Genomic DNA, 41,570 nt, shown 5'->3' on the forward strand with positions numbered 1-41,570 from the left:
GTCGCTGTACGAGGTATCCATGTCGTGGGTAGCGGTCGTCGTCCGGTCGAACGAATCGCTGTAGGACGTATCCACGTCGTGGGCGATGGTGGTGTCGCGATCGAACGAGTCGCTGTACGACAGGTCCATGGCCTTGGTCACGTCCGAGGTGTATGACGTGTCGACCGTGTTGTTCACATCGGAGGTATACGAAGTATCGACCGTATTGTCGACCGTATTGGTGACAGCGGAGGTGTAGGCCTTGTCTACCGTCGAGGTGTAGGACTTGGTCTTGCTGAGGTTCGTATCGACGTTGGTATCGACGTCAGTATCGATCGTGGTGTTGGTCGTCCAGTTGTTGACGATGTTGTTGTCGATGGTGGTTTCGGCATTGGCCGATGTCGCGGCGGCGATCGCCACGGCAAGCACGGTCCACTTGATGTTCCTTTTCATGGTGTCCTCTCTCTCTTGCTTTTCAGGTTGGTAGGATTACCGCCTCACGGACCGGGCGAAATCGACAGCAACAGCTGGTTGCCGGTTTCATTGGCCGAGCCCGCGATCTGGTTGAGCTGCAGCACGCCCTCGAACCCGCGCAGCGCGGTGGCTTCCACTGCCACGTTGCGGCTGGCGGTCCTCCCCGCCGGGTTGCGGGTGCGTTGCCGCTCCGCCGACGCGAACGCGCTGGTGGACAGGGAACTGCCCGGCGCTTCGCGTGTGCTCTGTTGCGCCTGCACCAGCGACACCGCGTTCTGTTCCGCGTTGCCGCTGCCGCTGGCCTGGTTGATCGATGCGATGCCGCTGGCGCCGGAAAGCGCCGAGCCGCCGATGCGCGCACTGGCGTGCAGCGGCGTGTCGTAGACGTCCTGGCTGCGCTTCTGGCTGGCACTCAGCTGCACACTCGCCGCGTCACCGATGGCCAGCGCGTGCAGGTTCGCTTGCTGGTTCAGGTCGCCAGCCGCCATGTTCACGGCCATGACTCCGCTGGCGCCGGCCAGCACCCGGTCTTCGATCCGGGTCTGGGCCAGGTAGCCAAGCATGTCCGTGTAATCGTCGGCCCGCGCCTGGCCCGCCAGCAAAGCAACGACGCAGGCGAGGATCCCGCACGAGGGCGAGGCACTGCGCGCAAGACGCACGGCCCTGGTGGTCACGGGCCGGTACCTGGGTTGCCCTGGCTGCCACCCATCGGCAACTGGGAAAGCGCCCCGGTGATGGTCGGCGCAATGCCCCGGGTCGCGCCCGTGACCGCGCCCGTGGCGCCGCCCACGCTGCGACCGAAGCTGCCGCCGGAGAACACACTGCTTTCGCCGGTCAGCCGGCCCATCGAACCCTGCAGCGCGCGGTCGGTCATCTGCGCCGGCATGGTGGCGCCACCACCACGGGCATCCACCTGCCCGCTCGACATGGTTGCGAAATCCTCGTCCGTCATCTCGCCAGTGCCGAGGCTCTGGTGGATTTCCCGGGTCGGGGTGGGGTCGACGATCAGGGCGATCCCGGGGGGAGCCTGGCGATACGCGGGTCGTGCGCTGACGTCGCGCAGCAGTACGATCTCCCCGCGATCAGCATGGACACCGGTATGCGCATCGGCCGCCACTGCAGCCACCGGTGCGAACAGCACGACCAGGACGGACAGAGTGGCGAGATGTCGTGGCATGTGGGGATCCCCGCGTGTAGGCGGAATCAGGAACGCACGCCCTATGCCAAGTTATTTTTCATAAAAATATCAATCGCTTGCGTGATTTCATGTGCAAGCATCACCGCGCCGCTGTTACACGGCTGTAGCACCCTTCCGCCGCGCCCCGACCGCTGGAGCATGCAGCAGCGGCGTTTCCGAGGGTGTTTCATCGCTGAAACAGCATCGTGGCGGGTGTACATCCGCGCCCTCAGAACAACTCGCCCTGGGGTGACGACCGGCGTGGCGCGAGGAAGCGGCTGCAGTCCAGGACTTCGGGCCGCCCGGGGTCATAGCCATTCCGGCGCAGGGCCAGGGCGAAACGCTGCGCCAGCAGGTCCGCGTATTCACCGCGGCCGCGCATGCGGGTTCCGAAGTTGGATTCATAGTCGCGACCACCCCGCATCTGGCGCAGGGCCGCCATCACCCGGTCGGCACGGTCTGGCACATGTGCCTGCAGCCAGTCGCGGAACAGGGGCGCCACCTCATGGGGCAGTCGCAGCAGTACATAGCCGGCGCTGTCGGCACCGGCTTCGCGCGCGGCGGCCAGGACAGCTTCCATCTCATGGTCATTCACCCAGGGGATCGCTGGTGCGAACAGCACGCCCACCGGAATCCCGCACTCATGCAAACGCTGCATCGCCCGCAGCCGCGCGTGCGGCGCGGCGGCGCGTGGTTCCAGCCGCGCACTCAGGTGCGGGTCGAGGGTTGTAACGGAAAAGTGCACCCGCACCAGGTTCATTTCGGCCAGAGGTTGCAGCAGGTCCAGGTCACGCTCGACCAGCGCGTTCTTCGTGATCAGGCTGAACGGGTGGCGGCATTCGAGCATCACCTCGATCAGCCGTCGTGTGATTTGCAGGCGTCGTTCGGCCGGCTGGTAGGCATCGGTATTGATTCCGAGCGCGATCGGGCTGGGCCGGTAACCGGGCCGGGCGAACTCGCGGCGGAGCAGCTCCGCTGCATTGGTCTTGGCGAAAATTTTCGTTTCGAAGTCCAGGCCAGGCGAGAGGTTGAGGTACGCATGGGAAGGCCGGGCGAAACAGTAGCTGCATCCGTGCTCGCATCCCCGATAGGGATTGACCGATTGCGAGAAGCCCACGTCCGGGGAATCGTTCCGGCTGATGATGCTGCGCGCGGTTTCCTCGAAGACCTCGGTTCGTGGTCGCAGCGGATCGGGCCCGGACTCGGGCTCGTCCGGTGCGGTCCAGCCGTCGTCCACCCGCTCGCTGACCGAGCGTTCAAAGCGGCCTGGCAGGTGCAGCCGCGATCCGCGGCCCTTGATGGTGTCAGCCATCATTCGAGCCTACGCCAGTCATGTCTCAGCGGTAGCGATTGCAGCGCCTGGTCGACTGCGCGCGCCTGTCCGCGTCGCTCGCCTAGAATCAGCCCATGACACTTCCGCACGCTGCCTGGACCTGGCTCATCGAATTACCGCGACTGGGCCTGTACCTGGTGCTGGCCTGGCTGCTCTACATGGTGGGATTGAGTGTCTGGATCGTGCTGCAGAAGCGCGAACCGGTCGCCACGCTGAGCTGGGTGATGTCACTGGCGCTGCTGCCGTACATCGGCTTCCTGATCTACTTCCTGCTGGGGCCGCAGAAGATCACGCGCCAGCGCCTGCGGCGCGGGCGCTCGCGCTCGGGGCTGGACCAGTTCGCCGGGACGCCTACGGGCGATGATCCATGCCTGGAGCTGGCGCGACTGGGGCAAGCCACGACCGGACTACCGCCCTCATCGGCGATCACTGCCGACTGGCTGGTCGACGGTCATGCGACTTACGAGGCGCTGCTGCAGGCGATCGCCGCGGCCAGGCACCACGTGCACCTGGAGTACTACATCTGGAACCCCGACCGCACCGGCCTGCGCCTGCGCGACGCCCTGGTAGCGCGCGCCCGGGCAGGCGTGAGCGTGCGCCTGTTGCTCGATGCCGTCGGCTCGGGGCGGATGCGCCGGCGCCATCTGCAGCCGCTGCTCGACGCCGGCGCCGAGGTCGGCTGGTTCCATCCGACCCGGTTCCGTCCGTTCACCCGGCCATGGGTCAACCTGCGCAGCCATCGCAAGATCGTCGTGGTCGATGGTCGACTGGGCTTCATCGGCGGAATCAATGTCACCGACGAGGAGGACGAGGCGCTGTCTCCTGCGGCCTACCGTGACCTGCACCTGCGGGTGGAAGGCGCGGTGGTGCGCAGCCTGCAACTGGTGTTCGTCGAGGACTGGGTCTACGCGGCCGGTTGCGAGGCGCGCGCCTTCGGCGCCTCCGAGTACTGGCCCGAGCAGGCCGCCGGCCCGGTCGGGGCACAGGTGCTCGTTTCCGGTCCCGATTCGTCGTGGGAGGCCATCCACCGGCTGCACGTCGCCGCGATCCACGAGGCACGGCAGCGGGTGTGGCTGGTCACGCCGTACTTCGTCCCGGGCGAGGCAGCGCGCATGGCGCTGACCTCGGCGGCGCTGGCCGGCCTGGATACGCGCCTGCTGGTACCCCGTCGAAGCGATTCGCGGCTGGTCACCCTGGCGGCGCGCTCGTACTTCGACGAGCTGCTTAAGGCCGGTGTGCAGGTCTACGAGTACGGCCCGCGGATGCTGCATACCAAGGCGCTGCTCACCGACGAGGACCTGTGCATCGTCGGTAGCGCTAACTTCGACCATCGCAGCTTTCGCCTGAATTTCGAGGTCTCGATGCTGTTGCGTGATCGCGACGGTTGCGGGGAGTTGGCCCGGTTGATCGAGAGCGAGTTCGGCCAGGCCCAGCGGGTACGGCTGGATCGCCCCTTGGGCCTGTGGCGGCACCGGCTGCCGGAAGCATTCGCGCGGCTGCTCTCGCCGCTGCTGTAGCGGCGACGGGCGGAGGGCGACGGCGGACACGCGGTGGCCGCGGCACCCGTCCAGACGGCATCATGGCGGCGGCTGGTGGCATTCCGTCGCGGGCCAGCACTTTCGGGAGAGGTGCGATGCATTGGCTCTATCTGCTGCTGGCTTTCGGCGCCCTGCTGCTGGCGATCACCACCGTGCACGACTGGTTGCTGGGGCTGTTCCTGCTGGCGGCCGTCGGCCTGTTCGTGGCCTGGATACGGGGCTGGTACCTGGACCGGCTTGGAGGGCGGCAACAGGACGAAATGGCGATGATCGATCCGGTCGAGCTGCGCCGCCTGCGCGAGCTGGCCGAGGCGCGCAAGCGCGAGGCCGCCAGCCCGCAGCCGCAGGACCCGGCACCCCCCGCGGCATGAGCGAGGCCTCCATGGGCACCAGGTTCCCGGGCACACGGCTCAGCGTCAACGTCAACAAGGTCGCCGTGCTGCGCAACTCGCGCGGTGGCCATGAACCGGACGTACTGGCTGCCGCGCGCGCCTGCCTGGATGCGGGCGCGCACGGCATCACCGTGCACCCGCGACCGGATCGCCGGCACATCGTGGCCGAAGACCTCGCGCCACTGGCGTTGCTGACCGCGCAGTTCGGCGTGGAGCTCAACATCGAAGGCAATCCGTTCGCGCCACCGCGGCCCGGTTATCCAGGCCTGCTTGCCCTCTGCGAGCAGACCCGGCCGGCACAAGTGACCCTGGTGCCCGATGGGGACGGCCAGCTCACCTCGGACCATGGTTTCAGCTTCGAAGGGAACGACGCGCGACTGGCCGAGCAGATCCATGCCTTCGCTGCACTCGGCTGCCGGGTCAGCCTGTTCGTCGATGCCGGCGTCGCCGGACTGGAACGGGCCGCCGCGCTGGGCGCGCATCGCATCGAGCTCTATACCGGGCCTTATGCGGAGGCGTTCGCGCAGGGCAATCCTGTGGGGGCGCTGCGTCTATGCGCCGAGACTGCCCGTCGCGCCCAAGCGCTGGGGCTCGGCGTAAATGCAGGGCACGACCTCTCGCAGGCCAATCTCGCCACGTTCCTGGCCGAAGTACCGGACGTGCTGGAGGTGTCGATCGGTCACGCGCTGGTCGGCGAGGCTCTGTACCAGGGGCTGGGCGCCACGGTGGACGCCTATCTGGCCATTCTCGGAAGCCAGTCCCACGCCTGAGCGCGATGCCGGGGGCTGGCATACCGGCACACAGGACACACAAACGAAAACGCCGCCTCGTGGGCGGCGTTTTCGATGGCTGCGTCTGCCTGACCGCCGCTGCAGGAGGCGGGGGCGGACGTCGCCGTTACTGCTGCTGCACGAAGTTGATCTTCATCATCTGCGCGTTCTTGGCCGCTGCCAGGACCTTGGCCATGGTCTCGTACTCCGAGTCCGAGCTGGCATCGATGCGCAGCTCCGGCTGGTTGGTCGGATCACGCTGCACTTCGGTTTCCATCATCTGCTGGAGCGTGGCCACCGCGACGGGGCCGTTGTTCCAGAAGACCTGGTTGGTCGAATCGATGCGCAGGTCGATCGGCGGCGGCGGCTCGCGAAGCTGCGGCGGCGGGTTGATCACCCGCTGCGGCAGGGCCACGTCGATCGGATACGTCATGATCGGCGCGGTCACGATGAAGATGATCAGCAACACCAGCATCACGTCCACCAGGGGCGTGACGTTGATGTCGGCCATCGGGCCCTTGCCGGAACCGGAACTGAAAGCCATGGCTTACTGACCCTTTACTTTGGTTGCGACGAAGCCGATGTCGAGCATGCCCTGCGACTGCGCGATCTTGGTGATGTCGTTGATCGTGCGCATCTTGGTGGTCTTGTCGCCACGCAGGTTCAGCGGAGGCTGAGGGGTCTGCTGGGCGACGCTCGACAACCGCGACTCGAGCACTTCGCGGGTGATCGCTTCATCGTTCCAGAACAGCGAACCGTCTTCCTTGACCGACACCGTGATCGGCATGACGCGCTTTTCGGCGTCATCCGGCTTCTGGGCCAGGTTCGCTTCTGGAAGTTCGATCTTCACCTTATGCGACATCAGCGGCGCGGTGATGATGAAGATGATGAGCAGCACCAACATCACGTCCACGAGGGGCGTGACGTTGATGTCGGCCATGGGGCCGCCGCTGCTGTCGGAACTGAAGGCCATGCGGGCTCTCCGTAACTTGCCTGGATCGTTCTTCGGGAAACCGCTTAGCGCACGCGCGAGCCGGTGGCGAAGAAGTCGTGCAGATCGTGGGCGAACGAATCGAACTTGGCGATCGTGGCGCTGTTGATCTTGCTGAAGAAGTTGTAGGCGAACACCGCCGGGATGGCGACGAACAGACCGATGGCGGTCATGATCAGCGCTTCACCCACCGGGCCGGCGACGGCGTCGATCGAGGCCGAGCCGGTCGCACCGATCTTGATCAGCGCGCCGTAGATGCCCCACACGGTGCCCAGCAGGCCCACGAACGGCGCGGTCGCGCCGACGGTTGCGAGCAGGATCATGCCCGACTGCAGCCTGGAGCTTTCGCGGGTCACGGCCTGACGCAGGGCGCGATCGACGAACTCCGAACGGGTCAGCGACTCGCCCAGGCCGGCACCGGCACCTTCGGCACGCTGGTGGTGGGCGGCAGCCTGCGCGGCATCCAGCGCGATCTTGGAGAACGGCTCGCTACGCGGCTGCTCTTCCATCACGCGGATGGCTTCCTGGGCATTCGGAGCATCCCAGAACGCATTGACGACGCGGTCGGCATACGACTTCAGGCGGGTGTTCTTGATGGCGTTGAAGATCGTCCAGTACCACGACGCAGCCGACATCAGGACCAGGGTGATCAGCACGATCCAGGAGACGGCGAACTCGCCCGGATTGGCGACCATCTCGGACAGAAGGTGGTCGAAGCCCATCTGCGTGAGGGCGGTGGCGCTGTTGCCCCCGGCGGCGGCGGCGATGAAGAGTTCCTGCAGCATGACGCTTACCTTTGGTTTGATTGGGGATAGAGAAGAGAGCGGAAACGCTAGGCCCGGTTTTCATCACGGGAACCCCGTGACGGGGTGCGGACGTCAACCCAGAGTGAAGTTCACCGGGACCCGAACGCGACCGGCCGCTTTCTGGCCGCCAACGTTAGCGGGATTGAAACGCCACTTGCGTGCAGCTTCCATCGCAGCGCGATCGAGGTCGCGGTTACGGCTGGATTTTTCGACCGACACGTTGGTCACGTTGCCGTTCGCGTCCACGTCGATGACCAGAATCACCTCACCCTCGATGCCCGAGCGTGCGGCAGCCGGTGGATAGCGCGGCGGATTCATGTTCTTGGACGAGATGTCGACGCTGGCGCTGATGTCGGCGACCGGGGCCGGCGGCGACGGCGGCGACGGCTCCTGGTAGACGTCGGTCGGACGCGGCTCGGCCACGTCGATCGGCGGAGCCTCCGGCGGCGGCGGCACCGGCGAGGGCTTCGGCGGCGACAGCTCCTTGATCGGCGGCGGCGGCTTGTCCTGCGGCGGCGGCGGCGGCGGCGGCGGTGGTGGCGGTGGCGGTGCGTCGACCAGGGTCACCAGGATGTTGCGCTCCTTCTCCATCTCCGCCTTCGGCGCGACGGCGGGAATCAGCAACAGCATGAGCGCGGCCAGATGCAGCGCGATGACGAACGCAATGCCGATGATGCGCGGCCAGCTGAGCCCGCTGTCCTCGGTTTCTTCGTAATTCCTGTGTACAACCAGTTGTTCAGCCATGCGCCTAGTAACTCAGGTGTGGGGCCGGGCCGCGGGTGGAAGATATCCACCAGGACCCAGGTTCTCGCGGGTGACACCGCATGAACCGCCAAGCATATACCAATCCCGCGCCCCTGTGCCTAGGGCGCGGCGCTTTTCCGAAATGTTACTTCAAGTTGATGATTTGCTTGGCCTTAGCCTGGTTTTTCACGCCCTTGGACAGCGCCTGCTGTGCGGCCTGCTTGGCTTCGGCGAGGCGTCCCTCTTCCTGCGAAAGCACGATCGCCAGGTTGAGGTAGGTTTCCCCGTCCTTGGACAGCGGCGCGGCCTTCTTCCAGCTGTCGATCGCCTGCGGGATCTGGTCGCTGTAATAGTAGGACTGGGCCAGGGCCAGGTAGGTCTGGTGGTCGGGCTTGAGCGCACCCTTCTGCAGGCCTTCGTTGATCACGGAGATCACGTCCTTCTCGTGGCCATCCATGTTCGCGTAGGTCACGTAGAGCTGGCGGTACTCGCGCTCGTCGGTCAGCTGGCCGGAGGCGCGCAGCTTCTCGAGCACGGCAGCCGCCTTGTCCATCTGGTCGGCCTGGGCGTACACCGATGCCAGGTTCATCTGCGCCTTCTTGTCGGTCGCGTTCTTCGCGGCCAACTTCTCGGCCAGCGTGACCGCCTCACCCGTCAGGTTGGCTTCGGCATAGGACGCCATCAGCAGCTGCACCCAGCTGTCCTTCGGCTCAGGGGTGGATTCGACCGCCTGCTTCAACGGCGCGATCGCTTCCTGGTAGCGCTCGGTCTGGTACAGCGCCTGGCCCTTGAGCACCAGGTCATCGGGCTTGGTCGACTTGGTTTCCGCCAAGTACTTGTCCAGCGTGGCCAGCCCGGGCTGGTATTCGTCGTCGGCCAGCTGCAACTGGGCGAGCATCAGCATCGACTGGTAATGGCCGTTGTTGTCCAGGCCATCGAACTGCAGCACCTGCTGCAGGTAGGCCTTCGCGGCCGCAAGGTCATCGAGGTTGTACGCGGCCTGCGCGGCCAGCTGCGCGGACACAGCCTTGTCGTAGTTGTTCGCGCCTTCCTGGACCAGGAGCTCGTCGGCCAGTACGCGGGTCTGGGCGAAGTCTTCCTTGTTGTAAACGTCGATCAGCTTCTGCAGCTTCTTGCCGGCCTTGCTGGAGGGCTTGGTCGAGGGCTCCTGGCGCGTGGCGTTCGGGTACAGGACTTCAGCCTTGTCGGCCTTCTTCGAACGCGCGGAGGTCGGCGCCGCGGACACATCGGCTACCACCATGCCACCGAGCGCGGCGGCGATGAGGATCGACAGGACGGCTTGCTTGCTGCGGAACTTCATTGGATCACCTCGTACGGGCCACCGCCGGCGGGCGGAGCGGGAACCGGGTCGGCAACGCTACCAGAACCGGGTTTTTTTCGGAATGCCACAAAACGTGCATTGCGCATGCAGTCAGGGACCGCACCGGGGCGTATGGCCAGCCTGTCGCGCCGCCAGATAAACCGGCTGCAACGATGGGGCCCTCGCTTCCAGGGAACGGATCCTGTTCTGCGGATCGGGATGGGTCGAAAGCCATTCGGGCGAGCGGCCGGCAGAAGCGGCGATCATGTTTTCCCAGAGATCGGCGGCCTGCGCAGGATCGAATCCCGCCTGGGCCATCAAACGCTGTCCGATCTCGTCCGCTTCGCCCTCCTGGGTCCGGGAGAACGGAAGCAGCACCCCCACCTGTGCGGCCATGCCGCCACCCTGGGTGACCAGGTCCGAACCGGTCTGGCCGTAACGGGTTCCGGCGAGCGCGCCGAGCACCGCCAGTCCCGTCGACGTCGCGCTTTGCCGGGAAACACGCTCGTTGGTGTGACGGGCGTAGACATGGCCGATCTCGTGGCCGATCACTGCAGCCAGCTGGTCCTGGTTCTTGGCCACCTTGAACATGCCGGTGTTGACTCCGACCTTGCCACCGGGCAAGGCGAAGGCGTTCGGAGAGTCGTCGACGAACACGGCAGTTTCCCACGGCAGGCTGCGCCACTCCGGCGGCAATTGCTGGACGAGGGCGTTGACTACGCACTGCACGTACGCGTTCTGCTGGCCCCCGGTCTGGGTCTTCTGCTTGGACTTCATCTCGTTGAACGCCTGCGCGCCCATCTGGTTGAGCTCGCCGTCCGAGTACGCCATGTACTGCGTGCGCCCGGTGGGCGACGTCGTGGTTGCGCAGGCCGCCAATGCGGCCGCCATCGCAAATACCAGCCCTGTCCGCTTCCAGCCCATAAACCGTTCCGCCCTGTTCATCTGTTGGCAGTGTCCTCGCTGCGGTCTTAACTTTTCGTCAAGCGCGGGGCTCATGCCAAGCCGTGGACGATCAGGGCCAAGCCATTGTTCAGGGCGTGGGCCAGGATGGGTGCCCACAAAGTGCCGGTGCGCCAGTACAGCCAGGCGAACGCCGCGCCCATGCCCCCATAGACCAGCCACAGCTGCAGCACCGCCAGCGGCGGATTGGCACTCAGGCCCGGGACTTCATGCACCAGGGCGAAGGCCAGGCTGGCCAGGAGGATGCCCAGCCACGGACGGCCTGCGGCGAGGAAGCGCCCGAACAGCACGCGCCGGAAGAGCAGTTCCTCGTAGGCGGGCGCCAACACCACCGCGAACAGGACCAGGACGACCGGCCAGTGCCTGGCGGCTTCCTCGACCAGCGCCATATTGGTGGGCACCGGCTCGCTACCGGCCAGCTGCATGAGGTAGCCGAGCAGCGTGCTGCCGGCAAACACGGCAACCCCTACCAGTACCGTCCAACTCCAGGTCGACCGGCGCCGCAGCGCGGCCATGGATTGCCGCCGCTCGACCGCCGTAGCCCGGCGGCGCACCAGGTACAGCACCAGTGCCGCCGCCGACATGCCCACCGCGGCCATCAGGATCTGCGCCAGCGCACCCGGTTCCCCGATCGCGCCGGCGATCGCCGCGGCCTCGGGGGCCTGGCCGCCGTTCTCCTGCACCACGACGACGACCCGCCACACGCCCCATGCGATGCCACTGGCCAGGCTCGCGACGAGCAGGACGATGATCGCGATGGCGATATCGAGCAGGAAAGCGCGCACCAGCGGACCGGTGCGCGATGCCAGCGGCGGAAACCCAGCCGCTGCGATGTCCGACGATGAAACGGCGGCGGGCGGGCCGCCCGCCGGATCAGACATCCAGGTTGGCGACCTTCAACGCGTTGTTCTCGATGAACTCGCGACGCGGCTCGACCACGTCGCCCATCAAGGTGCTGAAGATCTGGTCGGCCGCCACCGCATCCTCGATGCGCACGCGCAGCAGGCGGCGGGTATCCGGATTGACCGTGGTGTCCCACAGCTGCTCGGGATTCATCTCGCCCAGGCCCTTGAAGCGCTGGATCTGACGGCCCTTCTTCGCCTCATCCAGCAGCCAGGCCTGGGCCTGCGCGAAGCTGGTCACCGGCTGCGACTTGCCGCCACGCATGACCTGGGCGCCATCGCGGATCAGGCCATGCAGCGCGGCAGCGGCGTCGCGCAACGGGCGCAGCTCGCCGCTTTCGAAGATCGACAACGGCAACACCTGCTGCACTTCCTCGCCCATGTGCCGGCGGGTGACTTCCAGCGCGGCCGGGCGCGATTCGCTCGCCGCGAGCATCTTCAGCACGAAACGCGGGCTGCCCAGCTTGCCGCGGTTGAGGCGCGCTTCGAGCGCTTCGAGCTCGTGCCGCTCGTCGGTGTTGCGGGCCAGGTGTTCGGCGTCAAGCGGAGTGAAATCGATCAGCGCCTCGAGCACCCGCGGATCGAAGCGGTGGCTGTTGCGTGCGATCGCCTCGCGTGCGCCGGCGTACACCAGCAGCAGCTTCTCCAGGCCTTCGCCGCTGACCGGCGGCTCGCCATCGGCCGGCACCAGCGCGGCGTTGTCCACCGCGCTGCTGGCCAGGTAGGAATCCAGCGCCGGGTCGTCCTTGAGGTAGAGCTCGGTCTTGCCCTGCTTGATCTTGTACAGCGGCGGCAGGCCGATGTAGACATGGCCCCGCTCGAGCAGTTCCGGCATCTGCCGGTAGAAGAACGTCAGCAGCAGCGTGCGGATGTGGGAGCCGTCCACGTCCGCGTCGGTCATGATGATGATGCGGTGGTAGCGCAGCTTGTCCGGGTTGTACTCGTCCCTCCCGATGCCGGTACCCAGCGCGGTGATCAGGGTGCCGACCTGGTCGGACGCGAGCATGCGATCGAATCGCGCGCGTTCCACGTTGAGGATCTTGCCGCGCAGCGGAAGCACCGCCTGGTTCTTGCGGTTCCGGCCCTGCTTGGCCGAGCCACCCGCCGAGTCGCCCTCGACGATGAACAGTTCGCTCAGCGCCGGATCCTTCTCCTGGCAGTCCGCCAGCTTGCCCGGCAGGCCGGCGATATCGAGCGCGCCCTTGCGCCGGGTCAGCTCGCGCGCCTTGCGCGCGGCCTCGCGGGCCCGGGCGGCGTCCACCACCTTGGCGGCGATGGCACGGGCCTCGTTCGGGTTTTCCTGAAGGAACTCCTCCAAACGTGCACCGAACGCGCCCTCAACAGCAGGCTTCACCTCCGAACTGACCAGCTTCTCCTTGGTCTGGCTGGAGAAGCTTGGATCGGGCACCTTCACCGAGAGGACCGCGATCATGCCTTCGCGCATGTCATCGCCGGAGAGATTGATCTTGGCCTGCTTGGCGATCCCGTTCTGCTCGATGTAATTGCTGAGCGTGCGGGTCAGCGCGGCGCGGAAACCGGCCAGATGGGTGCCGCCGTCCTTCTGCGGGATGTTGTTGGTGAAGCAGAACATCGTTTCCTGGTAGGCGTCGGTCCATTGCAGGGCGACGTCGACGACGATTCCGTTGTGCTCGCCCGTCACCGAGATCACGTTCGGGTGCAGCGGGGTCTTCAGCTGGGCCAGGTGCTCGACGAAGCTGCGGATGCCGCCTTCGTACTCGAATACGTCCTGGCGGCCTTCGCCGCGCTCGTCGATCAGGGTGATCCGGACGCCCGAGTTGAGGAACGACAGCTCGCGCAGGCGGCGGGCCAGGATGTCGTAGTGGAACTCGGTGTCGGTGAAGATTGCCGCTGCCGGCTTGAAGCGCAGCATGGTGCCGCGCTTCTCGGAGGGTTCCAGCTGCTTGAGCGCGTAAAGCGGCTCACCCAGCGCGTATTCCTGCTGCCAGTGGTGTCCGTCGCGCCAGATGTCGAGCCAAAGATGCTCGGACAGCGCGTTGACCACGGAGACGCCCACGCCGTGCAGGCCGCCGGAAACCTTGTAGCTGTTGTCGTCGAACTTGCCGCCGGCGTGCAGCACGGTAAGGATCACCTCGGCCGCCGAAACACCCTCTTCCTTGTGCGTGTCGACCGGGATACCGCGACCATTGTCGGAGACGGCAACCGAACCGTCCTCGAGGATCCGCACGAAGATGTCATTGGCATGGCCGGCGAGGGCTTCGTCGACCGAGTTGTCGACGACCTCGAACACCATGTGGTGCAAGCCGGTACCGTCGTGCACGTCGCCGATGTACATGCCCGGGCGCTTGCGGACCGCTTCCAGGCCACGCAGGACGGTGATCTTGCTCGAGTCGTAGGAATCGTTGCCGGGGGTGGAACTCGGGGTCTGCTCGCTCATGCCTTCGCCACGTCGGGGCCGGGCCGCAGCCATTTCAGCTGCGGACACCTTAGCTATAGGGTTGACGCCCGATTATACCCCAGCAGGAGACCGCGCCCCGCCCCCTCACTTCGGGATCAGCCTGTGATTCGACCCTGTTCCACGTGGAACACCCGAGCCTCGACGCGGTCACTACCGAGGACGCTCGGCAGCTCGGTCGCGCTCACGAACAGTTGCAGGCCCGCTTGACCCTGCAGAAACCGGAACACGCGCTGCTGGTGCTCCCTGTCCAGTTCGGAGGGGAGATCATCCAGCGCGATGACCGGCCAGTGCCCCCGGCGCTCGCGGTAGTCGCTGGCCTGGGCCAGTAGCGCTGCCAATGCCGCCAGTTTGGTCTGGCCGCGCGACAACGCTTCCCTGCCGGGCAAGCTGGCGAAGCGCAGGCTCCAGTCGGCGCGGTGGGGCCCCACGCCGGTATAGCCGGCCAAGCGGTCCCGCTCACGCCCCAACAGCAGCGCATCCGGCAGCGACAGCTCCTGTCGTCGCCAGCCGGGCTGGAAATCCAGGCCAGCCAGAGGCAATCCCGGGGTGAGGGAGGCACCTACCTCCATTACCCGCGGCGCGAGCTCGGCGAGGTAGCGTTCCCTGTAGGTCGTCAGCGCCTCTCCAGCCTCCCCCAGCTCATGGTCCCAGGCATCCAGCTGGCTCGACGCACCATGGGCCTTGAGGAGCGCGTTGCGCTGCTTCAGGGCGCGCGCATAGCGACGCCAGAGCGGCAGGAAGTCCTGTTCCACGTGGAACAGGCCCCAATCCATGAACCGTCGCCGGTTCTCCGCTCCTCCGGCAATCAGCGCATGACTGCCGGGCTCGAAAGTCACCACCGCCAGCGCTGCGCACAACTGGCCCAGGTGGCCAACTTCCCGACCGTCCAACCGGCCCGACCAGTCCTGGCCGCCGTGGCGAAGGCCTGCTCGCCGCAACACCGTGCCAGCGCCAACAGCCCCCTCTTCCCACTCGACGAATACTTCCAGAGCGGCCGCGTGCTCCCGGATCAGGCCATCACGTACCCGACCCCGGAAACTGCGGCCGTAGGCCATGAGGTGCAGCGCTTCAAGCACGCTGGTCTTGCCAGCGCCATTGGCGCCAGTCAGCAGGTTCAACCCGGCCGAGGGCAGCAGCTCGGCTTCGTCGAAACGCCGCACGTCCCGCAATGTCAGCCGTGTCACCCGCACGGATGGGCCCCCAAAGCACAACACCCGGCCGAAGCCGGGCGTTGCGAAGGTTCCACGTGGAACACCGGGGTCGCCGTTTGCGTCACAGCCGCAGCGGCATGACCACGTGACGGCACTTGGCGCTGCTGGCTTCACGAACCAGTGCCGACGAGTTGGCGTCCCGCAACGCGATCACGACATGTTCGTCGCGCAGGGCACCCAGCGCGTCGAGCAGGTAGTTGACGTTGAACCCGATCGCCAGGTTGTCGACCTTGGTGTCAGCCTCGATCTCTTCCTGCGCCTCTTCCTGCTCGGGATTATGGGCGCTGATCTTCAGCTGGCCGGGGGAGATCTCCACCCGCACGCCACGGTACTTCTCGTTCGAGAGGATCGCGGCGCGTTGCAGGGCCGCACGCAGGACCTCGCGATCCACCTTGGCCTCCTTCTCCGCACCGATCGGGATCACCGCCTCGTAGTCGGGGAAACGGCCATCGATCAGTTTGGAGGTGAACGTCACATCGTCGCGCTTGACCCGGACGTGGCTACGCCCCAGCTCCAGCTCCAAGGCCCGGTCGACGCCTTCGAGCAGGCGTTGCAGTTCGGTCACGCCCTTGCGCGGCACGATGATCTGGCGCTTGGTGGCCACCGTCTGCTCGAGCGGTGCTTCGCACAACGCCAGGCGATGGCCGTCGGTAGCCACGCAACGCAGGGTCTGGTCGCGCAGGTCGAACAGCAGGCCGTTGAGGTAATAGCGGACATCCTGCTGGGCCATGGCGAACGCCGTGCGCTCGATCAGTTCCTTGAGGCCCGCTTCGGGAACGCTGATCCGCTCGGTGGCTTCGACTTCGTCCACCGAGGGGAAATCGTTGGCGGGCAGGGTCGCCAGGGTGAACCGGCTGCGGCCGGCCTGGACACTGACCTTGTCCCCGTTCTGGCTGACCGTTACCCGGCTGCCGTCGGGCAAGGCACGCACGATCTCGAACAGCTTGCGCGCGGGGATGGTGGTTTCACCGTCCTGCGCATCCTCGACTGCCGCACGGGCGACCATTTCCACTTCCAGGTCGGTACCGGTCAGCGAGAGCTGTCCGTTCTGCACCTGCACCAGGAAGTTGGCCAGAACCGGCAATGTCTGCCGCCGTTCAACCACGTTGACGACCTGGGCCAAGGGCTTGAGAAAGGCCTCTCGTTGCAGAGTGAAACGCATGGGAGTCCGTGCCTCTACGCTTTAAAGGAATGTGGAATAAATCTAAATGTGGTGGTGCTGGAGTAGCCCTAAATCTGTGGAAAACTACTTTAAACTATTGAAATGTATCTAATTTCTGTGAGCGCAAAGCCTGCGTAAAAGACCTAGTCGGGGATCAGGACAAGCTGTGGATGGATTTGACCACTCGGATCTGTCCCCGGCTTATCCCCAGATCATCCCCGGGTTCTACCCAGAGAATTTACCGCACCTGCCCGGTCGACCGCTGCGTTCGTTGATCGCGCCGCCCCCGGGGTCCGGCGAGCGGACCTACTCGCTCAGCTTGCGGATCAACTTGTCCCAGTCCTCGCGCAGCTTGCCGTCGGTTTCCATCAGGTTGCGGATCTGGCGGCACGCATGCAGCACGGTGGTGTGGTCGCGGCCGGCGAAGGCGTCGCCGATCTCCGGAAGGCTGTGCTCGGTCAGTTCCTTGGTCAGGGCCATGGCCATCTGTCGCGGTCGCGCGAGCGAGCGGGTACGACGCTTGGACAGCAGGTCTTTCATCTGCAATCCGTAATAGTCGGCGACGGTCTTCTGGATGTTGGGAATGCCGATCGCCTGTTGCTGGGCGCGCAGCAGGTCGCGCAGCGTCTCCTGGGCGAACTCCACGCTGATCGCGCGTCCCGTGAAGTTGGCGCGCGCGGCCAGGGTGTTGAGCGCACCCTCCAGGTCGCGCACGTTGCTGCGCATCTTCTTGGCCAGCAGGAACGCCACCTCGTCCGGGATCTGCGCGCCGCGCTCGTTCGCTTTGGCCAGCACGATCGCCGCACGGGTCTCGAAATCCGGCGGGTCGATCGCCACCGACAGGCCCCAGGCCAGGCGCGACTTCAGTCGCGGCTCCAGCCCGTCCACTTCGCGCGGATAGCGGTCGCAGGTCATGATGATCTGCTGGCGGCTGTCGAACAGCGAATTGAAGGTGTGGAAGAACTCTTCCTGCGTGCGGTCCTTGCCGGCGAAGAACTGGATGTCGTCGATCAGCAGCGCGTCGATCTGCTGGAACTGGCGCTTGAACTGGTCGGCGGTCTTTTCCTGCAGGGCGCGGAAGAACGCACTGTAGAACTGCTCCGAGCGCAGGTAGAGCACGCGCGCACCGGGATTGGCCGCGCGCATGGCGTTGCCGGCGGCGAACATCAGGTGGGTCTTGCCCAGCCCGGTGCCCCCGTACAGCAGCAGCGGGTTGTGCGCGCGGTCGCCCGGACGCTGCGCGGCCTGCCACGCGGCGGCGCGGCCCAACTGGTTGCTGCGTCCCTCGACGAAGTTCTCGAAGGTGTAATGCGAATCGAGGTTGCCGTTGAACGGCTCGGACGAGGTGGCCGGGCGGTGGCCCAGCCCCGGGAGCGCGGCCGCCGCCGAAGGGCGGGCCGGTTCGGCCGCACGCGGACGCGAGCCGATCTCCAGCGCCACGTTGAGGCCGGCGAAATGCTGGGCCAGTTCGCGGATCCGCGGCAGGTACCGGTCGCGGACCTGTTCGATGATGAAGGCGTTGGGCGCGTAGAGCACGACGCCGTCGACGCGCTCCTCGGCCTGCAGGGGTTTGAGCCAGGTATGGACGTCCTCGGCCGGCAGTTCGGCTTCGAGGCGTTCCAGACAACGGGGCCAGGCATCCATCAGAAAGGCAAAGCTCATGGGGCGATCGCCGCGTCGGGTGAGCGACGCCGGACGACCGCGGGGGTCGGAAATCGGACTGGGCAGCCTACCATCGGGGCTGTGCTTTCCCAAGACTTATTCACAGGGCATCCACAGACATCACGGCCGGTTGCCGGGCCGGGCGGACATGGCGGCTTGACCCGGACTCGGCCTGCCCCGTAGAATTTCCGGTTCTTTCGAACTGAACACAGCCGAGTGCCGCCATGGCTACCAAGCGCACCTACCAGCCCAGCAACCTCAAGCGCAAGCGCGATCACGGGTTTCGTGCCCGCATGAAGACCGCCGACGGCCGCAAGATCCTGGCGCGTCGCCGCGCCAAGGGCCGCAAGCGCCTGAGCGCCTGATTGCGATCCGGCCCCTGCCAGGCGCAGGAACCGGCCGCCGCGATCCGCAACATCCGATGACTTCCGACCCGCGCGCGCGATTCCCTCGCAGCGCGCGGGTTCGTTTGCGCGCCGAATATACCGTCGTGTTCGAGCAAGGTCGCCGTATCGGAGACCCGCTGCTTGGCCTGCACTGGGTTCCGGGTTCGCAGCCGCCGCGCCTGGGCCTGGCGGTATCGCGCAAGGTCGATCCGCATGCGGTCGGCCGCAACCGGATCAAGCGCGTGCTGCGCGACGCCACCCGCCGCGTGCGCGCCCAACTGGCCGGCGGCGATTACGTGGTGGTCGCGCGCCCCGCCGCGGGCCGCGCCGCGAACGCGCAACTCCTGGACGCCTACCTGAAGCTGCTGCGCCGCGCCGGCGCATTGCCCGCTCCGGTCGCCGGCGGCACAATGCCGGCGGCCACACCGTCCGATCCGACCCATCCCCCTATTCCCACTTCCACGCCGGACTCCTGACCCGGCCGAGCCTGCCTGCCCGATGAACCAGACCCGTGTATTCCTGATCCTTGCCTGGCTGATGGTGGCGATGCTGCTGTGGATGGAATGGGGCAAGGAAAAGGCCGCTCCGCCGGCCACCGCCGTTCCGGTCGCGGCCCTCACGGCCGACGGGGCCGCTTCCGTGCCCGCGGCCGTCCCGGCTCCGCAGGCCGGTGGCGCGGCAGTGCCCACCGCCACCGCGTCGCAGCCTGCCGCCCCCGTGTCGACCGCCGTGGGCGGCGGTGACCGCGTCAATGTGCGCAGCGATGTGCTCGACCTGGTCCTCGACGGCGGCAGCGTGCTGCAGGCCGACCTGCCCAAGTTCCCGCAGGCCCGCCAATCCGGCAGCGCGCCTGTTCGCCTGTTCGACACCGATCCGGCGCATTTCTATGCAGCGCAGGCCGGCTGGGTCAGCGCCACCGGCGCCGCGCCGAGCCACCAGTCCGGCTTCGTGCCGGAAGGGCCGCAGCGTGATTTCGTCCTGGCCGATGGCCAGAACCAGGTGGTGGTGCCTTTCGTCTGGCACGGCCCGGACGGGGTCAGCATCCGTCGCAGCTACACGCTCACCCGCGGCTCCTATGCGGTCGAGGTGCGCGACGAGGTCATCAACCAGGGCACCACGCCCTGGCAGGGCCAGGTCTACCGCCAGCTGATCCGCAAGCCGCCGACGATCAAGCGCGGCTACACCCAGCCGGAATCCTTCAGCTTCACCGGCGCGGCCTGGTACGACGGCGACTACCAGCGCCGCAAGTTCGACGAGGATTTCCTCGAGGACGGCCGTGTCAACGCACAGGCGGCCCGTGGCTGGATCGCGATGCTGCAGCACCACTTCTTCAGCGCATGGATTCCCGAGGGCCAGCAGCCGTCGACCATCTCGCTGGACGCGCCCCCGAGCGGCGCGCTGGTCCGAGAGCTGGGCGAAGCGGTGCAGGTCGCACCCGGAGCGACCGCCACCACCCAGGCGCGCCTGTATGTCGGCCCGAAGCTGGTGTCGGAGATCCGCGCCCAGCAGGTCCCGGGCCTGGAGCGCGCGGTCGATTACAGCCAGTTCTCGATCCTGGCGTTGCTGGGGGAAGGCCTGTTCTGGGTGCTGAGCCACCTGTACGGCCTGTTCGGCAACTGGGGCTGGGCGATCATCGGCCTGGTGGTGCTGGTCAAGGCCGTGCTCTATCCGCTGTCGGCGGCGCAGTACAAGAGCTTCGCGAAGATGCGCAAGTTCCAGCCGCGCATCCAGCAGCTGAAGGAGCGCTACGGCGACGACAAGCAGAAGTTCCAGACCGCGATGATGGAGCTGTACAAGAAGGAAAAGATCAACCCGATGGGCGGCTGCCTGCCGATCCTGGTGCAGATGCCGGTGTTCCTGGCGCTGTACTGGGTGCTGGTGGAGTCGGTGGAGTTGCGCCACGCGCCGTGGATCCTCTGGATCCAGGACCTGACCGCGCGCGATCCGTACTTCATCCTGCCGGTCATCAACGTCGCGGTGATGTGGTTCACGCAGAAGCTGCAACCGGCGCCGGGCATGGATCCGATGCAGCAGAAGATGATGCAGTTCATGCCGGTCGCGTTCGGCGTGATGATGGCCTTCTTCCCGGCCGGCCTGGTCCTGTACTGGGTCACCAACGGTTCGCTGGGCCTGCTGCAGCAGTGGTGGATGATGAAGCGCCACGGCGAGCCGGCAACGAAGGCCACGCCGGCCAAGTGATCCGGCCGGCCCCAGCCGCACCAGCAAAAACCCGCCCGACCGGCGGGTTTTTGCTGTGCCAGACTCTGCGGCGATGAACACCCGCCCGCCCGCCGGCAACGACACCATCGCCGCGATCGCCACCGCGCCAGGGGCCGGTGGCGTCGGCATCGTGCGCCTCTCCGGGCCGCGTGCATTGGCCATCGCCGAGGCGATCGCCGCGCGCGGCCTGCTGCCGCGTCGCGCCGCGCGAGCCGTCTTTTCCGACGCCGATGGCCAGCCCATCGATGACGGCATCGCCCTGGCCTTCCCGGGTCCGCACAGCTTCACCGGCGAGGACGTGGCCGAACTGCAGGCGCACGGCAGCCCCGTGCTGCTGCGCCGGCTGGTCGAGCGCTGCTGCGAACTGGGCGCGCGCCCGGCACGGCCGGGCGAGTTCAGCGAACGCGCCTTCCTCAACGGCAAGGTCGACCTGGTCCAGGCCGAGGCCATCGCCGACCTGATCGCCGCGGCCGACCTGCGCGCGGCGCGCGCGGCGCGCAGGTCGCTGGAAGGCGTGTTTTCGCAAAGGATCGATGCGATCGCCGCGACCCTGCTGCGGTTGCGGGTCCACGTGGAAGCGGCGATCGATTTCGTCGACGAGCCGATCGAGACGCTCGGCATCGTGCAGGTGCGCGGTGACCTGGGCCGGCTGTGCGACGAGTTGCGACGTTTGATCGTCGAAGCCGAGCGCGGGCGCCGCCTGCGCGACGGCCTGCACGCGGTGCTGCTGGGGCCGCCCAATGCCGGCAAGAGCTCGCTGCTCAATGCACTGGCCGGCGATGCGCGCGCCATCGTGGCAGACATCGCCGGCACCACCCGCGACGTGTTGCGCGAGACCGTCCGCATCGACGGGCTGGAGCTGGAGCTTTCGGACACTGCCGGCCTGCGCGACGGCGGCGATGCGATCGAACGCGAAGGCATGCGCCGCGCGCATGCCGAGTTGCAGCGCGCCGACGTCGCCCTGCTGGTCCTGGACGCGACCGATCCGGACACAGGGCGGCCCGCGCTGGAAGAAGCCTCTGCCGGCGTGCCGGCGCGGCTGTGGATCCTGAACAAGGCCGACCTGCTCGATTCCCGGCACGCGACCGTGCCGCCCGGTGCCGATGAGGTGCACGTCTCGGCGCTGACCGGCGCGGGGCTGGATCACCTGCACGCCGCCCTGCGGCGGCTGGCTGCCGGTGGCGCGCCGGATGCCGCGGAAGGCGAATTCAGCGCACGCGGGCGCCAGGTCGAGGGCCTGCGCGAGACCCTCGGCCACGCTCTTGCCGCGGCCGCCGAGCTGTCGGCCGAGCGGATGGAACTGGCGGCCGAGGAACTGCGCCTGGCCCACCAGGCCCTGGGCCGGATCACCGGGCAGACCAGCGCCGACGAGCTGCTGGGCCATATCTTCTCGAGCTTCTGCATCGGCAAATAGACTCGGGCGGCATGACCGGCATCACGTTTTCACCCGGATCCGCTGCGTGGCCGCGATGCCCCGGACCCGGCGCGGCTTGTGGCCGGGCCCCTCGCGGTTGACAATCCCGGGCGGATTGCGCGATCTAGGGGACGCGATCCGGCTGTACCACATGCTTTTCCACGGGGGAGTACCGAATGCTGTCCATGACGATTTCGCCGAAATCGCGGCTGTGCGCGTGCCTGATGCTGGCTGCCGTCCTCGGCGCCTGCTCCAAGCAGGAAGAAGCCGCGCCGGCCGCGCCCACGCCGGCCGCGGCCAACCAGCCCGCCGCGACTCCGGCGGCCACCCCGCCCGCCCCTGCGGTCGCCGCGACCGTGCAGGCGATGGGCGCCGACCAGCTGCGTGATGCCGCCAGCCAGGCGCTGCGCGAGAACCGGATGTACGCACCGGCGGGCGACAACGCCATGGAGTACTACCTGGCCTTGCGCGACAAGCTGCCCGATGACGCGGCCGTTTCCAGCGCGCTGACCGACCTGATGCCGTACACGCTCATCGCCGCCGAACAGGCCGTGGCGCGCGAACAGTTCGAAGAAGCCCAGCGTCTCGTCGCCCTGATCGAGAAGGCCGACAAGACCGCGCCGGCGCTGCCGCGCATCCGCCAGAGCATCACCACCTCGCAGCAGGCCGTGGCCCAGCGCAGCGAGGCCGAGGCCAACCGCGCCAAGGCCGACGCCGAGGCCCGCGTGCAGGCCCAGGCGCAGCAGCAGGTCCAGCAGCAGGCCGCCGAAGCCGACGCCGCCCGTCGCCTGGCCGAACAGCAGGAAGCCGCCCGCCAGGCGGCCGCGCGCGAAGCCGAACAGCAGCGCGAAGCCGCGGCCCGACAGGCCGCCGCGCAGCAGCAGGCCGCTCCGGCGGCGCAGGCCGCCGCACCGGCGCAGCGCAGCCTGCGTCCGATCAGCATGCCGTCGCCGCGCTACCCGCCCGACGCGCTGCGCGCCGGGACCTCGGGCGAGGTGCTGGTCGAGTTCACGGTCGGCACCGACGGTGCGGTCACCGATGCCCGCGTGCTGCGTGCCAATCCGGCGCGCACCTTCGATCGCGAAGCGCTCAACGCGGTCCGTCGCTGGCGCTTCGAGCCGGTCGACGCGCCGGTGACCACGCGTCGCACGGTGGCGTTCAACCCCGGCGGTTGATCGCGTCCTTCATGACAGGAAAAAGGCCCGGCAATGCCGGGCCTTTTTTATTGCTTCCATCCGCGACCTGGGGTCGCGGATGACTCAGGTCGAGATCGCCAGCTTCTCCTGCCGGTAACGCATCACCGACGCCAGCCACAGCAGCAAGGCCAGGCCCAGGCTGCAACCCAGGTAGACCGCCCATACCTGCGCGGAGATCGGCTCGGCGCGGATCACCTTCAGCAGCAGCTGGTTCTGCGCCAGGAACGGCACCGCGAACTGCCACAGCTGGGTCTTCACCGGATTCACCATCAGCATCATGGTCGGGATCATCGGCAGCAGCATCAGCCAGGTCATGTGGCTCTGCGCTTCCTTCAGGCTCTTGGCCGCGGCGGCCAGGAAGGTGAGCAGCGAGGTGCCGATCAGCAGCATCGGCAGCAGCACGAACAGCATCCTGGCGATCGACAGCATCGACATGTCCAGCGAGCGGGCCATGCCGGTGGCGAACTGCGCGCTGAGCTTGATCGCCAGCAGCGAAAGCAGCAACGACACCACGCCCAGCAGGCAGGCGGCGATGATCTTGCCGGAGACGATTGCGCCGCGTGCAGCGGGCGTGGCCAGCAGCGGTTCCAGGGTCTGCCGCTCGCGCTCGCCGGCGGTGGCGTCCAGCACCAGCGCCGCACCTCCGAGGAACGCGGTGATGATCAGGAAGTACGGCAGCATCACCGACAGCATCAGGCCGCGCTTGGCCTCCGGCGTGGACACGTCCAGCGTGCCGGTGTTGACCGGCTGCGCCACCGACGGATCCATACCGCGAGCCAGCAGGCGCAAAGCACCGACCTGGCCGCTGTAGGCCGCCAGCGCCCCGCGCAGGCGCTGCCCGGGAATGCCCGAGTCACGCTGCGTGCTGTCCAGCATCACCTCCACCAGCGCCGGTCGGCCGGCACGCCAGTCCTCGGCGAAACTTTCGGAGATGCGCAGGCCCACGTCCTGGCGCTGATCGCGCAGCGCCGCTTCCAGGTCCGAAGGCGCTTCGACCGCCTTGATCCCCTGGCTGGCGAGGAATGCGACCAGGTTCGGCGCGCGCTCCATGCCGATGACCGGGATCTCCAGGACCTTGTCGATCTGGGTCTTTGCCCGCTTCTCGGCGAGCGTGCCCATGCCCAGGATCAGCGCAGGGAACAGCAGCGGTCCCAGCAGCAGGGTCAGGGCGAGGGTGCGCCGGTCGCGGCCGATGTCGCGCAGCTCCTTCAGCATCACGATCCACATCGTCGACAGCGTACTCATGCGTGCAGGCCCTCCTCCGAGCCGATCACCTTGACGAAGGCGTCTTCCAGGTTGCTTTCGCCGGTCTGCTCGCGCAGCTGGTCGGCGGTGCCTTCAGCCACGACCTGGCCCTTGGCGACGATGACGATGCGATCGCAGAGCGCGGCCACCTCCTGCATGATGTGGCTGGAGAAGATCACGCAGCGTCCCTCGTTGCGCAGGCCGCGCAGGAAGTCACGCATCGCCCGGGTGGTCATCACGTCCAGGCCGTTGGTGGGTTCGTCGAGGATCACGTTGCGCGGGTCGTGGACCAGCGCGCGCGCGATCGCGGTCTTGGTGCGCTGGCCCTGCGAAAAGCCTTCGGTCTGGCGATCGAGGATTTCGCCCATGTCCAGCGCCGACGACAGCGTGGCGATGCGCTCGGCCACGCGCGCAGCGGGAATGCCGTGCAGCCGCCCGAAGTAGGCGATGTTCTCGCGCGCGGTCAGGCGCTTGTACACGCCGCGTGCGTCGGGCAGCACGCCCAGCGCGCGGCGCACCGCGACCGGGTCCACGGCCGGGTCCACGCCATCCACCTCGATCCGGCCCTGGTCGGGCCTCATCAACGTGTAGAGCATGCGCAGGGTGGTGGTCTTGCCGGCGCCGTTGGGGCCGAGCAGTCCGGTGATCTGGCCGTCGTGGGCCTCGAAGCTCACGCCGGATACCGCGTTCACCGTACCGGTCTTGGTCTTGAAGCTCTTGTGCAGGTCGTGGGCGCGGATCATGGCGCGGCTCCCGCTGGAATGTGTCGGCGCATCAGGGTTCCCATCCGTTGAAACTGGTGAAAGGCGGCACGTAGGTCATCGAGTCCAGGCAGCTGGCATCCAGCGCCTTGGCATCGGTGGATTCGAGGAACTGGCCCAGCAGCCTGGGCATGCACCCCAAGCCCAAGGTGCCGTGGGCCTGCCCGCGCAGAACCAGGTGGCGGCCATTGGGCAGGGTCTGCAGTACGCGCTCGGCATAGTGCGGCGGCGTCACCGGATCGAACTCGCCCGACAGCAGCAGCACGGGCACGTCCGACGCCAGTGGCGCGGTGAAATCCTCCGGGCGGCTGCCGTGCGGCCACGCGGGGCACGCCGCGAAGAACATGCGCGCCACGTCCGAACCGAGCAGCGTGCCTTCCGCGCCGCCTTCCTGGTAACGGTCGGCGTCCTCTGCGCAGATCACCGACCACTGCATGCCGCGCGCCATCGAGCCGCCCATGTTGCGACCCATCAGGTCGTGCAGCGACATCAGCGGCGCATAGCGGCCCTGGCTGGCTTCGTCCAGCACCAGCGGCAGCAGCGATGCGGTCTGCGGCATGTACGAGAACATGAAGGCCAGGCCGGTGACCGTGTCGGCGCTGACCGTGCCGGTGCGGCTCTCGCCCGTGGCCGGGTCGCGGTACTCGACCTGGGCCGGGGCTTCGCGCAGGCGCGACACCAGCGTGTCGAGCTGGCTGCGCGCATCCTGCGGGAAGCGCTTGGCGCACGCGGGCAATTCCCGGCACTGCGCCGACTGCAGCTTCAGCGCGTCCTCGAAGGTATGCGCGAACTCGCCGCCGACCACCAGGTCGTTCGGCGCGACGCCATCGATGACAAGACTGCGCACGTGCTGCGGATACCGGGCGGCGTACTGCTGCGCCACGCGCGTGCCATAGGAGCCGCCGACGAGGTTGATCTTCTGCGCGCCGATCGCCTCTCGAACCGCGTCCAGGTCGGCGATGGCATCGGTCGTGGTGTAGAAGCGCGGGTCTGCACGGTCGGCCGCCTGTTCGGCGCAGCGTCGCGCGAAGTCGGCGATCGCCGCGGCATCGGGCGTGGCGGTGACCTGCGGCTCGTCGTCCTCGCCTTCGGGCGCGCACGAAAGCAGGTTGGAGCCGCCGGTGCCGCGCTGGTCCACCAGCACGATGTGGCGCTGCTTGCGCACGTCCTTGAAGGCCGGGTCCAGTTGCGGCCACACCTGCACCGCCGACTGGCCCGGGCCGCCGGCGAGGAAGAACACCGGGTCTTCGCTGGCCGAACCTTCCTCGGTCGCCGGCAACCAGGCCAGGTTGAGCCGGATCCGCCGGCCGTCGGGCGCGGCGCGGTTCTCCGGGACTTCGAATGTTGCGCACTGCGCCTGCACGTTGCCGGCGGAGATGCCACTGGCCAGGGTGCAGGGTTCGAAGGCGATGGCGCCGTAGTGGCGCGTGGAGGAAGCCGCACGCTCGGGCGTCTGCGCGGAATCGCAGCCGGCGAGCAGCGTGGCCGAGACGGCCATTGCGGCAAGGGTGGAAATACGGGTCGTGCGGGACATCATCGAAACGGCCCCTCGTGGTTGCGTGGAAAGGTGGAAACGGAATGCGCGGCTCGCGGGAGGAGATCGGCTCATGGTTCCTCCGGCAGGAACACGTCCTCGATCTGCAAGCCGAACAGCCGCGCGATCTTGAACGCCAATGGCAGGCTCGGGTCGTACTTGCCGGTCTCCAGCGCGTTGATGGTCTGTCGCGATACTTCCAGCCGCTCGGCCAGTTCGCCTTGCGACCAGGCCTTGGCCTCGCGCAGTTCGCGCAGGTGGTTCTTCATCGGCGCGAGCTACCGGTAGCGCCGCGAGACCACGGCCTTGGCCAGGCCGTAGGTGAGGCAGACCAGCGGGAACAGCCAGATCAGCGCGGCCGCGGCCGGGACGTCGATGACCTTCGCCGTCTGCAGGAAACCGCCTGCCAAGTAGAGCAGCGAGACGAACCCGGTGGCGATGCATACGGCCTCCAGCTCGATGCGCTGCTGCATCTCGTCCGAATCACGGATGAAGCGGACGATGGCGCGCAGGGCCAAGGCGATCGGCGGCACCGGCAACAGAGCGACCAGGGCGCGCAACGCGGGCGCTTCGATGTGCCGCAGCAGCCAGACCGAGGCGAACAGGATCAGCACGTAGGCGCCCATCGCCAGCATCAGTTCACGCGTGTAGCGCCGGCGCAGGCCAGGTGACGCGGAATCGCAACTGTCCGGCAGCTGCCAGCGCATCAGCGAACTAAAGGCGAGGACCAGGGCCAGCACGAACAGGGCGGAGCCGAGCCAGCCGGGGATTAGGCCGGGGAGCGCCCGCGGCAGGATCGCGGCGGCCAGGCCGGACAGCACGGCAAGCGCGAGCAGGAGCCAGGAGGCCGATCGCTTCATGGCGCCGCTCCCCGGGGGCAACGACCCGTACTCGCGATGGCAGTGCCCGCCAGGGCCAGACCCACGCCCAGGAAGCCGGACGGGTCGTCGCCCAGCAGGGCCATGACCAGGAAGGCCACGCCGCAGGTCAGGAGGCCGGCGCTTATGCCGCCCCGATTCGACGTTGGAGTCATTGCGAGCACCATGTAAAGGAAGCTTGACAGACGATAGGACGCATCCCGGCGGGCTGTCAAGCGACCTTTACAGCATCCCCGGGCCCAGGCCAGCCGGCACGGCCGCCCGATGGAGCGGTGCAATGGCTTCGGGCGTCGGGTTGGGCCGGCGAGGCTGCGTGGCGCCGCGGCTACTTGTTGCTGACGTACTTCTCGCGGCGGATCTGCGGAATCGGCAGTCCGTAGCCCTTCAGCGCGTCGAAACTGGCGTCGACCATGTCCGGGTTGCCGCACAGGTAGGCGATGTCGGTGGCCGGGTCCGGGGCGAATCCGGCCAGCTGCTGCTGTACGTAGCCGTGGCGCACGTCGGCATGCGCGTGTGGCGAACCGGGTTCGGGCATCTCCCGCGACAGGCAGGGCACGTAGCGGAAGCGAGGGTGCGCCTCGGCGAAGGCGCGGAAGTCCTCGGCATACAGCAGCTCGCCCGGGGTGCGCGCGCCGGACAGCACGACCACCTCGATGTCGCGTTCGGCCATCAGCTGGGCCAGCACCGGCAGCATCGAGCGGTATGGGGTCACCCCGGTACCGGTGCCGATCAGCAGGTAGCGCCGGTTGTGGTCGCCGGGCATCAGGCAGAAGCGGCCATAGGGTCCGCTGGCACTGATCCGGTCGCCGACCGCCAGCCCTTCGAACAGCGCGGTGGCGGCGCCGCCGGCCACGTGGCTGACCGCGATTTCCACCGCCTCGCCCGGACCCAGCGCGTGGTCGTGGATGGTGGCCAGCGAATAGCTGCGCCGCGCGGGCGTGCCGTCGGCATAGTCGAAGTGGATCTGGATGAACTGGCCGGGGATGAAATCCAGCGGCTGGCCATCGTCGCGGGCCAGCACGTAGTGGCCGATGGTGGGCGCCAGCATGCGGCGGTCGACGAGGCGGAGCGGGAAGTGGACGGGCACGATGGTTTGTTTTCGCAACAGTCTGTAGCCGGGTCCGGACCCGGCGGCGACCTATAATAGCCGTTGCCCACGAGCAGGCGCCGGCACCCGGCGCGAAGGCCTCCATGATTTCCCACGGCGATGCCGCTGCGCCCGCGTTGCGCGTGCGCGACCTGCGCAAGACCTATGAAAACGGCGTCGAAGCGCTCAAGGGCGTTTCGCTGGACGTCGCGCCGGGCGACTTCTTCGCCCTGCTCGGCCCCAATGGCGCCGGCAAGTCGACCCTGATCGGCATCACCAGTTCGCTGGTCAACCTCACGGCGGGCTCGGTGGAAGTGTTCGGCATCGACCTGGTCGCCCGCCGCAGCGATGCGATGCGGCAGATCGGCCTGGTCCCGCAGGAGATCAACTTCAACCTGTTCGAGCAGCCGTTCGACATCCTGGTCAACTACGCCGGCTTCTACGGGATCCCGCGAGAAGAGGCCGAGGCGATGGCCGAGGTCGAACTGCGCCGCGCCCACCTGTGGGAAAAGGCGCGGGTGATGAGCCGCACCCTGTCGGGTGGCATGAAGCGGCGGCTGATGATCGCCCGGGCGATGATGACCCGGCCGCGCCTGCTGATCCTGGACGAACCGACCGCCGGCGTGGACATCGAGATCCGCCGCGACATGTGGCGGGTGCTGCGCGAGATCAACGCCGCCGGCACCACCATCATCCTGACCACCCATTACCTGGAAGAAGCCGAGAGCCTGTGCCGGCATCTGGCAATCATCGATCGCGGCACGATCGTCGAATCCGGACCGATGCGCGCACTGCTGGCCAAGCTGGACGTGGAAGGTTTCCTGTTCGACATCGACGGCGCCTTGCCCGCCCAGTTGCCGGTGATCGAGGGCACCACCCTGGTCGCCACCGACGACCACACCCTGGACCTGGACATGCCGCGTGCGATGGACCTCAACCGCGTGTTCGCGGCGCTGGAAGCCGCCGGCATCCGCGTGCGCTCGATGCGGACCAAGAGCAACCGGCTGGAAGAACTGTTCGTGCGCCTGACCGGCCCGAAGCGGGAGGCCACCGCATGAGCGGCAATATCGATACTGCCGCCACCGCGGCCGCGACCCGCAGCGACGCGACGCGCAACTGGATCGCGCTGGGCACGATCGTGCGCCGCGAGGTCCGCCGCATCCTGCGCATCTGGGGCCAGACCCTGGTGCCGCCGGCGATCACCATGACCCTGTATTTCCTGATCTTCGGCGGCCTGATCGGCTCGAAGATCGGCGACATGGGCGGCTTCAGCTACATGCAGTTCATCGTCCCGGGCCTGGTGATGATGAGCGTGATCCAGAACAGCTACGGCAACATCAGCTCTTCGTTCTTCGGCGCCAAGTTCGGCCGCCATGTCGAGGAACTGCTGGTCAGCCCGATGCCGAACTGGGTGATCCTGTGGGGCTACGTCTCCGGCGCGGTGCTGCGCGGGATGATGGTCGGCGTCATCGTGCTGTTGATCGCGATGTTCTTCACCCCGGTGCGCGTGCCGCATCCGCTGGTGACGTTCAGCACGGTGCTGCTGGGCTCGACGATCTTCGCCCTGGCCGGCTTCGTCAACGCGGTGTACGCCAAGAAGTTCGACGACGTGGCGATCGTGCCGACCTTCATCCTGACCCCGCTGACCTACCTGGGCGGCGTGTTCTATTCGGTCACCCTGCTGCCCGGCTGGGCGCAGGTGCTGACCCACGCCAACCCGATCTTCTACATGGTCAACGCATTCCGCTTCGGCCTGCTCGGCAGTTCCGACGTGCCTTTGTGGGTGGCCTATGCGCTGATGCTGGCCTTCGTCGCCGCGCTCTCGGCGCTGTCGCTGTGGCTGCTGCGCCGCGGCGTGGGCCTGCGCAGCTGAGCGCAGCCATGCGCATCCTCGTCCTTGGCGCCGGCGGCACGGGCGGCTACTTCGGCGGCAGGCTAGCCCAGTCCGGTGCGGACGTGACCTTCCTGGTGCGTCCCGCGCGCGCGACCCTGCTCCGCGGACAGGGCCTGCGCATCCGCAGCGAACTGGGCGATGCGGACCTCGCGGTGGCGGCCGTCACCATCGACGAGCTGCCGGCACTGCCGCCGTTCGACCTGGTCCTGCTCAGCTGCAAGGCTTACGACCTGGCCAGCGCGATGGACGCGATCGCCGCCGCGATCGGCCCGGAGACGCGGATCCTGCCGATCCTCAACGGCCTGCTGCACTACGACGCGCTCGACGCGCGCTTCGGCCGCGAACGCGTGCTCGGTGGCCTGTGCTTCATCAGCGCCACGCTCGGTGGCGATGGCGAAGTCGTGCACATGGGGCGACCCGCCTCGATCACTTTCGGCCTGCGCGAGGGAAACGCCGCCACCGGCGTCCTGCAACAACTGGCGGCGGCGTGCGCCACGGCCGGGGTCGACCATCTGCTCGCCACCGACATCGCGCAGGCACAGTGGATCAAGTTCAGTTTCCTCGCCGCGCTCGCCGCCGGCACCTGCCTGATGCGCGGCAGCGTCGGCAGCATCGTCGCCACCGAAGGCGGAGCGGACTTCATGGCTGCACTGCACGAGGAGTGCCTGGCGGTGGCCGTCGCGGAAGGCCAGCCAGTGCCGGAGGCCGAGGCACGCACCGCGCGCGGGCAGCTGGTCCGCGCCGGTTCGCCGGTCACCGCCTCGATGCTGCGCGATCTCGAGGCCGGCCGGCCGGTGGAGGCGCTGCAGATCGTCGGCGACCTGTTCCATCGCGCACGCCGCGCCGGCTTGCCAGCGCCCTTGCTGGGCGCCGCCTGGACCCATCTGCAGGCCTACCAGGACGCCCGCGCGGGCTGAGGCCCGGCGGGCTGCCGGTTCAGCGCCCGCCGCGCAGGGTGAGGTAGGTCGCGCTCCACTGCAGTGGATCGTCGGTGTTGTTGTCCTGGAAGAACACGTCGCCATTGCCACGGCTGTTCATGCCCAGGCCCAGCAGGTGGTGGTCGCTGTTGTTGAAGGTGAACTCGAAGCCCTGCAGCGCGTCGATGCGGCTGGACGGAGTGGCGCCGCGGCGAGCCTGGGTACCGGCGAGTGCGCCCTTCTGCGCGACCAGCGCGTTGGGGATCCAGGCGTACTGCACCGTTACCCGGTAGCCGCGGTACTTGCCGGACATCTTCGCGATCCCCTTGGTCGCCGCGCCGGTGCCGGCCATCACGGTGGCGGTTTCCAGCAGGCCCGGCAGCGGGATCACGGCGCTGGCCGCGGCCGCACCCAAGGTCGCCTCCAGGCCGCGGAAATCCATGCCCTGGTCGTCGGTCAACGAGACCTGGACGACATTACGCTCCGGTACCAGCCACAGGCCGACGTTGCGCAGGTTGGCGTCGGTGCCGTCGGCACGGCGGAACTCGAAGCCGGACAGCACCAGGGTCGAATCGGCCGGTGCGCGCCCGGGCAATGGGATCTCGAACTTGCCGCCGCCCTCGGCACTGACCTGCTGCACGCGTACCCCCGGCAGCGCGGTCAGGCGCGCGGCGCCGTTGAACGGGTCGTCGCCGTTGCTGTCGGCCAGGGCGAAGCGGACGAAACGTTCCTCGCCGAGCACGCCGATCCGGCGCAGCTTGTGGTCGCCGTTGCCGAAGCGCAGGTCGAAACCGGCCAGCGCCCAACCCGCGGGCAGGGGCCGGTCGATGGCGGCCGGACCGTTGTCGCGCAGGCCCTCGATCCGGGCCAGGTGCAGCTGCGGCGCCTGCGATGGCGTCGCTGGCTTCACCGGCTTCACGACCGGCGGGGTGACCCGGACCTGGGAAAGGGCGGGCGGCACGACCAGGCACAACAGCAGCGAGGACAGGACGAGCGGACGCGATGGCAGCAGGGGCATGGCGGATTCCGTTTCGAGGGATGGCATTGGCACATCCGCAAACGAAGGCCCACGGCTGCCAGCGCCGCGTGGCAGTTGCCGCGCACAAATCGCGGATATCCGGTCAGCCACCCGTTTCCCGGGAGAGGAGAGCACCACCATGTACCGGATCGCCATTCCAACCCTGTTGCTGGCCGTGGCCGCCTGTTCGGGCCCGGCGCCCGGGAACCTGGCCGACAAGGCGGCCGGCAAGGCCGTCGGCGCGATGATCGAGGCGGCCAGCGACGGCAAGGTCAAGGACGAGGGGGACCGGCTGGTGGTCGAGGATGGCAATGGCCAGGAGATGCAGCTGGCGACGAGCCGCGAAGGCCTGCCGCCGCCGGCTTGGTGGCCGCAGGACATCTACCTTCCCGAAGGCGCGGTGATCAGCCAGGTGGCCCAGAACGAGGGCAACAACGTGCTGTCGGCGATGGTTCCGCGCCCGGGCGCGGTGCTGAACGACGAGATCGAGCAGGCCATGCACGTCCAGGGCTGGAAGACCCTGCGCAGCTCGCGCGCCGCCAGTGGCGGCGGCATGGCCGCATTCCGCAAGGAAGGCCGCGAGGTTTCGGTCCTGGTGTCGCCGACCCGCAAGGGCGAACAGGCGGCGATGACGACCTATCACCTGCGCTCGCCCCGCGCGCAATGAGTGGCCGTGCCTGCCGACGGCGACGCGCGAATCGGGCTACCCTCTGAGCCGGGCCTGCGCCCGGGGATGGTGCGGTCACTCATGGGGAACGAGATCACGCAGCTGCTGGAGCGGGTGAGCGCGGGCGAACCGGCGCACCTGTCCGAGGTCTTCGAGCGGCTCTATCCGCAGTTGCGGCAGATCGCCGCGTCGCGACTGCGTCCCGGCGAGCGCACGCTGACCCCGACGGTGCTGGTGCACGAGCTGTACCTGCGCGCGAGCAGCGGCGAACCGCTCAGCGGCAGCGATCGCCGCCACTTCTTCACCACCGCGGCCAAGGCGATGCGCTGGATCCTGGTCGACCACGCGCGGCGCAAGGCCGCCGGCAAGCGCGGCGGCGACCTGCTGGAAGTGACCCTGACCGAATCGCTGGCCGGCGGGCCGGAGCCGGACGTGCTCGACCTGCACGAAGCATTGCAGGGATTGGGCGAGATCGCGCCGCAGCAGCGCGACATCGTCGAACTGCACTACTTCGGCGGCCTCGAGTTCGCCGATGTCGCCGCCGTGCTCGGGATTTCGGAGCGGACGGTCTACCGGCAGTGGCAGCGCGCCCGTGCGTTCCTCCACGCCCAGCTGGAGTGATGCGCGCATGGACCGGCGCGAGCGCGAGACCTGGCAGGCCGCCGACGCGATCCTCGACGGCTTGCTGGACCTGCCGCCCGGCGAGCGCGAGGCACGCCTGCAGGCATTGAACCCGCGCCCGGAAATCGCCGCCCGCGTGCGCAGGCTGCTCGCCGGCAGCGAACGCGAGGGCTTGCTGGACCGCCCCGTGGCCACGCTTTCCGAACTGGAACCGGCGCCGGAGCCGTCCCTCGAAGGGCGCCACCTGGGACGATGGCGGCTGGAGCAATGGCTCGGCGAAGGCGGGATGGCGGTGGTCTACCGGGCCGGGTCGGTGACCCCGCCGGTGGGCCAGCAGGCGGCGTTGAAGATCCTGAGCCTGGGAGCGCTGGCGCGCGGTGGGCGCGAGCGGTTCCTGCGCGAACAGTCGGTGCTGGCCCGGCTGCGCCATCCCTACATCGCCGCCCTGTACGAGGCCGGCGTGGGCGAGGACGGCACCCCCTGGCTGGCGATGGAGCTGGTGGAGGGGCAGCGCATCGATGAGTGGTGCCAGGCCGGCGGGCTGGACCTGCCGGCGCGCCTGGACCTGGTCGAGCAGGTCGCCGACGCGCTCGCCTATGCGCACCGCAACCTGGTCGTGCATCGCGACATCAAGCCGTCGAACGTGCTGGTCGACGAGGATGGCCTGGTCCGCCTGCTCGACTTCGGCATCGGGCGCGAGCTCTCGGCCGCCGCGGTTACCCGAACCCACCTGCGCGCGCTGACTCCCGAATATGCGCCGCCCGAGCAGTTCAGCGGCCAGGACACCGGCACGGCGGCCGATGTCTACGGCCTGGCCGCGCTCACCTACCGGCTGCTGACCGGCAGCGCGCCGCATGCCGCGAACCCGCTTCGCGAAGATGCGCCCGAGCCGCCGTCGGTGCGCGCCACGCGTGCCGCGGCCGGGACCCTCGAGCATGGATTCGCCGCGCGCCTGCGCGGGGACCTGGACGCGATCCTGCTGCGCGCGCTCGCCTGCGAACCGGCGCGGCGCTATCCCAGCGTGGAGGCGTTCGTCGCCGACCTGCAGCGTTACCGCACCCGGCGGCCGGTGCAGGCCAGGCCGCCGAGTGCGGGGTACCGGGTGCGCCGTTTCCTGCAGCGCAACCGCTGGCCGCTGGCGGCTGCCGCGATCCTGGCGATATCGCTGCTGGGCGGCGGGCTGGGCGTGCTGTGGCAGGCGCAGCGGGCCGAGCTCGCCGCGGAAGAGGCACGCCTGCAGTTGCGTTACCTGGATTCGCTGCTGCGCGAACTGGCGCCCTCCACCGCGCAGGCACGCGAGATGGACCGGGCCCGGCTGGTCACCTCGGCCGCGGCCCATGCGCGCCACGACCTGGCCAGCCGGCCGCGCTTGCTGGCCACCGTGCTGCTGACCCTGGCCGAGATCGCCCAGGCGGCGGGCGAACACCGCCAGTCCGAACACCTGGCGGGCGAAGCGGTCGACCTGCGCGCACGCCTGCATGGCCGGGACAGCCCGGAGTTCGCCACCGCGCTGGTGGTGCGTGCCCGGGCGCTGTGGTCCGAGCGCAGCCTGGGCGGGGATCCGGAGGCCCTGGCCGCGCAGGCGCTGGCGATCTTCGAGCGCAAGGCGCCGGAGTCGGAGGGACACATCCGCGCATTGCTGCTGCAACAGATGCTCGACCTCAGCCTGGACCACGCCGGCCGTGCCCAGGCCACCGGCGAACGCATGCGGGCCTGGTGCCGCGCCCGTGGACAGGAACCGTTCGAGCTGTGCAACGAAGTGATGCTGGCGGTCGCCTCGTTGCAGGATCGACAGGGCTACGTGCGCGACGCCGAACGCACCTACGCCGAACTGATCGGAATGCGCTCGGCACGCGATGGCGGCGGCCATGCCAGCACCCTGCAGGTGCGCACCCGGCATGCCCGCGCGGTCCTCAGGCTGGGGGATGCGGCACGCGCGGCCGCGCTGCTCGAACCGGTGCTGGCCAACCAGCTGGAGATCTACGACCGGACCACGCCGGAACTGGCCGCCACCCGCGGCGCACTGGCCGAGGCGCTGACCACCCTGGGCGACTTCGACCGGGCGCGCCAGCTGCACGAGGCCCAGCTGGCCGAACTGGTCGACGAGCGTGGTGGCAGCCATCCGGAGGTGGCCGCGTACCTCGGCAACTTCGGCGTGTTCCTGCTGAAGGCAGGCGACTTCGAGGGCGCGCTGATGCGCCTGGCCGAATGCGCCGCCAGCTACGCCGTCCTGGCCGGACCTGGCCATGCCGGCGTGCAGGTATGCAATGGCAACCGCGCCGACGTGCTGCGCGAAATGGGGCGGGCGGCCGAGGCCGAACCGTTGAGCCGTGCCGCGCTGGACGGCATCCGCGCCGCGTTCGGCGAAGACTCGCCGCTGCTGGCGGCGCGCTACAGCAACCTCGGCCGGATCCTGGTCGCGCTCGACCGCGATGCCGAGGCCTTGCCGCTGCTGGAGCGCGCGCGCGCGGCCTATCGCGCGCAACGCAGTCCGATGGCCGCCCTGATCCGCCTGCACGAACTGGAAATCCTGGTCCGCACCGGCCGCCTGCCGCCCGGCGAGGGCTGGGCGGAAGCACTGGCCGCGCGCGCGCAGCTCGAAGCCGGCTTCCCGGCGCAGAACCCGCAGCGGACCGCGATGCTGGCGCCGCTGACCCGGATCGCCTGCAGCGCGCCCGGACACCTGCCCTGCAGCGAACTGCGCGACGAAGCCCTCGTCGGCATGGCCCAGCCGACCACGCCGGCCGATGCCCGGTTGCAGATCGACAAGGCCCTGCAGGTGACCGCGCAGGTATCCAGATCGCCATGGGCGGGCGTCGCGCGCTGAACCGCCGTTGCAGCCTCGCGGCTTGCCGGCACCGTTGGGCGATGGCATGGCAGTCGCCAGGCGTGCTTTGCGGATTCATCTGGGAATACCGGGCGTCCGTCCGGCCCCCCGAATCCGGAGAAAGCGATGAAGTGCGAGCCGACGATCACTGCTGTGCTGCTCGTGTTGGTCGCGGGCCTGTCCGCGTCGCCGGCGATGGCGCGCGATACCTGCCTGGTCGGCCACTGGAGTCCGGTGGGCAACGGTGCGGCCGAATGGGTGCAGCGGCAGGCACCCGGGATGAAGATGGCCACGCCCCAGCAGGCGGCGAGCTTGAACTTGCGGGCCGATGGCGGCTACAGCGCCCGGTCGCAGATGCAGGCCGAGGCTTCCAGTGGCGCGATGTCCGCGCGCAGTGGCGGCAGTTTCTCCGCCCAGGGCGGCTGGAGCAGCAGCGGCGGGCAACTGACCCTGACGCCTTCGGCATCGAGCATGGACGGAACGATGCAGATCTCCGCGGGCAAGGGTCCGCCGGTGGGGGCCAAGATGCCCAAGGCGGCGGCCCAGCCCACCACCTACCAGTACAGCTGCAGCGGCCCGACGCTGGAGACGCGGATGCGGATTCCGGGCGTGGCCGATCCGATCGTGCAGCGTTATCGCCGGCAGTGAGCGGGCCGTGCCGATGCCAGGCGGGAGCAAGGTGATGGAGCGCGGGATCGCCCGGATCGTGGCGGCGCTGGCAACGTGGCTGCTGCTGCCCGGCGTGGCCCTGGCCGGCGCTGGGCCCTCGTTCGACTGCGGCAAGGCCCGTGCGCCGATCGAGCGCACGATCTGCGACACGCCCCGGGTGGCATTGCTCGATGCAATCCTCGCCCGCTACTACGCCAGGGCCAGGTCATCGCTGCCGCGCGCCGGGCGAGCCTGCCTGGCTGCCGACCAGCGCGCGTGGCTGGCGCTGCAACGCGCTGCCTGCGACTCCGCCGCATGCCTGGAACAGGCCTACCTGCTGCGCCTGGACGCACTGGAAGGCCTGTTGCCGGGGGCCGTCGTCGACCGTCGACTCGAGGACTATCCGGTTACCGGCGGCGCGCGCCTGCTCGGCGTGCTGCCTGCGGTCGAGGGAGGCCAGCTTCCGCCGGGCGGGCTGGAAGAGGTGCTCATGCAAGGCACGCCGGTGGAAGACGAGGGCGGCTACCTGCTCGTCGATGGCCGCTTCGACAGGAACAGCTGGCAGGAATTCGTCGACCTGCAGGGCGACATCGAAGCGATCCATGCCCGCTTCGGCGAGGGTCCGGTCCATTTCACCGGCGTGGCCGGCGGTTTCGGCGCGGGCGCGCTCGACGACCGGGCCCGGGCGGCTATCGAGGATGTCGCCGCCCGCCGGGGCGAGTTGCAGGTCCGGGGCTGGGCGGTCTACACCGATGCGGCACCGCCGCTCATCGACGATCGCCGTTGTGCCTTCGTCTACGGGCTCCCCGCCCCCTGAGCCGGGGTGGTCGCCGGGTCAGCCCGCTGGCGGCAGGCGGAAGAATGCGCGCGCGTTGGCCGTGGTCTGCGCCGTGACGGCACCCGGGTCCTCGCCGCGGTCGCGGGCCAGCTCCTCGACGATGTGCGGCAGGAACACCGGTTCGTTGCGCCGGTCCTTGGGCAGCGGCTTGAGCGTGCGCGGCAGCAGGTAGGGCGAGTCGGTCTCCACCAGCAGGCGGTTGGCCGGGATGTGCTTCACCAGTTCGCGCAGGTGCGCGCCGCGGCGTTCGTCGCACAGCCAGCCGGTGATGCCGATGTGCCAGTCGTTGTCGAGGTAGTCGAACATCTCCTCGCGCGTGCCGGTGAAGCAGTGCACCACCGCCGGGCCGAGCCGGCCGTCGAAGTTCCGCATCATCGCCATGAAGTCTTCGTGCGCGTCGCGCTGGTGCAGGAACAGCGGCTTGGACGTGTCGACGCCGACCTGCAGTTGCCGCTCGAAGGCCTTGCGCTGCGCCGGGCGCGGCGAGAAGTCGCGGAAGTAGTCCAGCCCGCACTCGCCCACCGCCACCACTTCCGGATGCGCATGCAGCGCACGCATCTCCGCGTCGCATTCGTCGGTGTATTCGGTGGCGTGGTGCGGATGCACGCCGGCGGTGGCGTAGAGGAAGCCCGGGTGCCGCTGCGCCAGCTGCAGCGCCAGCGGCGAATGCTCGCGACTGGCGCCGGTGACGACCATCTGCACCACCCCGGCCTCGCGTGCGCGCGCCAGCACCGCGTCGCGGTCGCGGTCGAAGCTGTCGTGGGTCAGGTTGGCGCCGATATCGACGAGCTGCATGCGATGAAAGCCGGAGGGAGGCCGCCCATTGTAGGAGCGGGCATGACCGCGACACGAGCGCCGCAGTTGCGATGGCATTGTCAGTCCCAGCGTGGTCGGGTCGCGGTCATGCCCGCTCCTAGAACAAGGCGGCGGTCCGTATCCTGTGTGCATGGAGTCCACCACGTTCCCCATCGCACCGCTGCTGCCGGCCATCGCCGACAGCCTCGCCGCGCATCCACGCCTGGTGCTGGAGGCACCGCCCGGCGCCGGCAAGACCACGCAGGTGCCGCTGGCCCTGCTTGATGCGCCGTGGCTGGAGGGTCGCCGCATCGTGATGCTCGAACCGCGCCGGGTCGCGGCGCGCAGCGCGGCGATGTTCATGGCCCGCCAGCTCGGCGAGGACGTCGGCGATACCGTCGGCTACCGGATCCGTTTCGAGAACCGGATCGGCCCGCGGACCCGGATCGAGGTGGTCACCGAAGGCATCCTCACCCGGATGATCCAGGACGACCCCGAACTCGGCGGTTCCGGGTCCGGTGGCGTCGGCCTGCTGCTGTTCGACGAATTCCACGAGCGCCATCTCGCGGCCGACCTGGGCCTGGCCCTGGCCCTGGACGTGCAGGCGCAGCTGCGCGAGGACCTGCGCATCGTGGTGATGTCGGCCACCCTCGACGGCGAGCGCCTGGCGCGCTTCCTGGATGCGCCGCGACTCTCCAGCGCCGGGCGCAGCCATCCGGTGCAGGTGGCGCATTTCCCGGCGCGCCGCGAGGAGTCGGTCGAGGCGCAGGCACGGCGCGCGACCGAACAGGCCTTGGCCCAGCATCCGGGCGACGTGCTGGTGTTCCTGCCCGGCCAGCGCGAGATCGCGCGGGTGCAGGCGGCGCTGGAGGCGGCCTCGCTGCCGCTGGGCACCGAGGTGCTGGCCCTGCATGGCGAACTGCCGGTGGAGCAGCAGTCACGCGTTCTGCAGCCCGCTCCCGATGGCCGCCGCCGCGTGGTGCTGGCGACCAACGTGGCCGAATCCTCGGTGACCCTGCCCGGCGTGCGCGTGGTCGTGGACGCCGGGCTGGCGCGCGAACCGCGCTTCGATCCCAACAGCGGTTTCTCGCGGCTGGATTCGGTCGCCATTTCGCAGGCCTCGGCCGACCAGCGCGCCGGCCGCGCCGGCCGCGTCGCCGACGGCTGGGCCTGGCGCCTGTGGCCCGAATCGCAGCGTCTGGAAGCGCAACGCAGGCCCGAGATCGCACAGGTGGAACTGGCGGGCCTGGCCCTGGAACTGGCGGCCTGGGGCAGCGATGCGCTGCGGTTCGTCGACCCGCCGCCTGCCGGCGCGCTGGCCGCCGCCCGCGAACTGCTGCAGCGCCTGGGCGCGCTCTCCGACGCCGGCGGCATCACCGCGATCGGCCAGCGCATGCTCGCGCTGGGCACGCATCCGCGACTGGCAGCGATGCTGCTGGCCGCGCGTAATCCACGCGAACAGGCGCTGGCCGCCGACCTGGCCGCGCTGGTCGAGGCGCGCGACCCGCTGCGCAGCCGCAGCGATGCGCTGGCCGAGCGCTGGCGTGCGCTGGCTGCGTTCCGCCAGGGAAGCCTGCCGCACGATGCCAGCCGTGCGGCGCTGGCGTCGATCGACGCGGCGGCCAGGCAATGGCGTCGGCGCCTGCGCTGCGAGGCATCTGCGCCGGCGGAGGTCGAGGCGCACGAACTGGGCGACCTGCTCGCCCATGCATTCCCCGACCGGATCGCCGCGCGGCATCCGCTCGATCCCTTGCGCTACGCGCTGGCCAACGGCCGCACCGCCAAGCTGTTCGACGACAGCGCCTTGCGCGGCGAACCGTGGCTGGTGGCCAGCGAACTGCGCTTCGAGCAGCGCGGCGATGCGCTGCTGCTGCGCGCCGCACCGGTGGACGAATCGCGGCTGCGCCGCGACTTCCCGGAACGCTTCGTCGAGCAGGAAGGGGCGGTCTGGGATGCCGACAAGCGCGCGCTGGTGGCGCGGCGCGAATCGCGCTTCGACCGGATCGTGCTCGACAGCCGGCCCGCCGGCCGCGTCGATCCGGCCCAGGCCGCGCAGGCCCTGACCGATGCGGTGCGCGAACTGGGCCTGGCTGCACTGCCGTGGACCGAGAACCTGCGCCAGTGGCAGGCGCGCATGGTCTCGCTGCGCGCATGGCTGCCCGATCTCGCACTGCCCGACATGTCCGACGCGGCGTTGCAGGCCACGCTCGACACCTGGTTGCGCCCGGCATTCGCCGGCAAGACCCGGCTCGATGCGCTGTCGGAGGACGAACTGGGCGAAGCGTTGAAATCCCCGCTGGACTGGAGCCTGCGCCAGCAACTGGACCGGCTGGCGCCGGTACGGATCACCGTGCCTTCGGGGATGGAACGCCGCATCGACTACGCGCTCGACCACGAAGGCGCGCCCCAACCGCCGGTGCTGGCGGTGAAGCTGCAGGAGCTGTTCGGGCTGGCCGACACCCCGCGCATCGCCGACGGTCGCGTGCCGTTGCTGTTGCACCTGCTCTCGCCAGGAGGAAAGCCGCTGCAGGTGACCGGCGACCTCAAGGGCTTCTGGGACCGGACCTATCCGGAAGTGCGCAAGGAGATGAAGGGTCGCTATCCGCGCCATCCGTGGCCGGACGACCCGTGGAGCGCGACCGCGACCCATCGGGCCAAGCCGCGCGGGACCTAGGCGCGTGGCCCAACCATGCGCGGACGCCCGGATGGAGACGATGCCCCGGATTGTGCCGGGCGCCGGCGCCACCGCCACCGCCACCGCC

40 protein-coding genes (1 of these 40 only partly in view) are annotated in these 41,570 nt (G+C 68.6%); 17 read left to right on the forward strand and 23 right to left on the reverse strand.

The window, feature by feature from the left end; translation table 11 throughout:
• The 4 genes from CSC65_RS01475 to CSC65_RS01490 all read right to left on the reverse strand — a co-directional run.
• Nucleotides 1–21, reverse strand: partial view of an adhesin gene (locus tag CSC65_RS01475; protein ID WP_425501294.1) — the 5' end (the start) only. The gene continues 1,221 nt to the left of window position 1, outside the view; the window shows 21 of its 1,242 coding nt (coding positions 1–21); its start codon is at nt 19–21; the stop codon falls past the left edge of the window.
• Between the two features lie 455 nt (nt 22–476).
• Nucleotides 477–1,127: a hypothetical protein gene (locus tag CSC65_RS01480; protein ID WP_338015083.1), complete on the reverse strand. Its 651-nt coding sequence runs from the start codon at nt 1,125–1,127 to the stop codon at nt 477–479.
• On the reverse strand, nt 1,124–1,630 hold the full coding sequence (locus CSC65_RS01485) for a hypothetical protein (protein WP_162408185.1): 507 nt from the start codon (nt 1,628–1,630) through the stop codon (nt 1,124–1,126). Before CSC65_RS01485 ends, CSC65_RS01480 begins: the two co-directional genes overlap by 4 nt.
• Before the next feature lie 229 nt (nt 1,631–1,859).
• Nucleotides 1,860–2,942 (reverse strand): PA0069 family radical SAM protein, encoded by a 1,083-nt coding sequence (locus CSC65_RS01490; RefSeq protein ID WP_162408186.1) that lies wholly within the window; start codon nt 2,940–2,942, stop codon nt 1,860–1,862.
• Between the two features lie 95 nt (nt 2,943–3,037).
• On the opposite strand from CSC65_RS01490, the gene cls reads away from it, so the two are divergent.
• The 3 genes from cls to CSC65_RS01505 all read left to right on the forward strand — a co-directional run bounded on the left by cls (nt 3,038) and on the right by CSC65_RS01505 (nt 5,663).
• Entirely contained in the window at nt 3,038–4,480 is a 1,443-nt protein-coding gene (cls, locus tag CSC65_RS01495; protein WP_162408187.1) for a cardiolipin synthase, read from the forward strand.
• Between the two features lie 116 nt (nt 4,481–4,596).
• Complete coding sequence (locus CSC65_RS01500; protein WP_162408188.1) at nt 4,597–4,872, forward strand: hypothetical protein; 276 nt, start codon at nt 4,597–4,599, stop codon at nt 4,870–4,872.
• An 11-nt stretch (nt 4,873–4,883) separates the two neighbouring features.
• The gene (locus CSC65_RS01505) at nt 4,884–5,663 is read left to right on the forward strand and encodes a pyridoxine 5'-phosphate synthase (protein ID WP_162408189.1); all 780 of its coding nucleotides are present in this window, start codon (nt 4,884–4,886) and stop codon (nt 5,661–5,663) included.
• 127 nt (nt 5,664–5,790) lie between these two features.
• Here the strand turns inward: CSC65_RS01505 and CSC65_RS01510 are convergent, their stop codons facing one another.
• The 11 genes from CSC65_RS01510 to dnaA form a co-directional block, all read right to left on the reverse strand.
• Nucleotides 5,791–6,207 (reverse strand): ExbD/TolR family protein, encoded by a 417-nt coding sequence (locus CSC65_RS01510; protein ID WP_162408190.1) that lies wholly within the window; start codon nt 6,205–6,207, stop codon nt 5,791–5,793.
• A gap of 3 nt (nt 6,208–6,210) precedes the next feature.
• A complete protein-coding gene (locus CSC65_RS01515) occupies nt 6,211–6,636 on the reverse strand; it encodes an ExbD/TolR family protein (RefSeq protein ID WP_162408191.1) in 426 nt (141 codons plus the stop codon).
• Nucleotides 6,637–6,680: 44 nt separating this feature from the next.
• Entirely contained in the window at nt 6,681–7,439 is a 759-nt protein-coding gene (gene exbB / locus CSC65_RS01520) for a TonB-system energizer ExbB (protein WP_162408192.1), read from the reverse strand.
• Between the two features lie 93 nt (nt 7,440–7,532).
• Nucleotides 7,533–8,204, reverse strand: coding sequence for an energy transducer TonB (locus CSC65_RS01525; protein ID WP_162408193.1), 672 nt, complete (start codon nt 8,202–8,204; stop codon nt 7,533–7,535).
• 145 nt (nt 8,205–8,349) lie between these two features.
• Nucleotides 8,350–9,525 carry a heme biosynthesis protein HemY gene (locus CSC65_RS01530; RefSeq protein WP_162408194.1) on the reverse strand — a complete coding sequence of 392 codons (1,176 nt, stop codon included), beginning with the start codon at nt 9,523–9,525 and terminating at the stop codon, nt 8,350–8,352.
• Nucleotides 9,526–9,636: 111 nt separating this feature from the next.
• Entirely contained in the window at nt 9,637–10,449 is an 813-nt protein-coding gene (locus tag CSC65_RS01535) for a M48 family metallopeptidase (protein ID WP_238390227.1), read from the reverse strand.
• 71 nt (nt 10,450–10,520) lie between these two features.
• Nucleotides 10,521–11,369: a CPBP family intramembrane glutamic endopeptidase gene (locus tag CSC65_RS01540; RefSeq protein ID WP_162408195.1), complete on the reverse strand. Its 849-nt coding sequence runs from the start codon at nt 11,367–11,369 to the stop codon at nt 10,521–10,523.
• On the reverse strand, nt 11,362–13,806 hold the full coding sequence (gene gyrB / locus CSC65_RS01545) for a DNA topoisomerase (ATP-hydrolyzing) subunit B (protein WP_162408196.1): 2,445 nt from the start codon (nt 13,804–13,806) through the stop codon (nt 11,362–11,364). Before gyrB ends, CSC65_RS01540 begins: the two co-directional genes overlap by 8 nt.
• Nucleotides 13,807–13,922: 116 nt before the next feature.
• Nucleotides 13,923–15,017, reverse strand: a complete 1,095-nt coding sequence (gene recF, locus CSC65_RS01550) for a DNA replication/repair protein RecF (protein WP_162408197.1) — start codon at nt 15,015–15,017, stop codon at nt 13,923–13,925.
• An 82-nt stretch (nt 15,018–15,099) separates the two neighbouring features.
• Nucleotides 15,100–16,200, reverse strand: coding sequence for a DNA polymerase III subunit beta (dnaN, locus tag CSC65_RS01555; protein WP_162408198.1), 1,101 nt, complete (start codon nt 16,198–16,200; stop codon nt 15,100–15,102).
• A 306-nt stretch (nt 16,201–16,506) separates the two neighbouring features.
• On the reverse strand, nt 16,507–17,844 hold the full coding sequence (gene dnaA / locus CSC65_RS01560) for a chromosomal replication initiator protein DnaA (protein WP_162408251.1): 1,338 nt from the start codon (nt 17,842–17,844) through the stop codon (nt 16,507–16,509).
• A 242-nt stretch (nt 17,845–18,086) separates the two neighbouring features.
• Here dnaA and rpmH point away from each other — a divergent pair, with 242 nt between their 5' ends.
• The 5 genes from rpmH to CSC65_RS01585 all read left to right on the forward strand — a co-directional run bounded on the left by rpmH (nt 18,087) and on the right by CSC65_RS01585 (nt 23,057).
• A complete protein-coding gene (gene rpmH / locus CSC65_RS01565; protein WP_024892171.1) occupies nt 18,087–18,227 on the forward strand; it encodes a 50S ribosomal protein L34 in 141 nt (46 codons plus the stop codon).
• Nucleotides 18,228–18,283: 56 nt separating this feature from the next.
• Nucleotides 18,284–18,724: a ribonuclease P protein component gene (gene rnpA / locus CSC65_RS01570; RefSeq protein ID WP_162408199.1), complete on the forward strand. Its 441-nt coding sequence runs from the start codon at nt 18,284–18,286 to the stop codon at nt 18,722–18,724.
• 22 nt (nt 18,725–18,746) lie between these two features.
• Complete coding sequence (gene yidC, locus CSC65_RS01575; protein WP_162408200.1) at nt 18,747–20,447, forward strand: membrane protein insertase YidC; 1,701 nt, start codon at nt 18,747–18,749, stop codon at nt 20,445–20,447.
• A gap of 73 nt (nt 20,448–20,520) precedes the next feature.
• The gene (gene mnmE, locus CSC65_RS01580) at nt 20,521–21,882 is read left to right on the forward strand and encodes a tRNA uridine-5-carboxymethylaminomethyl(34) synthesis GTPase MnmE (protein ID WP_162408201.1); all 1,362 of its coding nucleotides are present in this window, start codon (nt 20,521–20,523) and stop codon (nt 21,880–21,882) included.
• A 185-nt stretch (nt 21,883–22,067) separates the two neighbouring features.
• A complete protein-coding gene (locus CSC65_RS01585; protein ID WP_425501286.1) occupies nt 22,068–23,057 on the forward strand; it encodes an energy transducer TonB in 990 nt (329 codons plus the stop codon).
• Nucleotides 23,058–23,141: 84 nt separating this feature from the next.
• On the opposite strand, the gene CSC65_RS01590 is transcribed toward CSC65_RS01585, so the two are convergent.
• The 6 genes from CSC65_RS01590 to CSC65_RS01615 all read right to left on the reverse strand — a co-directional run bounded on the left by CSC65_RS01590 (nt 23,142) and on the right by CSC65_RS01615 (nt 28,544).
• Nucleotides 23,142–24,323, reverse strand: coding sequence for an ABC transporter permease (locus CSC65_RS01590; RefSeq protein WP_162408203.1), 1,182 nt, complete (start codon nt 24,321–24,323; stop codon nt 23,142–23,144).
• The gene (locus tag CSC65_RS01595) at nt 24,320–25,066 is read right to left on the reverse strand and encodes an ABC transporter ATP-binding protein (RefSeq protein ID WP_162408204.1); all 747 of its coding nucleotides are present in this window, start codon (nt 25,064–25,066) and stop codon (nt 24,320–24,322) included. Before CSC65_RS01595 ends, CSC65_RS01590 begins: the two co-directional genes overlap by 4 nt.
• Before the next feature lie 31 nt (nt 25,067–25,097).
• Entirely contained in the window at nt 25,098–26,618 is a 1,521-nt protein-coding gene (locus tag CSC65_RS01600) for an alpha/beta hydrolase (RefSeq protein ID WP_425501287.1), read from the reverse strand.
• Between the two features lie 71 nt (nt 26,619–26,689).
• A complete protein-coding gene (locus CSC65_RS01605) occupies nt 26,690–26,887 on the reverse strand; it encodes a helix-turn-helix transcriptional regulator (RefSeq protein WP_162408206.1) in 198 nt (65 codons plus the stop codon).
• A gap of 9 nt (nt 26,888–26,896) precedes the next feature.
• The gene (locus CSC65_RS01610; protein ID WP_162408207.1) at nt 26,897–27,478 is read right to left on the reverse strand and encodes a hypothetical protein; all 582 of its coding nucleotides are present in this window, start codon (nt 27,476–27,478) and stop codon (nt 26,897–26,899) included.
• A 343-nt stretch (nt 27,479–27,821) separates the two neighbouring features.
• A complete protein-coding gene (locus tag CSC65_RS01615) occupies nt 27,822–28,544 on the reverse strand; it encodes an FAD-binding oxidoreductase (protein WP_238390229.1) in 723 nt (240 codons plus the stop codon).
• Nucleotides 28,545–28,687: 143 nt separating this feature from the next.
• On the opposite strand from CSC65_RS01615, the gene CSC65_RS01620 reads away from it, so the two are divergent.
• The 3 genes from CSC65_RS01620 to panE are packed head-to-tail and all read left to right on the forward strand — an operon-like array spanning nt 28,688 to nt 31,394.
• Nucleotides 28,688–29,641 (forward strand): ABC transporter ATP-binding protein, encoded by a 954-nt coding sequence (locus CSC65_RS01620; protein ID WP_162408209.1) that lies wholly within the window; start codon nt 28,688–28,690, stop codon nt 29,639–29,641.
• Nucleotides 29,638–30,456: an ABC transporter permease gene (locus CSC65_RS01625; protein WP_162408210.1), complete on the forward strand. Its 819-nt coding sequence runs from the start codon at nt 29,638–29,640 to the stop codon at nt 30,454–30,456. Before CSC65_RS01620 ends, CSC65_RS01625 begins: the two co-directional genes overlap by 4 nt.
• Before the next feature lie 8 nt (nt 30,457–30,464).
• Nucleotides 30,465–31,394, forward strand: a complete 930-nt coding sequence (gene panE, locus CSC65_RS01630) for a 2-dehydropantoate 2-reductase (protein ID WP_162408211.1) — start codon at nt 30,465–30,467, stop codon at nt 31,392–31,394.
• A gap of 19 nt (nt 31,395–31,413) precedes the next feature.
• Here the strand turns inward: panE and CSC65_RS01635 are convergent, their stop codons facing one another.
• A complete protein-coding gene (locus CSC65_RS01635) occupies nt 31,414–32,412 on the reverse strand; it encodes a hypothetical protein (protein ID WP_162408212.1) in 999 nt (332 codons plus the stop codon).
• Between the two features lie 139 nt (nt 32,413–32,551).
• On the opposite strand from CSC65_RS01635, the gene CSC65_RS01640 reads away from it, so the two are divergent.
• The 5 genes from CSC65_RS01640 (at nt 32,552) to CSC65_RS01660 (ending at nt 37,992) form a co-directional block, all read left to right on the forward strand.
• Nucleotides 32,552–33,079 carry a hypothetical protein gene (locus tag CSC65_RS01640; protein ID WP_162408213.1) on the forward strand — a complete coding sequence of 176 codons (528 nt, stop codon included), beginning with the start codon at nt 32,552–32,554 and terminating at the stop codon, nt 33,077–33,079.
• Nucleotides 33,080–33,160: 81 nt separating this feature from the next.
• Nucleotides 33,161–33,700 carry an ECF-type sigma factor gene (locus CSC65_RS01645; protein WP_238390230.1) on the forward strand — a complete coding sequence of 180 codons (540 nt, stop codon included), beginning with the start codon at nt 33,161–33,163 and terminating at the stop codon, nt 33,698–33,700.
• A complete protein-coding gene (locus CSC65_RS01650) occupies nt 33,672–36,527 on the forward strand; it encodes a serine/threonine-protein kinase (protein WP_162408215.1) in 2,856 nt (951 codons plus the stop codon). Before CSC65_RS01645 ends, CSC65_RS01650 begins: the two co-directional genes overlap by 29 nt.
• A 126-nt stretch (nt 36,528–36,653) precedes the next feature.
• On the forward strand, nt 36,654–37,175 hold the full coding sequence (locus tag CSC65_RS01655; RefSeq protein WP_162408216.1) for a hypothetical protein: 522 nt from the start codon (nt 36,654–36,656) through the stop codon (nt 37,173–37,175).
• A 34-nt stretch (nt 37,176–37,209) separates the two neighbouring features.
• Nucleotides 37,210–37,992, forward strand: a complete 783-nt coding sequence (locus CSC65_RS01660) for a lysozyme inhibitor LprI family protein (RefSeq protein WP_162408217.1) — start codon at nt 37,210–37,212, stop codon at nt 37,990–37,992.
• 18 nt (nt 37,993–38,010) lie between these two features.
• Here the strand turns inward: CSC65_RS01660 and CSC65_RS01665 are convergent, their stop codons facing one another.
• On the reverse strand, nt 38,011–38,808 hold the full coding sequence (locus CSC65_RS01665) for a TatD family hydrolase (RefSeq protein ID WP_162408218.1): 798 nt from the start codon (nt 38,806–38,808) through the stop codon (nt 38,011–38,013).
• Nucleotides 38,809–38,959: 151 nt separating this feature from the next.
• On the opposite strand from CSC65_RS01665, the gene hrpB reads away from it, so the two are divergent.
• Nucleotides 38,960–41,482 (forward strand): ATP-dependent helicase HrpB, encoded by a 2,523-nt coding sequence (gene hrpB, locus CSC65_RS01670; protein ID WP_162408219.1) that lies wholly within the window; start codon nt 38,960–38,962, stop codon nt 41,480–41,482.
• The last annotated feature ends 88 nt before the right edge of the window (nt 41,483–41,570 follow it).

The sequence above is a fragment of the Pseudoxanthomonas daejeonensis genome (assembly GCF_010093205.1).
GTDB classification, from domain to species: Bacteria; Pseudomonadota; Gammaproteobacteria; order Xanthomonadales; family Xanthomonadaceae; genus Pseudoxanthomonas; species Pseudoxanthomonas daejeonensis.

What these genes read in the sequence shown, in the direction of transcription:
- CSC65_RS01485 (WP_162408185.1), bottom strand. Translation starts at nt 1,630, where the DNA reads ATGCCACGACATCTCGCCACTCTGTCCGTCCTGGTCGTGCTGTTCGCA.
- CSC65_RS01490 (WP_162408186.1), bottom strand. Translation starts at nt 2,942, where the DNA reads ATGGCTGACACCATCAAGGGCCGCGGATCGCGGCTGCACCTGCCAGGC.
- cls (WP_162408187.1), top strand. Translation starts at nt 3,038, where the DNA reads ATGACACTTCCGCACGCTGCCTGGACCTGGCTCATCGAATTACCGCGA.
- CSC65_RS01500 (WP_162408188.1), top strand. Translation starts at nt 4,597, where the DNA reads ATGCATTGGCTCTATCTGCTGCTGGCTTTCGGCGCCCTGCTGCTGGCG.
- CSC65_RS01505 (WP_162408189.1), top strand. Translation starts at nt 4,884, where the DNA reads ATGGGCACCAGGTTCCCGGGCACACGGCTCAGCGTCAACGTCAACAAG.
- CSC65_RS01510 (WP_162408190.1), bottom strand. Translation starts at nt 6,207, where the DNA reads ATGGCTTTCAGTTCCGGTTCCGGCAAGGGCCCGATGGCCGACATCAAC.
- CSC65_RS01515 (WP_162408191.1), bottom strand. Translation starts at nt 6,636, where the DNA reads ATGGCCTTCAGTTCCGACAGCAGCGGCGGCCCCATGGCCGACATCAAC.
- exbB (WP_162408192.1), bottom strand. Translation starts at nt 7,439, where the DNA reads ATGCTGCAGGAACTCTTCATCGCCGCCGCCGCCGGGGGCAACAGCGCC.
- CSC65_RS01525 (WP_162408193.1), bottom strand. Translation starts at nt 8,204, where the DNA reads ATGGCTGAACAACTGGTTGTACACAGGAATTACGAAGAAACCGAGGAC.
- CSC65_RS01530 (WP_162408194.1), bottom strand. Translation starts at nt 9,525, where the DNA reads ATGAAGTTCCGCAGCAAGCAAGCCGTCCTGTCGATCCTCATCGCCGCC.
- CSC65_RS01535 (WP_238390227.1), bottom strand. Translation starts at nt 10,449, where the DNA reads ATGGGCTGGAAGCGGACAGGGCTGGTATTTGCGATGGCGGCCGCATTG.
- CSC65_RS01540 (WP_162408195.1), bottom strand. Translation starts at nt 11,369, where the DNA reads ATGTCTGATCCGGCGGGCGGCCCGCCCGCCGCCGTTTCATCGTCGGAC.
- gyrB (WP_162408196.1), bottom strand. Translation starts at nt 13,806, where the DNA reads ATGAGCGAGCAGACCCCGAGTTCCACCCCCGGCAACGATTCCTACGAC.
- dnaN (WP_162408198.1), bottom strand. Translation starts at nt 16,200, where the DNA reads ATGCGTTTCACTCTGCAACGAGAGGCCTTTCTCAAGCCCTTGGCCCAG.
- dnaA (WP_162408251.1), bottom strand. Translation starts at nt 17,844, where the DNA reads ATGGATGCCTGGCCCCGTTGTCTGGAACGCCTCGAAGCCGAACTGCCG.
- rpmH (WP_024892171.1), top strand. Translation starts at nt 18,087, where the DNA reads ATGGCTACCAAGCGCACCTACCAGCCCAGCAACCTCAAGCGCAAGCGC.
- rnpA (WP_162408199.1), top strand. Translation starts at nt 18,284, where the DNA reads ATGACTTCCGACCCGCGCGCGCGATTCCCTCGCAGCGCGCGGGTTCGT.
- yidC (WP_162408200.1), top strand. Translation starts at nt 18,747, where the DNA reads ATGAACCAGACCCGTGTATTCCTGATCCTTGCCTGGCTGATGGTGGCG.
- mnmE (WP_162408201.1), top strand. Translation starts at nt 20,521, where the DNA reads ATGAACACCCGCCCGCCCGCCGGCAACGACACCATCGCCGCGATCGCC.
- CSC65_RS01585 (WP_425501286.1), top strand. Translation starts at nt 22,068, where the DNA reads ATGACGATTTCGCCGAAATCGCGGCTGTGCGCGTGCCTGATGCTGGCT.
- CSC65_RS01590 (WP_162408203.1), bottom strand. Translation starts at nt 24,323, where the DNA reads ATGAGTACGCTGTCGACGATGTGGATCGTGATGCTGAAGGAGCTGCGC.
- CSC65_RS01595 (WP_162408204.1), bottom strand. Translation starts at nt 25,066, where the DNA reads ATGATCCGCGCCCACGACCTGCACAAGAGCTTCAAGACCAAGACCGGT.
- CSC65_RS01600 (WP_425501287.1), bottom strand. Translation starts at nt 26,618, where the DNA reads ATGTCCCGCACGACCCGTATTTCCACCCTTGCCGCAATGGCCGTCTCG.
- CSC65_RS01605 (WP_162408206.1), bottom strand. Translation starts at nt 26,887, where the DNA reads ATGAAGAACCACCTGCGCGAACTGCGCGAGGCCAAGGCCTGGTCGCAA.
- CSC65_RS01610 (WP_162408207.1), bottom strand. Translation starts at nt 27,478, where the DNA reads ATGAAGCGATCGGCCTCCTGGCTCCTGCTCGCGCTTGCCGTGCTGTCC.
- CSC65_RS01615 (WP_238390229.1), bottom strand. Translation starts at nt 28,544, where the DNA reads ATGCTGGCGCCCACCATCGGCCACTACGTGCTGGCCCGCGACGATGGC.
- CSC65_RS01620 (WP_162408209.1), top strand. Translation starts at nt 28,688, where the DNA reads ATGATTTCCCACGGCGATGCCGCTGCGCCCGCGTTGCGCGTGCGCGAC.
- CSC65_RS01625 (WP_162408210.1), top strand. Translation starts at nt 29,638, where the DNA reads ATGAGCGGCAATATCGATACTGCCGCCACCGCGGCCGCGACCCGCAGC.
- panE (WP_162408211.1), top strand. Translation starts at nt 30,465, where the DNA reads ATGCGCATCCTCGTCCTTGGCGCCGGCGGCACGGGCGGCTACTTCGGC.
- CSC65_RS01635 (WP_162408212.1), bottom strand. Translation starts at nt 32,412, where the DNA reads ATGCCCCTGCTGCCATCGCGTCCGCTCGTCCTGTCCTCGCTGCTGTTG.
- CSC65_RS01640 (WP_162408213.1), top strand. Translation starts at nt 32,552, where the DNA reads ATGTACCGGATCGCCATTCCAACCCTGTTGCTGGCCGTGGCCGCCTGT.
- CSC65_RS01645 (WP_238390230.1), top strand. Translation starts at nt 33,161, where the DNA reads ATGGGGAACGAGATCACGCAGCTGCTGGAGCGGGTGAGCGCGGGCGAA.
- CSC65_RS01655 (WP_162408216.1), top strand. Translation starts at nt 36,654, where the DNA reads ATGAAGTGCGAGCCGACGATCACTGCTGTGCTGCTCGTGTTGGTCGCG.
- CSC65_RS01660 (WP_162408217.1), top strand. Translation starts at nt 37,210, where the DNA reads ATGGAGCGCGGGATCGCCCGGATCGTGGCGGCGCTGGCAACGTGGCTG.
- CSC65_RS01665 (WP_162408218.1), bottom strand. Translation starts at nt 38,808, where the DNA reads ATGCAGCTCGTCGATATCGGCGCCAACCTGACCCACGACAGCTTCGAC.
- hrpB (WP_162408219.1), top strand. Translation starts at nt 38,960, where the DNA reads ATGGAGTCCACCACGTTCCCCATCGCACCGCTGCTGCCGGCCATCGCC.